This window comes from Weissella kandleri (assembly GCF_045504165.1).
In the GTDB taxonomy this organism is placed as follows: domain Bacteria; phylum Bacillota; class Bacilli; order Lactobacillales; family Lactobacillaceae; genus Weissella; species Weissella kandleri_A.
The window spans coordinates 1-46,944 of the sequence record NZ_JBJJNY010000010.1; the positions used below are offsets into that span (position 1 = coordinate 1).

45 protein-coding genes and 2 other annotated features are annotated in these 46,944 nt (G+C 38.9%); of the genes, 38 read left to right on the top strand and 7 right to left on the bottom strand.

The annotated features are described in order from the left end of the window. From ACJQWY_RS05440 to ACJQWY_RS05465, 6 genes are all read left to right on the top strand, one after another. Window positions 1-337: hypothetical protein (locus ACJQWY_RS05440; RefSeq protein ID WP_407076721.1), on the top strand; the 337-nt coding region annotated here is incomplete at its 5' end. A 134-nt stretch (window positions 338-471) separates the two neighbouring features. Next, window positions 472-2,454, top strand: coding sequence for a hypothetical protein (locus tag ACJQWY_RS05445; protein ID WP_407076722.1), 1,983 nt, complete (start codon window positions 472-474; stop codon window positions 2,452-2,454). Window positions 2,455-2,588: 134 nt separating this feature from the next. Then, window positions 2,589-3,644 (top strand): hypothetical protein, encoded by a 1,056-nt coding sequence (locus ACJQWY_RS05450; RefSeq protein WP_407076723.1) that lies wholly within the window; start codon window positions 2,589-2,591, stop codon window positions 3,642-3,644. Between the two features lie 7 nt (window positions 3,645-3,651). After that, complete coding sequence (locus ACJQWY_RS05455; RefSeq protein WP_407076724.1) at window positions 3,652-4,344, top strand: hypothetical protein; 693 nt, start codon at window positions 3,652-3,654, stop codon at window positions 4,342-4,344. Between the two features lie 61 nt (window positions 4,345-4,405). Next, window positions 4,406-5,794, top strand: coding sequence for an MDR family MFS transporter (locus ACJQWY_RS05460; protein ID WP_407076725.1), 1,389 nt, complete (start codon window positions 4,406-4,408; stop codon window positions 5,792-5,794). Between the two features lie 106 nt (window positions 5,795-5,900). Then, entirely contained in the window at window positions 5,901-6,629 is a 729-nt protein-coding gene (locus ACJQWY_RS05465; RefSeq protein ID WP_407076726.1) for a GntR family transcriptional regulator, read from the top strand. Window positions 6,630-6,701: 72 nt separating this feature from the next. Here ACJQWY_RS05465 and ACJQWY_RS05470 read toward each other — a convergent pair whose 3' ends face one another. After that, on the bottom strand, window positions 6,702-8,057 hold the full coding sequence (locus tag ACJQWY_RS05470) for a cytosine permease (protein ID WP_407076727.1): 1,356 nt from the start codon (window positions 8,055-8,057) through the stop codon (window positions 6,702-6,704). A gap of 316 nt (window positions 8,058-8,373) precedes the next feature. Between ACJQWY_RS05470 and ACJQWY_RS05475 the strand changes: the two genes are divergently transcribed. The 4 genes from ACJQWY_RS05475 to manA all read left to right on the top strand — a co-directional run bounded on the left by ACJQWY_RS05475 (window position 8,374) and on the right by manA (window position 13,777). After that, complete coding sequence (locus ACJQWY_RS05475) at window positions 8,374-10,827, top strand: phosphoketolase family protein (RefSeq protein WP_407076728.1); 2,454 nt, start codon at window positions 8,374-8,376, stop codon at window positions 10,825-10,827. Between the two features lie 660 nt (window positions 10,828-11,487). Then, window positions 11,488-11,991 carry an aminoacyl-tRNA deacylase gene (locus ACJQWY_RS05480; RefSeq protein WP_407076729.1) on the top strand — a complete coding sequence of 168 codons (504 nt, stop codon included), beginning with the start codon at window positions 11,488-11,490 and terminating at the stop codon, window positions 11,989-11,991. Window positions 11,992-12,034: 43 nt separating this feature from the next. Continuing rightward, window positions 12,035-12,805, top strand: coding sequence for a MucBP domain-containing protein (locus ACJQWY_RS05485; RefSeq protein ID WP_407076730.1), 771 nt, complete (start codon window positions 12,035-12,037; stop codon window positions 12,803-12,805). A gap of 3 nt (window positions 12,806-12,808) precedes the next feature. Beyond that, on the top strand, window positions 12,809-13,777 hold the full coding sequence (gene manA, locus ACJQWY_RS05490; protein WP_407076731.1) for a mannose-6-phosphate isomerase, class I: 969 nt from the start codon (window positions 12,809-12,811) through the stop codon (window positions 13,775-13,777). A 74-nt stretch (window positions 13,778-13,851) separates the two neighbouring features. Here manA and ACJQWY_RS05495 read toward each other — a convergent pair whose 3' ends face one another. The 4 genes from ACJQWY_RS05495 to ACJQWY_RS05510 form a co-directional block, all read right to left on the bottom strand. Then, entirely contained in the window at window positions 13,852-14,538 is a 687-nt protein-coding gene (locus ACJQWY_RS05495; protein ID WP_407076732.1) for a methionine ABC transporter permease, read from the bottom strand. Beyond that, window positions 14,531-15,307, bottom strand: a complete 777-nt coding sequence (locus ACJQWY_RS05500) for a methionine ABC transporter ATP-binding protein (protein WP_407076733.1) — start codon at window positions 15,305-15,307, stop codon at window positions 14,531-14,533. The genes ACJQWY_RS05495 and ACJQWY_RS05500 overlap by 8 nt, the downstream gene beginning before the upstream one ends. 23 nt (window positions 15,308-15,330) lie before the next feature. Beyond that, window positions 15,331-16,155: a MetQ/NlpA family ABC transporter substrate-binding protein gene (locus ACJQWY_RS05505; protein WP_407076734.1), complete on the bottom strand. Its 825-nt coding sequence runs from the start codon at window positions 16,153-16,155 to the stop codon at window positions 15,331-15,333. 60 nt (window positions 16,156-16,215) lie between these two features. Beyond that, window positions 16,216-16,478, bottom strand: a binding site (T-box leader). A gap of 49 nt (window positions 16,479-16,527) precedes the next feature. Next, complete coding sequence (locus ACJQWY_RS05510; protein ID WP_407076735.1) at window positions 16,528-17,196, bottom strand: YoaK family protein; 669 nt, start codon at window positions 17,194-17,196, stop codon at window positions 16,528-16,530. A 188-nt stretch (window positions 17,197-17,384) separates the two neighbouring features. Between ACJQWY_RS05510 and ACJQWY_RS05515 the strand changes: the two genes are divergently transcribed. From ACJQWY_RS05515 to ACJQWY_RS05605, 19 genes are all read left to right on the top strand, one after another. Next, complete coding sequence (locus tag ACJQWY_RS05515) at window positions 17,385-18,857, top strand: nicotinate phosphoribosyltransferase (protein ID WP_407076736.1); 1,473 nt, start codon at window positions 17,385-17,387, stop codon at window positions 18,855-18,857. Between the two features lie 18 nt (window positions 18,858-18,875). Beyond that, window positions 18,876-19,703 carry an ammonia-dependent NAD(+) synthetase gene (gene nadE, locus ACJQWY_RS05520; protein WP_407076737.1) on the top strand — a complete coding sequence of 276 codons (828 nt, stop codon included), beginning with the start codon at window positions 18,876-18,878 and terminating at the stop codon, window positions 19,701-19,703. Between the two features lie 23 nt (window positions 19,704-19,726). Continuing rightward, the gene (cysS, locus tag ACJQWY_RS05525) at window positions 19,727-21,151 is read left to right on the top strand and encodes a cysteine--tRNA ligase (RefSeq protein WP_407076738.1); all 1,425 of its coding nucleotides are present in this window, start codon (window positions 19,727-19,729) and stop codon (window positions 21,149-21,151) included. An 88-nt stretch (window positions 21,152-21,239) separates the two neighbouring features. Further along, window positions 21,240-21,665, top strand: coding sequence for a Mini-ribonuclease 3 (locus ACJQWY_RS05530; RefSeq protein WP_407076739.1), 426 nt, complete (start codon window positions 21,240-21,242; stop codon window positions 21,663-21,665). A gap of 79 nt (window positions 21,666-21,744) precedes the next feature. Then, complete coding sequence (gene rlmB, locus ACJQWY_RS05535; RefSeq protein WP_407076763.1) at window positions 21,745-22,485, top strand: 23S rRNA (guanosine(2251)-2'-O)-methyltransferase RlmB; 741 nt, start codon at window positions 21,745-21,747, stop codon at window positions 22,483-22,485. 133 nt (window positions 22,486-22,618) lie between these two features. Beyond that, a complete protein-coding gene (locus tag ACJQWY_RS05540) occupies window positions 22,619-23,155 on the top strand; it encodes a sigma-70 RNA polymerase sigma factor region 4 domain-containing protein (RefSeq protein WP_407076740.1) in 537 nt (178 codons plus the stop codon). 48 nt (window positions 23,156-23,203) lie between these two features. After that, entirely contained in the window at window positions 23,204-23,353 is a 150-nt protein-coding gene (gene rpmG / locus ACJQWY_RS05545) for a 50S ribosomal protein L33 (RefSeq protein ID WP_057753981.1), read from the top strand. Between the two features lie 28 nt (window positions 23,354-23,381). Then, the gene (secE, locus tag ACJQWY_RS05550) at window positions 23,382-23,552 is read left to right on the top strand and encodes a preprotein translocase subunit SecE (protein WP_407076741.1); all 171 of its coding nucleotides are present in this window, start codon (window positions 23,382-23,384) and stop codon (window positions 23,550-23,552) included. Window positions 23,553-23,653: 101 nt separating this feature from the next. Further along, entirely contained in the window at window positions 23,654-24,265 is a 612-nt protein-coding gene (gene nusG / locus ACJQWY_RS05555; RefSeq protein ID WP_407076742.1) for a transcription termination/antitermination protein NusG, read from the top strand. Window positions 24,266-24,414: 149 nt separating this feature from the next. Further along, window positions 24,415-24,840 carry a 50S ribosomal protein L11 gene (rplK, locus tag ACJQWY_RS05560; protein WP_057753991.1) on the top strand — a complete coding sequence of 142 codons (426 nt, stop codon included), beginning with the start codon at window positions 24,415-24,417 and terminating at the stop codon, window positions 24,838-24,840. 125 nt (window positions 24,841-24,965) lie between these two features. Further along, window positions 24,966-25,658 carry a 50S ribosomal protein L1 gene (rplA, locus tag ACJQWY_RS05565; protein ID WP_407076743.1) on the top strand — a complete coding sequence of 231 codons (693 nt, stop codon included), beginning with the start codon at window positions 24,966-24,968 and terminating at the stop codon, window positions 25,656-25,658. A 57-nt stretch (window positions 25,659-25,715) separates the two neighbouring features. Further along, window positions 25,716-25,844, top strand: a sequence feature (ribosomal protein L10 leader region). A 26-nt stretch (window positions 25,845-25,870) separates the two neighbouring features. Next, complete coding sequence (rplJ, locus tag ACJQWY_RS05570) at window positions 25,871-26,371, top strand: 50S ribosomal protein L10 (RefSeq protein WP_407076744.1); 501 nt, start codon at window positions 25,871-25,873, stop codon at window positions 26,369-26,371. 83 nt (window positions 26,372-26,454) lie between these two features. Then, a complete protein-coding gene (rplL, locus tag ACJQWY_RS05575) occupies window positions 26,455-26,820 on the top strand; it encodes a 50S ribosomal protein L7/L12 (RefSeq protein ID WP_407076745.1) in 366 nt (121 codons plus the stop codon). A gap of 372 nt (window positions 26,821-27,192) precedes the next feature. Then, window positions 27,193-27,375, top strand: coding sequence for a hypothetical protein (locus ACJQWY_RS05580; RefSeq protein WP_407076746.1), 183 nt, complete (start codon window positions 27,193-27,195; stop codon window positions 27,373-27,375). After that, window positions 27,368-28,474, top strand: coding sequence for an SLC13 family permease (locus ACJQWY_RS05585; RefSeq protein ID WP_407076747.1), 1,107 nt, complete (start codon window positions 27,368-27,370; stop codon window positions 28,472-28,474). Before ACJQWY_RS05580 ends, ACJQWY_RS05585 begins: the two co-directional genes overlap by 8 nt. Window positions 28,475-28,998: 524 nt before the next feature. Further along, entirely contained in the window at window positions 28,999-29,934 is a 936-nt protein-coding gene (gene rbsK / locus ACJQWY_RS05590; RefSeq protein WP_407076748.1) for a ribokinase, read from the top strand. Between the two features lie 26 nt (window positions 29,935-29,960). After that, entirely contained in the window at window positions 29,961-30,383 is a 423-nt protein-coding gene (gene rbsD / locus ACJQWY_RS05595) for a D-ribose pyranase (RefSeq protein ID WP_407076749.1), read from the top strand. 113 nt (window positions 30,384-30,496) lie between these two features. Further along, on the top strand, window positions 30,497-31,405 hold the full coding sequence (locus ACJQWY_RS05600; RefSeq protein WP_407076750.1) for a GRP family sugar transporter: 909 nt from the start codon (window positions 30,497-30,499) through the stop codon (window positions 31,403-31,405). A gap of 376 nt (window positions 31,406-31,781) precedes the next feature. Continuing rightward, on the top strand, window positions 31,782-31,928 hold the full coding sequence (locus tag ACJQWY_RS05605) for a hypothetical protein (protein WP_407076751.1): 147 nt from the start codon (window positions 31,782-31,784) through the stop codon (window positions 31,926-31,928). Between the two features lie 646 nt (window positions 31,929-32,574). Here ACJQWY_RS05605 and ACJQWY_RS05610 read toward each other — a convergent pair. After that, window positions 32,575-34,125: a YfcC family protein gene (locus tag ACJQWY_RS05610; RefSeq protein WP_407076752.1), complete on the bottom strand. Its 1,551-nt coding sequence runs from the start codon at window positions 34,123-34,125 to the stop codon at window positions 32,575-32,577. Between the two features lie 186 nt (window positions 34,126-34,311). On the opposite strand from ACJQWY_RS05610, the gene ACJQWY_RS05615 reads away from it, so the two are divergent. From ACJQWY_RS05615 to ACJQWY_RS05640, 6 genes are all read left to right on the top strand, one after another. Then, on the top strand, window positions 34,312-35,598 hold the full coding sequence (locus ACJQWY_RS05615; protein WP_407076753.1) for an ATP-binding protein: 1,287 nt from the start codon (window positions 34,312-34,314) through the stop codon (window positions 35,596-35,598). Next, window positions 35,595-36,437: a DNA-binding domain-containing protein gene (locus ACJQWY_RS05620; RefSeq protein WP_407076754.1), complete on the top strand. Its 843-nt coding sequence runs from the start codon at window positions 35,595-35,597 to the stop codon at window positions 36,435-36,437. Before ACJQWY_RS05615 ends, ACJQWY_RS05620 begins: the two co-directional genes overlap by 4 nt. A 413-nt stretch (window positions 36,438-36,850) precedes the next feature. Then, window positions 36,851-38,881 carry a MucBP domain-containing protein gene (locus tag ACJQWY_RS05625; protein WP_407076755.1) on the top strand — a complete coding sequence of 677 codons (2,031 nt, stop codon included), beginning with the start codon at window positions 36,851-36,853 and terminating at the stop codon, window positions 38,879-38,881. A gap of 1,363 nt (window positions 38,882-40,244) precedes the next feature. Continuing rightward, on the top strand, window positions 40,245-40,943 hold the full coding sequence (locus tag ACJQWY_RS05630) for a Crp/Fnr family transcriptional regulator (protein WP_407076756.1): 699 nt from the start codon (window positions 40,245-40,247) through the stop codon (window positions 40,941-40,943). 70 nt (window positions 40,944-41,013) lie between these two features. Then, complete coding sequence (locus ACJQWY_RS05635) at window positions 41,014-41,358, top strand: hypothetical protein (protein ID WP_407076757.1); 345 nt, start codon at window positions 41,014-41,016, stop codon at window positions 41,356-41,358. Between the two features lie 260 nt (window positions 41,359-41,618). Next, window positions 41,619-42,278: a MucBP domain-containing protein gene (locus ACJQWY_RS05640; protein WP_407076758.1), complete on the top strand. Its 660-nt coding sequence runs from the start codon at window positions 41,619-41,621 to the stop codon at window positions 42,276-42,278. 462 nt (window positions 42,279-42,740) lie between these two features. Here the strand turns inward: ACJQWY_RS05640 and arsC are convergent, their stop codons facing one another. Then, entirely contained in the window at window positions 42,741-43,154 is a 414-nt protein-coding gene (gene arsC / locus ACJQWY_RS05645; RefSeq protein ID WP_475325271.1) for an arsenate reductase (thioredoxin), read from the bottom strand. 353 nt (window positions 43,155-43,507) lie between these two features. Here arsC and ACJQWY_RS05650 point away from each other — a divergent pair, with 353 nt between their 5' ends. The 3 genes from ACJQWY_RS05650 to ACJQWY_RS05660 form a co-directional block, all read left to right on the top strand. Continuing rightward, window positions 43,508-44,215, top strand: a complete 708-nt coding sequence (locus ACJQWY_RS05650; RefSeq protein WP_407076760.1) for a B3/B4 domain-containing protein — start codon at window positions 43,508-43,510, stop codon at window positions 44,213-44,215. A gap of 939 nt (window positions 44,216-45,154) precedes the next feature. Further along, a complete protein-coding gene (locus ACJQWY_RS05655) occupies window positions 45,155-45,334 on the top strand; it encodes a cyclic nucleotide-binding domain-containing protein (protein WP_407076761.1) in 180 nt (59 codons plus the stop codon). A 45-nt stretch (window positions 45,335-45,379) separates the two neighbouring features. Further along, window positions 45,380-46,944 (top strand): MucBP domain-containing protein (locus ACJQWY_RS05660; protein ID WP_407076762.1); only part of this gene is annotated, 1,565 nt, incomplete at its 3' end.

Sequence of the window (46,944 nt, forward strand, 5' to 3'; positions counted from 1 at the left end):
TGAGCCAAGTGAGCCAAGTGAGCCAAGTGAGCCAAGTGAGCTCAAGGAGTTAATTGAGACGTGGTCAACGTTGCCTAGATTCAAGCAGCCAGATCGACCTTATGTGGCTAAGAGAATTAAACCAACAGTACCGTGGGAAAATAAAGTGCAAAAAATTCACGTGCCTTTTGGACAAGATAAAGCCAATAGTTTACCCCAGACTGCGGTGATTAGTAGCAATGATAATTTAAAATTTTTTGTGGTAAGTGTAATGAGTTTGATGATAACAGGGTGTTTGAATGGGTATTTTGTTAAACGTTTTGTGAACAAGAAATTCAAGCACATTAAGCACAGGTAGGTATCAGCATTAATAAGTTTAAAAAGAGCACTCTGAAAAAGGAAACTCCTTTTCAGAGGCTTTTTAATGTATGATAAACTAAATGTACATTAAAACCGCTTGTTGTGGAGCGATGAAGGAGAAAGAAAAATTTAATGGTTAATCGAGTTCAGAAATTTATATTTGGATTATTAGCAATTATTTTAATGATTGGGGTCGTTAGCAATATCATTAATCCTTTTTCGGTGTTTACAATTTTTGGTAGCTTTTTGTTAATTTGGTTGGGCTACTCTTTAAAAACACGAATTGATAGTTGGAGCAAACGGCAAGTTAATATATATGTCCTCAGCGCATTATTACTGATGTTGATTGGGCAGTTATTAGTTTTAAAATATTTGCCAATGACGGTTTATCATGATCCATTTCGCGTCTATACCCAAGCTGAATATTTAACGCGGCACTCAGGTTCGTGGGGATTAACCACTTATTTTTGGCGTTATCCAAATAATGCGACCTTAGCAATTATCCTATCTTGGTTTATTAAACTAGGACATATGGTCGGCCTCACTACGACGGGAGTTTTGCATGGTTTATCATTAGTTAGTTATGACGGACTAGTGGTTTCATTATTAATAATGGCAAAAAAATGGTCGGCACGCAGGAGCCATCAGGTTTTTTTGGTGACCTTTTTGGCTGTCTTGCCACTGTCGTATTCGTATTTTATTCAAGTTTTTTATTCAGATACACCGGTAATTCTTTGCTTAGCTTGGATTATGTTTATCGTCTTGCAGTGGCCGACTTTTAGTACGAACGGTCGCCGGATAGCAGGTGCAATACTCCCATTTTTAGTGCTGATTGGGCAAATTATTAAACCAAATTTAATTGTTTTTTTAATTGCAGTTATTCTCTATGCAAGTTGGATCTTTTGGACGCAACGAGTGCAGTTTAAACAGATTGTGTTAATACCACTAATCTTAGTAGTTGTTGGTTTTGGTTTAGCGGGCCCCGTTAAACAAGTAATTTTGAATAGCCAAGATTATCAAGCCAATGAACGTTACGAATTACCCCCAACATCGTGGATTTATATGGGCTTAAATCAAAAACACAATGGGGCGTACGCTGGTTCCGATGTGCATGCAGTCTTGAAATTAGCTGATAAAGAAGCACGAAATGATTATTTCAATTCGGCCATCCCCACCCGTTTAAAAACATATACTCCTTTTAGTTATCTGGCGCATGTTGTGGGTAAAATTGGCATTTTGTTAAGCAGTGCTAAATTACCACAAGCGTATGTCGGCGGACATGTTAATGCACCAAAATGGTATCAAGAACATCAAGCGGTGATTTATTATGGAGAAGCCGTCTTGCAACAAACATTATGGTTGACGTTATACCTGGTCGTGTTGGGACGCGGGATTAGTAGTTTTAAAAATACTTGGGACGGTAATAAAGTGCGCATACGGCAAAGTATGTTGGCAGCCTTAGTTATTTTGGGTTATAGTGCATTTCACGGCTTAATTTGGGAAACAGAGGCCCGCTATGGTCTTATATTAATACCAGTCTTGATAATGTTGTTATGGATTAGTGAAGCGCCTACCTCAGAATGGCGATCAGAGCTTTTTTCCAGTGGAAAATTAAATGGGCGCTCAATCACTCCTCTGGCTTTGGTGGGAATAGGATTGATTGGCTTAAGTATAGGGATACAAGGCTTTGAGCAAAAGAAGGTTGTGACCGTGGCGCAACGGAGTCAATTATCAGAACAATATGGTGCATTGGTAAAAGAGATGCCAGCACATACGACATTGAAGCAGAAGGTACCAGTGAAGACTGAAATTACTGATTTAACGGTGCAAATTCCCAGTGATTCGCAAGTTGAAGGTGAGATGATTAATTTAAAAAATCAAGAACATCATCGCCTGGTTAAATTAGATAAAAATAATGGTAGTTTTTTGGTAAATACAGAAGCACTAGCAGCAGGAGATTATCAAATTTTGTTGAAGAATCTGACGAGTGAGGGACAACCTGTTTGGATTGTTGAACTGCCGGATTATAAGTTGGCGCCTGATGCAATTCGAGGAACCAAAGATACTTCGTTGATTTACACATTTTATGATCAACAGCCGGTATTTATATTTTAAATTAGGTCAAAAGAGGCGATGGCAGAGTGGCCTCTTTTTGATTGTGAATGATTTAGTAGTATGCAGATTGGAAAGTGGTAAAATTAATAATTAAGAATTTTTTTAAACAATTTGGGTGAAGAACGAGGAATTAAATGAGTAATCAAGATTTACAACGATTTGAAAAAGCTGTTGCATCCATTAATCACTGTGGCTTCGTTCCAACTTTAACGGGGACGGCGGCTCTAGAAAGTTTGACTGGTTTGAACTTTGGGAGTGAAACGTATCCAATCACATTACCTGCGCCTGCTTTCAATGAGAAAAATCAATCAAACATTTATAAGGCAATGTTAGTGGCTGGTTTTAAACAGAAAGAATATAACGATGAGATTGCATATTATGATGATCAAATTGAAGTTGTACTGGTAGCAGAACCAGAAGTTGAAGCTTTAATGGGAGATACTTTGGAACCAGAGTATTATGTTCATCATCATACCCCAGACTATGACGTATTAAATGCAGTCAGTATCCTTAAAATGTTTAGAACCTTGTCTATTGCTCAAAAACGTCCAACAATGTTTCAAAAGCAAGATTTATTAAAAGTTGAATTTTTACAAAAGTATGGGTATATGTTAGATCGTTTAGCAATGGGGACAGCGGGATCTAATGATTTTGTACCAAATCTGACGGTTCGAGTGGCTCGTCCGGAAGATTATGCGGTAATTGATGCAATGATTCTAGATGGCTTTGATTCTATGATGGAAGGGCGCCAACATGTTCGACAAGTTCAGAGTCGGCGACGTCATCGTTTTGGACAAATAGTGAATATTGAATTGGTGGCGATTTTGAATAATGAAATTGTTGGGCAAATTTTTGTAGACTTTGGTAGCTTAATTAGTACAGAAGGTGATAAAGTGTGGGTCTATGGCCGTGTATTGAACTGGGTAGTCACTGCAGATAAACGAGATCGTGGGATTGGTCATCGCTTGATGCTTGGGTTGGAAATGATGCTTGTTATGACGACGCCAGTGATTTTATTAATTATAAAAACACGCGATGAACACTTGCAATATCTTGATTATAGGCTTTTAAGTGAGACTAAAATTGATATTAATGGACATGATAATACTGATTATTTCATTAAAGAACTGTTTAGCAATGCCTTAAAGCATGTCGATGGTTATATGCGGTTGCCACAGGAGGTTGATTAGGATATTTATGTTAAAAACGATGGGTCAAGATTTCCCGTTTTTGAGTTTATTAGGGATGTTGATACTATTAGGATTAGTATTACCGTTAGTAACTAGTTGGTTAATATCTAGGAATATGAAAAGTGTATCGGGTATGATTGGCCATAAAATGATGATTGGGTGGTTAGGAATTATTGTCCATGAACTTTCACACGCTTTGGTGGCGTTGCTTTTTGGTCATCATATTGAAAAAATATCATTGTTGCAAACTGCTGATGCAAATGGAACGTTAGGTTATGTCCAACATACATGGAATCCTAAAAGCTTCTACCAACAAATGGGAAATTTTTTTATTGGTTTAGCTCCCATTTTTGGAATTCTAGGAGCAATCTATGGAGTGACGTCGTGGCTGTGGCCGGCTTTATTAAATGGTCAATGGACAATTTTAAGCTGGCCAGCTTTATTTGGCTGGGTATATTTGGTTATTACTTTGTTATTTGGGATAGATTTAAGTGCATCGGATTGGGCAGGAATGCGTTCTGGTTTGATGGTATACTTGATTGCATTGTTTTTAGTAACGTTAATTTTATATTGGGGGATGCATGTTTCCATTGCTGTAGTTTGGGCGAATTTAGGTCAAAGATTGACGGGGTTATGCGCTGGCTTAGCAATTACTAGTGGAGTTTTACGTGCTGTGGTTAAATTAATAATAAAGAAATAAATAATCGGCAGAGGGGTGCTATACGAAATAAGAAACGAGTTTAAAAAAAGGAGTAAATTTAATGCAAGGAATAACCAGACGTGAACGGGGAACATTATATATTTTAATGGCCGGCGTATTCTTAAGTTTTTTGAACCAAACCTTAATGAATACTGCTTTGCCAAGTATTATGCATGAATTTAATATCAGTACTTCTTTAGGTCAGTGGATGACCAACGGATACATGTTAGTGAATGGGGTCATGGTGCCCTTGACGGCATTTTTGATTCAAAGGTTTAAAACGCGCGATCTATACTTAGCCGCAATGGCTATTTTTTTACTAGGTACTTTAGTGGCCGGCTTTGCTCCTAATTATGGTGTATTGATTTTAGGGCGAATGGTGCAAGCTATTGGGGGCGGGGTTTTTGGTCCCTTAATGAATGTGGTTGTGATGAATCTATTCGCTAGTGATCGACGTGGAGCTGCGATGGGAATGATTGGGTTAGCGTTGAATTTTGCACCGACAATTGGTCCCACTTTATCTGGAACAATTGTTTCGTATACTTCATGGCGTTGGTTGTTCTTAGGGATTGCTCCATTTATGATTGTTGATTTGATTTTTGCTATTTTTAATTTGGAAAATATTGGTGATCAACAATTCTTGAAGTTTGAATTTTTAGGTGTTGTTTTGTCCTCAATTGGTTTGGGAACACTTTTGTATGGCTTTTCAAACGTTGGGAATGGAGATTGGAGTAATCCGAATGTTTGGGGCTTCATTTTAATGGGATTGTTGATTACGGGGGCCTTCATTTTCCAACAAACGCATACGAAAGTTCCTTTGTTGAATTTGAAAGTCTTTGTTTATCATAATTTTTGGGTCTCGGTGCTGATAAACGTGGTTTTGATGACAGCTTTGTATGGTGGGGCGTTGATGTTACCACTTTATTTGCAAAGTGTTCGTGGCTTCTCACCAATGATTTCAGGAATGGTTTTGATGCCTGGCGCAATTATCACGGCGTTATTGTCACCGACTTCTGGTAAATTATATGATCAGTATGGGGCGCGAGTATTGGCACCAATTGGGTTAATTATTACCTTCTTTGGGACAGTGATTTTGGCGACTTTATCGATGCACACACCAATTTGGGTGCCCGTTTTAGGTCAATTTATTCGTCAATTGGGATTGGTTTTGGTTTCAATGCCAATTCAAACGGAAGCATTTAATGCTGTGCCATTAGCATTAATGCCGGATGCCTCAGCTTCCTTTACGACTGTGCGACAAGTTTCAGCTTCGTTTGGGACGGCGACGTTGATTACTATTTATAGCTTAGTGAGCTTGCAAAAAGAGCAGGCGGGGATGGTGACACATTTGGCTCAACTTTCAGGAATTCATGTTGCCTTTTGGACAGCAGCGATATTGGTTTTGATTTCCGCCGCTATGACACTCTTGTTAAGGAAACGTAAAGTTTAATTGTAATTGTTGTGATTAATTGGTTGGACCACTTTTATCTGGTCCGACCAATTTTGTGTTAAGATATAATTACTGAAAAAATTAGAGCATATGGGAGATTATCGTTGTGAGTGAGGCAGTTTACGTTCGAATTATGATAGACCTGCAGCGTCGAATCGATGCTGGTGAATTTAAAAATTTAAAGTTACCAGATGAACGTTCATTGGCGATAGAATATGAAGTATCACGTAGTTCCATTAAGCGAGCGGTAACGGGGTTGGTTAACCAAGGGATTATATTTAAAAAACGTGGTTCGGGAACTTTTGTTAATCCGCTATATTTAAAAAATAAATCGTTATTTCGTTCGGTTGGTGCTAATTTAGGAGTATCAGACTCCTTTCGACACCATGGGGAAACGCCGGCAATCCATTTATTATCTGCTGAAAAGCAAGTAGCGGATGAAGAAACAAGACAGGCGCTATTCTTAGAACCAGGTGAATTAGTGTGGGTCGTGCAACGTTTGCGAAGTATTGATAAGAAGTATTTTATGATTGAGAATGCTTTGATTCCTGTGAAATTAATTTCGCAAGCTACAGAGAATGATTTTAAATATTCCATGTTCCATTATGCTGAAACAGCTACAAATAAAATGGTTTCAAAATCGTTAATGACGGTGACGGTTGAGCCTTCGAAGAGTCAGGATCAGCAAATGCTTGATCTAGCACCAAACGAACCGGTGGGAATTATGTCTGGAATTTATTTTTTGGATGACGGCACGCCGTATGAGTATGGGACCATGCGCGTTCATTATAAATATATGCACTACACTTCTTTTGTTTCATTGGATGGGGAGTAAAAGACGTAATAAAATAACCCAAAAGTTGGCGTTTGTCCAACTTTTGGGTTTTTATTAGTTATAGTGGAAAAATTATTTTGATTTTTGGTTCATTGATAATAGATAGTATAGGACGGCGGAAATTAACATTGCTACGAAGGTGGCACCAATTGATTCCTTGATAAATGCGATATAACCGAGGCCCCAATAAGAAATTAATCCAACAACCCAGGCGGCAAAGGCGCGCCAATTAATTCCATTTTGGTACCAATATTGGCCGTTAATTTTAGAAAATTCGGCGATTTGATAATTATTGTGTTGGATTAGATAATAATCGATTAAAAAAATGGCGATTTCAGGGCCAAGCATCATACCAATGAAATCTAGAAAGGCAGTAAAGGTAGTTAGGAAATTAGCTGCGATTAATGGAATAAATGAGACTACGGTAGCTAATAAGGTGACAATCCATAAGGCTGGTTTGAGATTAATTTTATGATATAAGTTAGTCAACGCTGTTCCAGCGGCCATTAAGTTAACGGCGTTGGCGGTCGTCGAGGTAATAATAATCACAAGTAGAGCTAAAATGCCAAGGCCTAATTTGATGGCGATAGTAGAAGGGTCTGAGTTATTGGGGTCGAAGTGTTGTAAGGTGACAGCGGTAGCGATGGTTGCTGCTAGACCGATGAAGGCAAACCAGAAGAGACCAAGACTAGCTCCAAAAAATGATAAAGTAGTCGCACCAGACTTGGTTTTACTAAAGCGCGAAAAGTCGGCAGCTGCCGTCACCCAGGCTAAATTAAAAGCGGCTAAGATATCGACAGTCGCACCGGAACTAATTTTAATATTTGTAGGTGGCTGCCAACTGAAAAGGGCGTGCAGTGAAATCGTTTTGAAAATGACCATGCTTTCCCAGGCCACAAGGATAATGACGAGAATAATGCCAATACGTTCAATTAATCGAACCGATTTTTCGCCCAATGAAATTGAAAGAATATGTAAAATACTCATAATTCCAATTCCGATAATAATGCCCCATTGTCCACCCGGTTGACCGAACTTGGGCCAGCCAAAAATGGTTTGGAAAATTGTGGATACAGAAATTGCTGCGATGAATGTATTGGAGGCTGCCCAGCCGACAAATTGGATAATATTGATTAATGAAGGCAATGCTGATCCACGTATGCCAAAGGAAGCCCGGGTTAGAACCATTGTGGGCAAGCCAGTATTGTATCCCATGATACTGGTGAGGGCGAGTAGGATATACGATAATACGCCAACTATAATTAAGGTTGTAGATGCTGTATACATTCCAGCGGCTGCAATGACGCCACCAATATACCAAGTGCCATTATTGGCGTTGGCGCCAATCCAGGTAGCAAACATATCCCAACGATTAGCAGATCGAGCTGTATTGGGGATGGGGTGAACGGGGGGAAATGATTTATTCATGATAAGACTCCTTTTGCGGGTACGATGGCCAAAAAAGCTGTATCAAAAAAATCTCTGCACCTTAAAAAAGCGCAGAGATGTCTCAATCAATTAATACACGCTTTTACTAATCTCACGGGATTAGCTTAAAAAGATATTTAGAAAATAATAACAGCTACGACAGGCAAGTGCAAATGCAAAAAATTAAATTGGAACGGTCCAATTTATTAGAAGGCGTTGAAAGTTTGTTATTGAGGTGGTATTATTAAGTTGTTCTTAGGGATTGGCCCTATTGGAATTTATAATTTCACACCTAATAAAAGGAGATTTAATCAAAATGGCAGTAGATTTTGATTCAAAGGAATACCTTGCTAAGGTTGATGCTTGGTGGCGTGCCACTAATTACCTTTCAGCTGGTATGATCTTTTTGAAGAGCAACCCATTGTTCTCAGTTACTAATACACCAATTAAAGCTGACGACGTTAAAGTTAAGCCAATTGGACACTGGGGAACTATCTCAGGTCAAACTTTCTTGTATGCGCATGCAAATCGTTTGATCAACAAGTATAACTTAAACATGTTCTACATCGGTGGCCCTGGTCACGGTGGACAAGTTATGGTTACGAACTCATACTTGGACGGAACATATACTGGAAACTATCCTGAGATTACTCAAGATGTTGAAGGAATGGCAAAGTTGTTTAAGAAGTTCTCATTCCCTGGTGGAATTGGATCTCACATGACTGCGCAAACTCCAGGATCATTGCACGAAGGTGGAGAACTTGGTTACTCACTTTCACACGCAACTGGAGCTATCTTGGATAACCCTGATCAAATCGCTTTCACAGTGGTTGGTGACGGAGAAGCTGAGACTGGTCCTTCAATGACTGCTTGGCACTCAATTAAATTTATTAACCCAAAGAATGACGGAGCTGTTTTGCCAATTTTGGACTTGAACGGATTCAAGATTTCTAACCCTACTTTGTTCTCACGGATGTCAGACGAAGATTTGGTTAAGTTCTTTGAAGGACTTGGCTACACTCCTCGTTTCATCGAAAATGATGATATCCATGATTATACTGCATATCACGAAATGGCTGCTAAGGTTTTGGACCAAGCCATTGAAGATATCCAAGCTATTCAAAAGGATGCCCGTGAAAACGGAAAGTATGAAGATGGAACTGTTGCCCCATGGCCAGTAATCATCGCACGCTTGCCAAAGGGTTGGGGTGGACCTACACACAATGAAGCTGGAGAGCCTATTGAAGGTTCATTCCGTGCTCACCAAGTTCCATTGCCTCTTGCTCAAAATAAGATGGCTACTTTGCCACAATTTGAGGACTGGTTGAACTCATACAAGCCTGAAGAATTGTTTAACGCTGACGGATCATTGAAGGCTGAAGTAGCTGAAATGGCTCCTAAGGGTGACAAACGGATGGCTGCTAACCCAATCGCTAACGGTGGACGTCGTCGTGGTGAAGCTCCTAAGAATTTGGATTTGCCAGATTGGAAGAAGTTCACTAATGACATTACTCCTGAAAACCGTGGTACTGAGTTGGCTGATGGTAACCGTAACATGGACATGAATGTATTGTCAGGATACTTTGCTGAAGTAGCAAAGATGAACCCTACAACATTCCGTATCTTTGGACCTGATGAGACTATGTCAAATCGTCTATGGGATATGTTCAAGATTACCAACCGTCAATGGATGGAACCAATCAACGAACCTTACGACCAACACCAAGCGCCTGAAGGACGGATTATTGATTCACAACTTTCAGAGCACCAAGCTGAAGGTTGGTTGGAAGCTTACACTTTGACTGGACGTGTCGGAGTATTTGCATCATACGAGTCATTCTTGCGTGTTGTAGATTCAATGATTACTCAACACTTCAAGTGGTTGCGTCACGCTTCAGAACAATCATGGCGTAATGATTACCCATCATTGAACTTGATTTCAACTTCAACTGCTTTCCAACAAGATCACAACGGTTACACACACCAAGATCCTGGAATGTTGACTCACTTGGCTGAAAAGAAGTCTGACTTTATCCGTCAATACTTGCCAGCCGATGGTAATTCATTGTTGGCTGTCTTTGACCGGGCCTTCAGTGAGCGTCACAAGGTTAACCATATCGTTGCTTCAAAGCAACCTCGTCAACAATGGTTCTCAGTTGAAGAAGCTGAAACTCTTGCTAACGAAGGTTTGATGGTTGTTGACTGGGCTTCTACTGCACCACAAGGTAAGGCTGATATCGTCTTCGCATCTGCTGGTGTTGAGCCAACAATCGAAACTTTGGCAGCTTTGAACCTTGTTAACCACGCCTTCCCAGAAGTGGCAATGCGTTATGTTAACGTTGTTGAATTGATGCGTTTGCAAAAGAAGAACGGACCTATGAATGCTGAGCGTTCATTGACTGACGAAGAATTCACTGAATACTTCGGTGAGTCAGGAACTCCTGTTGTCTTTGGCTTCCACGGTTATGAAGATTTGATTGAATCATTCTTCTACGAGCGCGGACACCTTGGATTGAACGTGCACGGATACCGTGAAGATGGTGATATCACCACTACTTACGACATGCGTGTTTACTCAGAATTGGATCGTTTCCACCAAGCTAAGGATGCTGTTTCAGCATTGTTAGAGAATGGTGTTGTTGACGCTGCTAAGGCTGATGTATTCTTTGGTGAGATGGATACCATCTTGGCAAAGCACTTCGAAGTTACTCGTAACGAAGGTCGTGATATCGAAGAATTCACTGACTGGAAGTGGTCACCACTTGTTTAATTAATTAAACTTAATAAACTTCGTCATACCGTGTTAAACATTGGTATGGCGGGGTTTATTTTTTTGTTCTACATGATGGTATTGTGCATGATGAAAAATCAATTCAATTTGATGAATTTTAGAAGCGAAGGATTGCCAGTAATGGCAATCCTTTTTTAAACGCATTACATTATATGAAATTATGATTGCTAAGCTTTTTTATGTTCTTAAGATCAGCAAGCTACCATCTTTTTCGACTAATTCTTGGCCCATCTTTTCACATTAACGGCGTCCATGATTCCAACGCTAGCCAAAGCCGGCTTTTAATCCAATTTTATCAACGCGGCGCGGTTAGTACATTTTGGTTTATCTACGGATGGAATCATTTTTGAAGCAATTTCATGTTTAGTCAGTAAATCGTATAAATAATTAGCGGTTGCTGCTCATTATCGCTTGTGGTCCTAATAGTAACATTTGTATTGTCAGATTGGTTCGTTAGAGAATATGCCTTTATATATAAATTTATAATATTATGTTTAACTTTTAGCAATTAAAAGACATTAAACACAATAGACCGGAACGAACCTTAAAAGACGGCAAATCATTTTGGCAGAAAGTGGCAAGGGACAATCTGATTGGGGTATAATAAAATTGTATTATTTTGAAGTGAGAGGCGCTTTTATGGCGAAGAAAAAACGTATTAAGAAAATTTTGGTAGAACAAATTTTAGATAAAGCGCAAATTGGCTATAAGTCCATCGTCTTTGAGCACGGAATGCAACATATGGATGATGAATTAGAAAATATGGGTATTGAACGCCATCATATGTATAAAACCTTAGCCTTGATGGGAAATAAAACGGGGCCGGTCATTGGTATTGTGCCAATTGATATGCATTTAAATGAAAAACAATTAGCAGCTGTCTCGGGCAATAAACGAGTTGATATGTTACCAACGAAAGATTTACAAAAAACAACGGGTTACGTCCATGGAGCTAATAATCCAGTGGGAATTTGGCAAACTAAGAAATTTCCGATTTACTTTGATTTAAGTGCGCAAGCGACCGGTCAAATCATAATATCGGCGGGTGAAATTGGTCGTTCGATTGAAATTGATGCAGAAGAGTTGGCTCAATTTGTGCATGGACAGTTTGCCGATATTGCTATAACTGAACCACAAGCATAGGCTACGTGGCTGATATTGAAAAAAGATTCAAGGAGTAGGCTATATGGAATTACCATTAAAAGGAACGCCAATTTGGCTGTATACAAAAGAGGTTGGAACGAATCGTTCATTGGGGTTACCGCAAATTATCGAAGGTGACTTGGGAAAAAATTATAATTTACAAGCTCCAGTATTTGAAGGGTATGTGGTTGATCATGTGAATGGTTCTTTGAAGGGTCATTTTACAGAAGACACACAAAAGATTGAAATTTTTTACCGTGCAGGTGAGATAGCACAGGTGGAGCAATTAGAACATTATCAGGTCCGAATTTTAAGTGAAACGCCTACTTATGCGCAGCCAGATACTACGCAAGCGCCATTGGATGATTTGTTGACGCCAGGAACAACGTGGCCGATAGTGACGCGTTTGGCAACGACCAAGGGGGTATTTTGGCATCAGCTGATTGACTCGCGCTGGGTTTTGTATGATCGGAAAATGATGAGCATTGAAAAGGCTCCTAACGCTGAGGAAATTTCCAAGACGGAGCCTCAATATCGAGTAAGTCAAGCACCGGTGCCCGATTCTAGTCAATATGATTGGACTCCAACCGCAATTGAACAGGCGGGTCGGTTGACGGCAGAACAAGAAGATCAACAGGTGGCAGTTTATTACAAGCCCTATGGTGGTAAGGTAAATGAACTAAACCAAAATTTGACCGTTTTGTTGACGCAAGTGTTACATGATCCATCTGGTAAAACTTGGTATGAAATTGGTGGGCATGGATGGATTGAAGCAGAGAACGTGGAACAACTTACCGATGACAAAGGAGAATAACTGATGACAGCCCCAATCTTTTTAACCCCTGTTTTGCATGAAAAAATCTGGGGTGGTACCGCTTTGCGTGACCATTTTGAGTTGAATATTCCAAGTGATACGACTGGGGAGGCCTGGATTATTTCAGGTCATCCAAATGGAGTATCACCTATTGATTCAGGAGTTTATGCCGGTAAGACATTGGCTCAATTATGGCATGAGCACCCCGAACTATTTGAAAATCATGATGTTTCACGTCCATATCCATTATTAGTAAAATTTTTAGATGCCCACAAAGATTTGTCAGTTCAAGTACACCCTGGGGATGAATATGCGGCCGAACACAATAATGGTGAATTGGGGAAAACGGAATCATGGTACATTTTAGCAGCTAATGAAGGGGCTGAAATTTATTATGGGCATCAAGCCCAAACTAAAGCCGAATTCGATCAAATGGTTGATGCTGGTGATTGGAACCATCTTTTAAAGAAGATCCCGGTTACGCCGGGTGATTTTTTCTATGTCCCTTCTGGAACATTACATGCACTTGGTGCTGGAGTGGTGGCACTGGAAACACAACAAAGTTCGGATGTAACGTATCGAGTATATGATTTCGATCGTCCAGACCCCAAGACGGGGGAATTGCGGGAACTACATCTGACGGATGCTAAAAATGTGACTCAAGTGCCGTTCAAGCCTGAAACGCCGCAACAAACGGTCCTTCAAGTTGGTGCATTGAAGGAAACGACCTTAGTTGAAGCCCCATATTTTAATGTCTATAAAGATGAAGTAGATGGGGAAGCCTTTTTGACAAAACAAGCCCCCTATACTCAATATACGGTGATTGAAGGTGCCGGACAGGTTGTAGTTAACGGTGTGGCTTATCCGCTAGAGTTAGCAACGAGCTTTATCATGCCAGCGTTAGTTGAAGAATGGATGTTTGAAGGAAAGATGACTTTGATTGCATCGACACCTGGTCTAAAGTCACGGTAAATTGATTTTTGATTAATTAAATAAAAAAACTAGCATGCTAAACCAATCCAATGGTCTAACATGCTAGTTTTGTTTTATAATCGGCGAGCAAGCCAGTTACCGCTGAGTTGAATGAATAAAATCAAGATGAGGATTAATCCGGTAGCAACCCACATGACATCTGGTTCAAAACGTTGATACCCCGTGACAATGGCGGTTGTACCAAGTCCACCAGCACCGATAACGCCGGCCATGGTGGTTAATCCAACGAGTGAAATTAATGCGACTGTGGCCACCCGGACTAACTCTGAACGACTTTCATGAAAATAAACATTTTTAATAATATGCCAGTCGGTCGCCCCAAATGCACGGGCGGCTTCCACTTTACCAGGGTCTAGGCTCAAGAAGACCACCTCCACTTGGCGAGCGAAGAAAGGGGCAATACTTAAGGATAAGGGGATGAGGGCAGCAGTCGGACCAATAGTGGTTTTAACAATGCTGGCCGTCAGTGGAGAAACAATCACGACCATAATCACAAATGGTAGTGCCCGTCCGATTGAAGTAATTAAACTGAGAAAGTGGTTTAGTCGGGGATGCGGGATTAGACCATTTGTGGGGGTGATTACTAGTCCGGTTCCTAAAAGTAGACCTAAGGCCCCGCCTAAAAGCGCGGATGCACTGGTCATGTAGAGGGTTTCTAAAATAGCTTGGCTCCAGCCTAAATCGCCGGACCAGCCTAGGGTTAAAACGTTATAAAAATAAGTTTGTAGCCAGTTAGACATCGGTAACCTCCCATGCTGGATTGATTTTTGAATATTGAATTAATTCTTGCGTAAATGATGTTTGAGGGTTGGTAAAAACTTTTTGGGTGGGACCAGTTTCCATAATTTCACCATCGGCCATAATCGCAACATTTTGGGCCAAAGCGGTCACAACATCTAATTCATGGGTAATTAAAATAATAGTTAAATGATACTCAGCATTGAGCTGTTTTAATAGTTGCAGAATTTGATATGTTGTTTTGGGGTCCAGAGCTGAAGTCGCTTCATCTGAAATTAAGATGTCAGGATCATTGACTAAAGCACGCGCAATTGCAACGCGTTGTTTTTGTCCGCCTGATAGTTGACGCGGGTATTGATTGGCTAAATCTGTTAAATCAACTTGATTTAACAAGGCATCAACCTTAGTTGTTTTTTGAGAAGGGGTTAGCGTTGTTTCTTGTAGTGGTAGAAGAATGTTTTCGCGCACAGTCATGGAATCCATGAGGTTGAAATGTTGAAAAATCATTCCTATTTTTTGGCGTGCTTGGCGTAGGGCAGCAGGCTTGAGCATGGTTAAATCAGTCTGATTAAATATTACGGAACCACTGGTTGGCCGTTGTAACAGATTAATTGTGCGGACGAGGGTGGATTTTCCAGCACCGGAATAACCGATAATGCCAAAAATTTGGCCTGTTGGAATTTTTAAGTTGACGTCTTTAACCGCGGGGACGTTTTCTTTTTGACTATTTTGAAAGTTAACGTTGATATGATTTAATTCAATGATTGACATAGACGACCTCCGTGTGGATGTAGTTACTTTAATTTAATATCCCAGGCAGGAACCTGGGTGTCACCCCAGCGCTGTTTGAAATATTGTTTGGTATTCTTTGATTGATAGGCTTTTAAAACTTTTTGATAAGCAGCATCGTTTTTGTGCTTTTTGCTGACAGCGATGACATTAATCCATGGCTTGGCATCATGATTTAATGGTTCCACATAGATAGAACGATTTAATGGTAGCTTCGCTTCTTGCGCATAGTTGGTATTAATGACCGCTGCATCAACAGACTTGAGTGCAATAGGAATTTGTTCCGCTGCAATCGTTTTAAATTTCAAGCGTAATTTATTATCTTTAACATCTTTGACGGTAGGTTGCTTTTGGTGATTAAGCTTAATTAGGCCGGCGGTTTGTAGCAGTTTCAAAGCTCGCCCTTCATTGGTTGGATCATTGGGCAAAGCTACCGTGGCACGGGGGGTTAAATCAGTTACGGTCTTCACCTTTTTTGAATAAATGCGCATAGGGGTTAAATAAGTTTTACCCAAAATTTTGAGCTGATTGTGGTGAGCCTGATTCCAATTATTGAAAAAATCAACGTGTTGAAAAGCGTTTAAATCAAGGGAGCCGTCGAGTAAAGCTTGATTGGGTGTATTATAGTCGGTAAAAATTTTAGTTTTAACAGTGATGTTGTCATTGCGTTTAACTTGATGGGCGACTTTTTCCCACACTTCTTGATCCGACGTTCCAACTAATCCGACAGTTATGGTTTTACTAGCGGCTGATGCGGGTAGGGCAATGGTGCTGACGGCAAGCACACCGGTAGCGAATGTGATAAGTGTATTTTTAATGATATTTTTCATAATAAACCTCCTAAGATTGCAACAAAAAACACCCGTTCATACTGACAAAAATCTTTGTCAGATAGAAACGGGTGTCCGTGGTACCATTCTACTTCACATTAATGTTTACACACTAATGCCTCAACAACGAGCGGGCCTAACAAAATGATGCCGACCGATTCGCGTGTCTTGTAACGTAGACCAATCCGTCAACGGCTGATAGACTTGCTACTCACCATTGCCAATCACAGTTCATTTTCGTACAAGGTGTTTACGATAACTCCCACCAACCGTTATCTCTCTGGGCTAAAGCCTTGTATTACTTTACTGATCAACTTGTTTAAAATCTATAGGCTCATCATAAAGGCTAATCTTAAAACTGTCAAATGTTTTTTAAGCAATCCGATCGCGTTTAAGCGTTTGGTTAATGATTAATAGAATTAAAACTGGTAATAGTAACGCCCAGCCGTGAAGTGTTTGGCCAATCCAACTAGCAATGACCGCTCCGATAATAAAGCTCAAAATAACGAGACTCAAATTTTTCAAATGTTCAAGCTCACTAGGTTGATGGTTCATCAAATAACTAGCGATGGTTGAGCCGAGGCGTTTTAAATTCCCAGTAAACATCGTCGTGGCATAAGTCATCCCATTCAATTTAGTGAATGTGTCAGTTTGAATGGCCATGCAAATTGCTAAGAGGGAGAGAGTGAGGGGAGTTGGGACATGAAGGAGCTCCAAACAGACGGTTACAAAGATACCCAACGCTTCTGTTAATACTGCGAATTCTTCCCATTGCCAGGTGTTCACATAACGAATCCGTTTGATGAGTTGATTTAACATGGCGCCGCCGAGAAAGGCTAAAGCAGGCCATAGAAAGATTAAGGCGTGGCTCCAATGCCCATGCGCTAAATTCAAGCCTAATTGAAGCATATTTCCACTTTGAAATGAAGCAAAGCGGCCATCATGAAAAGTAAAGGTATACGAATCAATAAATCCTGAATTTAAAGCCAAGAGCGCCCCGATGGTTAACGACTCTTTCATCTTAATGTTATTTTTTGGCATATCAACCAGCTCCTTTAAAAAGTGTAGATGCGTTTCACGTGAAACACAAAAACTATTTTTAATTATAACAGAAGGGGCAAGTTGCTTGGGCTTATTCAAAATTGGGAAGTGATTATAAGAAATAACGCTTTTATGATAAAATCTATATGTTACTTAAAGTTTTGAGACATAAATTGGGAGAAATAACTATGACGGCAAATTTTCCGGATGATAGTTTAATTTTACACACAGATGCATATCAGCTTAGTATGATGCAAACGTATTTTAAAAAAGGAATTCATGAACGTCAGGCCGTTTTTGAATTATATTTTCGGAAAATACCGTTTGAGAACGGATACGCGATTTTTGCAGGACTTGAACATATTCTAGAATTAATCGATGGCTTACATTTTTCAGCTAGTGATTTGGCCTATATGCGAGCAGAGCCGATGTTTGATGATGATTTTGTAGATTATCTTGAAAATTGGCATTTTTCAGCGACTATTCGATCTCCCCGAGAAGGCGAAGTAGTTTTTAATAATGAACCTATTTTGCAAGTTGAAGGTTCAATTTTTGATGCGCAGTTGATTGAAACGCCATTGTTAAATATTATTAATTATCAAACATTGATTGCGACGAAAGCATCAAGGATTCGTTCAGTCGTTGGTGATCAAGGGCTCTTAGAATTTGGAACGCGGCGGGCACAAGAAATGGATGCGGCGCTATGGGGAACCCGGGCAGCCTTTATTGGCGGATTTAATGCAACTTCCAATGTCCGCGCTGGAAAGCGCTTTGGGATTCCAATTAGTGGAACGCATGCGCATGCGTTAGTACAAATTTATCGGAATGATTATGATGCTTTTATGGCCTATGCACAAACGCATCAAGATTGTGTTTTTCTGGTAGATACGTATGATACTTTGCGCTCTGGTGTACCAAGTGCAATTCGGGTAGCACAAGAAATGGGCGACCAAATTAATTTCTTAGGCGTGCGGATTGATTCAGGTGATATGGCGTATTTGTCAAAAGAAGTACGGAAAATGCTAGATGCTGCTGGCTTTCATGATGCCAAAATTTATGCTTCAAATGATTTAGATGAAGAAACAATTAGTTCTTTGAAAATGCAAGGTGCTAAGATTGATGTCTGGGGAGTAGGTACGAAATTAATTACCGCCTTTGATCAACCAGCCTTAGGGGCAGTGTATAAAGTCGTTTCGGTGGAAAATAAAGCCGGGCAAATGGTAGATACAATTAAAATTTCTAGTAGTGCAGTTAAAATTTCAACGCCTGGTAAAAAGCAAGTTTGGCGGATTACGCGACACAGTAATCAAAAATCAGAGGGTGATTACGTTGCTTTGTGGGATGAAAATCCGCAGATGCAAACTGACTTACACATGTTTGACCCAGAACATACTTATTTAAGTAAGCATATTAAAAACTTTGATGCACGGCCATTGTTAGAAGATGTTGTCGTAGATGGAAAAGTGATTTATGTAAGCCCTGATGTACAAACGATTCAGGCTTATTCTGAAAGTCGTTTAGACCATTTGTGGTCAGAATATCGACGTGGTTTGAATCCTCAAGAATATCCCGTCGATTTGTCGCAAAAAGCCTGGGATAATAAAATGAATTTGATTCAGCAAGTTCAAAGTTATGTCGATGAATTGGATCGACAGCATTAAGAATGGGAGGTCACTGGCATGCGTGAATTACAAGCAGAGATTATTAAAATATTAGGAGTGAAAAGTGACATTGACCCAATGGAGGAATTTCGACGGTCAGTTGATCTTTTAAAAAATTATTTAAAAACAACCTCACTGAAAACTTATGTCTTGGGTATTTCAGGCGGTCAGGACTCAACCTTAGCAGGGAAGATGGCTGCCGTAGCGATGGCTGAGTTAAGACGCGAAACGGATGATGCATCTTATCAATATGTCGCGGTCCGGTTGCCATATAATGAGCAATCCGATGAAGCTGATGCACTGCAAGCTATTGAGTGGCAAGCAGCTGATCGGACAATCCGGGTTAATATTGAACCAGCGACTGAAGTGACCGTGGCGGCGTTGACGCAAAATGATTTAACGATTAGTGATTTCAATAAAGGAAATATCAAAGCTCGTCAACGCATGATTGCGCAATATGGTGTAGCTGGAGCTTTAAATGGGGCCGTAATTGGAACTGATCATGCCGCTGAAGCGATAACCGGTTTTTATACTAAATTTGGGGATGGTGCAGCTGATATTATGCCTTTGTATCGTCTGGACAAACGGCAAGGACGTGCTATTTTACGAGCACTAGATGCTCCTGAAAATCTATATTTAAAAGTGCCCACGGCTGATCTAGAAGAAGATCGTCCAGCTTTGCCGGATGAAATTGCCTTAGGAGTGACCTATGATCAAATTGATGATTACTTGGAGGGTCAAACGATTGACACTGCTGCGGCGGAAACGGTTGAAAAATGGTATTTACGGACAAAGCATAAGCGCAATGATGCAGTGAACGTTTTTTCCCAGTGGTGGCAGGCGTAACTTAAAAGAGAGAGGAAAACGACATGATACAAGTTTTTAATACAATGACCTTGCAAAAGGAACCACTTAAGCCCATTGCGGCTGGTAAAATTAGTATGTATGTCTGTGGACCAACTGTTTACAATTACATTCATATTGGAAATGCACGTTCGGCAATTGCTTTTGATACGATTCGACGTTATTTAATGTATCGAGGCTTTGAAGTACGATACGTATCCAACTTCACAGATGTTGATGATAAAATGATTAAGGCAGCGGCAGAACAAGGCATTACGGTGCCAGAATTGGCGGATAAATATATAGCCGCTTTTGAAGAAGATACAAAAGCTTTAAATATTTTGCCAGCAACGGTACGACCACGTGCTACGGAAAATATCCCTGAAATTATTGAGTTTGTTCAATCGTTAATTGATAAAGGGGCCGCTTATGAAGTGGAAGGTGATGTTTACTTCCGTGCCCATTTGGACCAAAATTACGGAATGTTAGCACATCAAGATTTAGCGGAAATGGAAAATAATGCTGCTGGACGTTTGGACCCATTAGAAAATGCACGCAAGGAAGATCCAATGGATTTTGCGGTGTGGAAAGCAGCCCCTGAGGATGGCACGATTGCATGGGATTCACCTTGGGGAAATGGTCGGCCGGGCTGGCATATTGAGTGCTCAGTCATGGCGATTAAATATTTAGGCAATCACTTTGACATTCATGGTGGGGGTATCGATTTAGCTTTCCCACATCATACAAATGAAATTGCACAAGCAGAAGCACGGACGGGAGAAAAGTTTGTCAACGAGTGGTTACATAATGGGTTTGTGACGGTCGGGGATGATCAGACTAAGATGTCTAAGTCGTTGGGGAATTTCACCACCGTCCATGACTTGTTAAAGGAACTTGATGATCCGATGGTCTTACGTCTCTTTATGGCCACCACGCAATATCGACGCCCAATTGCTTATACGATGGATAATTTGAAGTTAGCTGAACGGAATTTAACTAAAATTAAAACTGCTTATCGTAATCTTGATTTTCGGCGGACCAATGCCCAAACAAATCAAAAGCTTGATGTTGATATGCAAGAGCAAGTCCAACAAATTTTGCAAGCGTTTGAGACAGCAATGGATGATGATTTTAATGTTCAAAATGGCTTAGCTGAGGTCTTTAATTTGGCAGAGTTAGCTAATATATACGCCACACAATCAGAAATTAGTGCGTCAACAGCAACGTTGATCTTGGATAAATTAACCGAACTAATGAGTATTTTTGGAGTAGACACTTTGGCAGAGGATGAAACGGCGGTAACATCTGGAATCGATCAACTAATCCAAGAACGTGAAAATGCGCGGAGTAATAAAGATTATCAACGAGCTGATGAGATTCGAGATATGTTAAAGCAACAGGGAATTGTTTTAGAAGATACCAATCAAGGGGTACGTTGGCATCGCGAGTAAGCGGTTAGTAATCGAAGTCGTGTTTCATGTGGAACAAGAAAGATGTTGGATATAATTTAGTGGACAGCAAAGGTGGAAAAAATTAAAAATGGATGAACATATTAATTATCGCCAGTTAAATGGTTTGGATTTGGCTTATTTAGGGGACGCAGTTTATGAAACTTTTATTCGGCAGCACCTTTTAGCCCAAGGAATTACGAAGCCAGGACGTTTGCAACGCCAAGCTAAAGCGTATGTTTCAGCCAAAGCACATGCTGCATTGTTTGAACTGATGCAAGCCGATCATTTTCTAATAGATGAAGAATATGAGTATTTCAAACGTGGTCGAAATGCCAATTCACATACGAAGGCGAAAAACACCGATGTAGTTACCTATCGAATTTCCACTGGCTTTGAGGCGCTAATTGGCTATTTACATGCTAGTAATCAATTTACGCGATTAGATGAAATGATGGAATGGATCTTTAAACAAGTAGAAAGTGGTCGAACAAGACATTATGGGAATGAGAAATAATCAAAATAAATTCAAGCAGTCAAAAAATAAGAAGGCTAAAGGTGATCGACAAGCTAAACGCGAATCAGAGCAAGATGAAATGACAGACTTTGTCTATGGGCACCATGCTGCAGTGGAAGCTTTAAAGGGAACAACTGAAATTAATAAAGTTTGGTTGCAAGCGGGTGTTGGTGATCAATTGAAGCAAGAAATTGTGGCATTGGCTAAAAAAAGAGGCCTGGTCATTCAAGATGCACCGAAGTCGAAATTAGATGAGTTAGTTGATGGTCAAAATCATCAAGGGGTGGTGCTGTCGATTTCTGCCTACCACTATGCCACGCTGGATGACCTTTTTGCACAAGCAGCTAAAAAAGATGAGCCACCGCTATTTTTGATTCTAGATTCAATTGAAGATCCGCATAATTTAGGTTCAATTTTACGGACAGCTGATGCGGCAGGGGTGCACGGTATTATTATTCCAAAACGTCGGGCGGTTCAATTAACGGCAACGGTGGCTAAAACTTCAACTGGTGCAATTGAACATGTTCCAGTGGCGCGCGTGACCAATTTGGTACAAACGGTGGAACAATTAAAGGAACGTGGCGTTTGGATTTTTGGAACCGATATGAATGGAACCGATTATCGGCGCTGGGATGCAACCGGACCAACAGCATTGATCATTGGTAATGAGGGTAAAGGTATTGCGCCTCTCTTGAAAAAATCTGTTGATGAGATGTTAACAATCCCGATGGTAGGACATGTGCAATCTTTGAATGCTTCTGTAGCGGCCGGTCTTTTAATTTATGGTGCCTTTAATTCGCGGCATCCGTTTGGTAATTAATCGCAGTGCATGACGATGGTTAGAACCGTAAAATGTTTAAAAGAATGAAGCACATGAAGGTTGCGTTTTTTAACGAGTTATCCCCCCATTTCTACTTAGCTTAGGCATAATAATAAGCCTAGGAGGTATGGGGATGAAAAAAACGGGAATTACACAATCACAACTAGTGCGCCTGCAACACGGTGAGAATGAAGTATTGTTGGAATTAACGAAATTATATCGGCCTTTAATTTGGGGATGTTTTCGGGGGCATCCATTTGATATCACTGCGGAAGATTGGCAACAAGAGACCATGATATTATTGCTGCAAACGGGGCGTAATTTAGCAGCTGATGAATATCGAGCGTTTACTTCATATTTTCAAAAAGCCTGTTGGCGACGAATGCAACGCTTGAAGAGCCCTAAAAATAACTGTATGGAACAGACAGTATATCTGGGAGATTTAAGTATTGAGGCGATTTTGCCAAAACAAGGGGCGACCTTGCGCCATTTAGAGCTTTACGTAGTTAATCAAATTACGTTAGATCAAACAATAAAACCATTACGCGCGACATACGATTTAATGCGGCTGGGTTATTTGCAAACTGAAATAGCACAAATTTTACGTTGCTCAACATCTAAAATTCGGTTAGATCTAGGAAAAGTACGAAAACAACTTGAACACGGTTAGAAACAGATGCTATAATCAGGAATAAATAAATGATAGTGGAGATAGACCATGGCTGTGAAAAAAGTAGCTTTAGCTTGTAGTGTTTGTGGTTCACGGAATTATATGGTAGCAAAGAAACCAGAGCGCGTTGAACGGCTTGAAGTTAAAAAATTCTGCCCATTCTGTGGTCACCACACCTTACATAAAGAAACAATGTAAGGATATCAATGAGATTTGGAGATAGATGATGAAATTTTTAAAATCCGTAGCAATGGAAATGCATCGTGTCACTTGGCCTACATTTAGTGAAAATACACGAAACACTGGAATCGTTTTAGGAACCTCCATCTTTTTTGCGTTATTCTTTGGTGGAGTTGATTGGCTGTTGCAACAAGGAATTATGTTCTTGTCCAAGTAACCAAAACAGCATATAATAATAGTTATTAATAATTCATTAGGGGCCCTTAGATATAAGGGTTTTTAATTTACAAAAATGGATAAAAATATTTGGAGGATCACATGGTTGAGTCAATTGAAGCCGAATGGTATGTGCTACAAACATACTCTGGTTATGAAAATAAGGTTAAGTCAAGTTTAGAATCACGAATTGAGACGATGAACATGGTGGATTACATTTATCGTGTGATTGTGCCAGAACAAGAAGTAGTTGATCGTGATAAAGACGGTATGCCAGTGCATGATGCTGATGGTGCGTTGAAGACACACATGGAAAACGAATATCCTGGTTATGTCTTGGTCAAGATGATTATGACGGATGAAGCATGGTATGTTGTGCGAAACACACCAAACGTCACAGGATTCTTGGGATCACGTGGAGGAGGAGCTAAGCCAGTTTCACTAACACCTGAAGAAGCCGATGTTTTCTTGAGCCGATATGATTCAGACGGTAATCCAATTGTTGAAGAAGAGACCACTGACCGGACACAACTTACTTTGAATGCTAAGGTTGGGGATTACGTGAAGATTACTTCTGGACCCATGGCTGATCAAGAAGGACCAATTACCGAATTGGATAACGACAAGGCTGAAGTAACAGTTTTGGTCACCTTCTTTGGTCGGGAAACGCCAACGCAAGTTTCATTTGCGGATGTTGAGCCAATTGAGTATTAAAGAAATTGATTGACAACGTTCTTTTTGACGTTGCCATTTACAACGATGTTTGGTATCATTAATTATTGTATGCGTGGTGACACGGATATGTGGGAGGCGGAAATCGAAACTCGCCATTTAATACCACAAGCACGAAGGAGGATACAATCGTGGCTAAGAAAGTTTCAAGTATTGTAAAGTTGCAGATTCCTGCCGGTAAGGCAACACCTGCTCCTCCAGTTGGTCCTGCATTGGGACAAGCTGGGGTTAACATCATGGGATTCGCCAAGGAGTTTAATGCTCGTACAGCGGATCAAGGGGGTCTTTTGATTCCGGTTGTAATTACAGTTTATGAAGATCGTTCATTTACCTTTATTACAAAGACTCCACCGGCAGCGGTTCTTTTGAAGAAGGCTGCTGGTGTTGAGAAGGGTTCAGGAGAACCTAACACAAAGAAGGTAGCAACGGTTACTGCGGCGCAAGTCAAAGAAATCGCTGAGACTAAGATGCAAGATCTAAACGCAGCTGACGTAGATGCAGCTGTTCGCATGATCGAAGGTACTGCCCGTTCAATGGGATTTGTTGTTGAAGGTTAATTTATTTAACTGAGGTAATGAAACTTGAGAACCGTGTAAGTACGGATCGCATAGGAAACTAAGCATGATCAAGCGGGAGGTCTTGAACGACCGTTTGACCGCATTTGCAAGGAGGAATAGCTACCATGGCTAAGAAGTATGGAAAGAAATATTTAGCGGCTGCTGAAAAAGTTGATGCTGAAAAGTTGTATAGCTTGGACGAAGCGGCTGCATTGGTAAAGGACATTGACTTTGCCAAGTTTGATTCAACTGTTGAAATCGCTTTTAAGTTGAACGTGGATACACGTCAAGCTGACCAACAATTGCGTGGAGCCGTTGTTTTGCCTAATGGAACTGGAAAAGACCAAACTGTTGTGGTCTTTGCTCAAGGAGACAAGGCAAAGGAAGCTGAAGCAGCTGGAGCCGATGTTGTCGGTGGTGCTGAATTAGTACAACGGATTTCTGACGGATGGTTGGACTTTGATGTTGCAATCGCAACTCCTGATATGATGGCACAAGTTGGACGCGTTGGACGTGTACTTGGACCTAAGGGATTGATGCCAAACCCTAAGACTGGTACAGTTACATTTGATGTGGCTAAGGCTGTTGAAGAGTCTAAAGCTGGTAAGGTTACTTACCGGACGGACCGCGACGGAAATGTTGCAGTTCCTGTTGGTAAGGTTTCATTTGATGCAGATAAGTTGGCTGGCAACATCAAGTCAATTTCTGACGTTGTCTTGAAGGCACGTCCTTCAGCTGTTAAGGGAACTTACGTGCAACACGTTTCAATTGCATCAACGTTTGGTCCTGCTATTAACTTGGATGTTACTTCATTGTAATTAAAAAGTTATTATCGTTCATTGACTTTCATCAGGATTATCTGGTATATTGTCTAATGAATTAAATCGATTCTACCTAAGACGCCGGTGGCTATTTGCCTTAATACCCTGCCGAGGAAGTGAAAATGAGCGAAAGCAAATTTGAGCCCCCGGCACTCTAAGTGTTGGGGGTTCTTAGTTAGAATCAAATCTAAATAGGAGGATACAAACCCATGAGTGAAGCAACTATTGCAGTTAAAGCACAACAAGTTGAAGAAGTCGCTAACAAGTTTAAAGAAGCAACTTCTTCTGTTGTGGTTGACGTCCGTGGATTGACTGTTGATCAATCAAACAGTTTGCGTAAGTCATTGCGTGAAGAAGGCGTTGAGTTGAAAGTTATCAAGAACAAGGTTTTGACGCGTGCCGCTGAAGCAGCTGATTTATCTGACTTGAATGACCTTTTTGCTGGACCTTCTGCAGTTGCATTTTCAAATGAAGATGCTATTGCACCAGCCCGGATTTTGAAGAAGTATGCTGACGAAATCGATGCCCTAGAAATCAAGGGTGGTGTGATTGACGGCTCAATTGCTAGTGTCGAAGATATTAACAAATATGCCGCTTTGCCAGACCGCGATGGATTGCTATCAATGTTGTTGTCAACATTGCAAGCACCTATCCGCAACGTCGCTTATGCAGTTAAGGCCGTTTCTGACGCCAAGGCTGAAGAAGCTTAAGCATAAAATCAATTGGTTTTACAATCAGTTACAACAAACTATTAATTCTGCCATTGTGGCAAAAATAAAAGGAGATTATTATCATGGCTTTTGATAAGGATTCAATCATCGCTTCATTGAAGGAAGCAACGATCATGGACTTGGCTGACTTGGTATCAGCTATTGAAGAAGAATTTGGTGTTTCAGCTGCTGCCCCTGTTGCAGCTGCTGGTGCTGCTGGTGGTGAAGCTGCTGCCAAGACTGAATTCGATGTTGAATTGACTTCAGCAGGTAACGCTAAGGTTCAAGTAATCAAGGCTGTTCGTGAAGTTACTGGATTGGGATTGAAGGATGCTAAGGGTCTTGTCGACAATGCACCTTCAGTTATCAAGGAAGGAATTTCAGAAGACGAAGCTAACGACTTGAAGGCTAAGTTGGAAGAAACTGGAGCCGAAGTTACTGTTAAGTAATTTTTGCTTTAATAAAATAGGAGCTTTAACTTCTCTTTTTGAGGAGTTAAGGCTCCTTTTTTTTGTAAATCACAATTTTTGTCGTGACGCTTAAATTCATTAGGTGTGAATTGATGAATATATCCAGATAAATATAAATAGTTTTGTAAAGATTATTACGAAAAAATACGAACTATATTAATGATAATAGATAAAATAGTTACTTGTTTAATTGATTTAAAGTATAAATCAATTAAACATCATTGAGAATTAAAAAAAATCCGGACATTAATTTAAAGTAAATATTTTATATTACAGTTTAGTGTTTGCGTAAAGAACAGTTTTTTCAGATAATAGATAAGTTGAGTATTTATCATAAGGAGATGGTGTAGCATGGAGCACTTAAATCATACCAACCATAATTTATCGACTGGGCAGTTAGCGATTGAACTAGTCCCTGTAATCATGATTACAGCTGGTCTTACTAGTATCATGGCTGCCAAGGCTTATCAAATTATTCGTCGTGCGAATAGCGAAGGCCGTATCATGGAGAAAGTGCAGTCGATTAATGATTAAACAAATATTTATATATTTAAAAACGGACGTGATGTTTACCGCTAGTATGATACTAGCCTTAATAACTTCGCTTTGCGTTCGACCCGATTTTAGTGCAATTAATTGGCATACCATTTTTAGTTTAATGACAATGATGATTTGGGTAGGCTTGCTTGAAAATGCTGGTATTTTTCATGCAATTGCGGTTTGGTTGGTCAATCGCAGTCACCATGCTCGCACCTTGATGACGAGCGTGACCGTTTTATCCTTTTTTGGGGCTATGTTTTTATCGAATGATATTGCGATTTTAACGATTATGCCAATCTATTTACGACTTGCCAAGGAATTGTCACCACGTTTAAAAATCGTGGGATCGACTTTAGTGATTATGGCTGCTAATTCAGGGGCTATTTTGTTCCCATTTGGTAAATCACAAAATTTGTATATGTTTGGTTATTATCATATCAGTGTTCAAGAATTCTTTAAATGGTCGTTGGAGCTTACCTTAGCTAGTCTAATATTAATGTTTATTATTACCCGTTTTGTACGAGCCACGCCTTTAAAAATTGATTTAACTCCAAAAGTGGAAGTTAGTAATCAACGCTTAAGCTTTCTGGTTATTACCGGGTTAATCTTGGTGGCGACAATCTTTGGTTGGACTCCTTTTAATTTGGCCATTGGGACGGTGCTGATTGCATTCTTCCTGTATAACCACAAGATGTTTAGAATGGTTGATTGGGGCCTGCTAGCAACCTTCTTGTTCTTTTTCATTGCTACGAACAATTTATCCCATATAACGATGGTGCAAAATGTAGTGGGTATGCTGTTTGATACGAAGGCCCATGTTTTCTTAGGAACTTTTGCGCTGAGTCAGTTTATTTCGAACTTACCAACAACCATTTTGATTTCAACGTTTACGACGCATGCTAAGGCGCTGTTCTTGGCTTCTAATATTGGGGGATATGGAACCGTCGTTGCGTCGATGGCCAATTTGATTGGTTACCGGCTCTTTAAACAAATGGAACCAAGTTATTCTGGAACATTTATGAAGCTATTTATGGTAGTTAACTTTGCCTTTGCCGGAATCTTACTGTTGATTTTTGGGATTGGTATGATTTAAAAATAAATAATTAATGCCAGTTGAGATTGCTCAGCTGGTTTTTTTATAGCTTCGGGGGATTAATGCGAATGTTTGAAAGCGATTGCACGTGAAAAAAGGGTAAATTGATGAATTACTTAAATTTTGGCTGTTTATTTCCAAATAATGTACATAAATTTGCTGAATTATTTGGTATATGCAAATCATTTTCATTTAAAAACAAAATATAAAAATTTAATTTAAATGATTCAAGCAGATGTATTGACCATTAATATACATAATCATGATTAATAAAATAATAAAATATAAATATTTATATTTAGATAAAACGTTTAACTGTTTTTAATAAAACGTTTAACATTCTGTAATGGCGTAATTTGGAAAAAAATTTCAGAAAACGTTTACAAGGGAAAATTTATATATTATAATATAAAAATTGAAAGGTGCTTCACATGGAGTTGGACACTAATAATAAAAAATATTAGCGTCCCTCCGTGGTAAGCAGAACTTTTGAAAAATATTATAGAAAAATGAAGGAAACAAACATGGCTAAGATTATTACAGTTTTGGGATCGACCAATGTTGATAAGGTCGTTTCTGTACCGCGTTTTGCGACAAGTGGAGAAACTTTGCACACTCCTAACCACCAAGTTGAGGCAATGGGTGGAAAAGGTTTGAACCAAGGGGTTGCGGTTGCACGCTCTGGGGTTAAGACCAACATGATTACTAAGGTTGGGAAAGAACTTGATCTTTCTAAGAACATGAACGTTGAAAACCTAAGTACTGAACATGTTATGCTTTCAGAAAGTGAAGAGACTGGACAAGCTTACATTACTGTTTCAGAAGAGACTGGTGACAACATTATCCATATCTATGGTGGAGCTAATGCTGATATGACCGCTGCTGATGTTCGGGGCCACGCGGATGCAATTGCTGAATCAGATTTCGTGATTGCTCAATTGGAAACACCAATGGAGACAGTTATCGAAGGCTTCAAGATTGCGCGTGAAAATGGGGTCAAGACGATTTTGAATCCAGCTCCAATGCCTGAAGTTGGTGGTTTGCCAGCTGAATTGTTGTCATTGACAGACATCATTGCGCCAAATGAACATGAGACGTTTATCTTGACTGGTATTGAAGTGACTGATGAGCACTCAATGTTGCACAATGCGGCTTACTATTTCGAACGCGGAATTGATACTGTCATCATTACTATTGGTTCAGAAGGTTCATTCTACATGCGTGACAATGGAGAAGAAGGAATTGTGCCTGCCTTTAAGGTTAAGGCTGTTGATACTACCGCCGCTGGAGATACTTTCATCGGGGCCACTGCGACTCGTTTGAACAAGAACTTGGACAACTTGGCTGAAGCAATGCGTTATGGATCAGCCGCTTCATCATTGACCGTATCACGGGCCGGAGCACAACCAAGTATTCCAACTGAAGCTGAAGTTTTGGCTGTTTTAGAAGCTCACAAATAATTCAGATTAAAAAAGAGGAATTAAAAATGCGTAAAACAAATCTTTTGAATACTAAGCTTTCAAATGCTATTTCAGAAATTGGTCACACTCAATGGTTAACAATTGGGGATTCTGGTCTTCCAATCAAGGATGACGGACGTAAGATTGATTTGTCCGTTGTGCGTGGATTACCTTTGTTTATTGATGTTTTGAAGGCTACTCTTTCAGAAATGAAGGTTCAAAAAGTCTACTTAGCTGAAGAAATTAAGACAGAAAATCCAGCACAATTTGAAGCAATCAAAGCTTTACTTGATGCTGATGTTGAAATTGCCTACATTTCACACGATGAGTTGAAGGCTATGAGCCGTGATGAGAATAACATTGCAACGGTGCGGACTGGTGAAATTACGCCATTTTCAAATATTGTTTTGGAATCAAACGTTGATTTTGAAGGCGAAGCAATTAAATAATTGAGCTATTATTAACGAATTAATCACTAGTGTGAGGCCCATACCATAGCTTGCTATTACGGTGGGCCTCATATCTTTGTGATGAAAATTTTATTAAAGTAAGGATTAGAAAAATGAATATTACAGGATTATTCTTTGCCCTCTTGGCAATTATTGGTTGGAGTGCGTATCCAACCTTGGTTTCATACTTTGGTGGTAAGCCGGTTCAAGGAATTTTTGGGGCAACTTGGGGAACTTTGATTGTTGCGATTGTTTTGGTTTTGGTTACTAAAATGCCAATGTTGCACGGTGCTAACTTCTGGTTGGCCTTCTTCTCAGGGGCTGCTTGGGCTTTTGGAAATGTGTTGACGATTATGGCTTTTGGAATGAAAGACGAAGCCGGTAATGAATTAGGTTCAGCTAAGGCTATGCCAATCTCAACTGCTTTCCAAATCACCGCCAACGTGGTTTGGGGTGTGGTAATGTTAGGTAACTGGTCTTCAATGACTTCAAAGGTACTTGGTTTCTTTGCAGTTGTGATTATCTTGATTGGGGCTTACTTAACGACTTATCAAGAAAAGAAAACGGCTGGAAACAAGCAATTGTTGATGAAGGCCGTTGGGGTTTTGTTGATTGCCCAAATTGGTTACTCATTGTACGGAATTCTTCCACAATATACGCATGGTACTGATGGAATGCACATGTTCTTGCCACAAGCAATTGGAATGGCTGCCTTTGGGTTGTTAGTTGGATTGTATGAGACATTTAAGAACAGTAACAACATCTTTAGTCAATCAGTAACTTACAAGCAAATTTTCTCAGGATTCTTCTTTGCGATGGCTGCTTTGGGATACTTGGTTTCAGCTCAACCAGCTATGCTTGGTTTGGCAACCGGATTCGTTTTGTCACAAGTTTCAATTGTTGGAGCTACGGTTTCAGGAATTATTGTGATGCATGTTCATAAGACTGGTAAGGAATGGTCTGTGATTTCAATTGGGTTGGTAATGATTGTGGCTGCCGCTGCGGTAACTGCCTTTATCTAATGTTAATTTAATGCAGAAATGATTATGATTAAACGGGCTCATCAGTAATGGTGGGGTCGTTTTTTGGTGGTTTTAAAAAGTTTCAAGTAGCATATATTATGCGATGGTCAAGGAATCTTATACTAAAAATGATAAATAATTACACAATATGATTGTAATTTATATTTAATCTATAAAGGGCATTAAAATTAATTGGATAAAGAAATATGGAGATACAGCACTACAAGAGCTATTGTTTTTTCGTTGTGGTTGCCAATAGTATCTAGGATCGTAGCTAATTCTAGAGGGGAACTGCGCCTTTTGTTTAAATGATTATGAATATGAGTAATTAGATGAAGAGAAACTATATAATTATTTTTTAAAGGTAATGAATTAAATGAAAATTGACGATCAAGTCAAAAGCGAAGTTTTGAAGAACAATTATTTAACGCAGGAACATGATTTGGAATCGAGTATTTATATCTTATTAGAAGGTATTGTCATTATTTCTTTAATTGGAATGGACATGAGCGTTTTAATTTGATGTGTATGAATCAACGACCGAGCACTGTCTCCTTGTTGCATAGTGAAAATGAAGCAATCGTGGAACAACCTTATGCCATGAAAGTAGACTTTGAGCGAGTCATTTTTGACAAAATTAAGTGTGCGAAATTTTGGTATTTGATTAATAATCAGCCAATCTGTCAAAATTTACTATCGCAAACAAATCGATGCCAATATTAAGCAAATTGAACGAATTTTGGAAAACCGTAAAACCAGGCAAGTAGTGGCTTTTGTGGATGAGTGAGCGCAATTATTTGTTGAGCGTGATGATGTGATCGGCAAGATTATGATTGATTATTGAATTACCAATAAGACAATTGGTCAATTTTGTGGGATTAGTTCGCTAAGCTCAATCACGCGGTTTGTTAATGAATTGGTGAAAACGGCGTCATTGTGCAACATGCTGATTTATCTTTGGTGAAAGATGTGGATTATTTAAAATAATATGCTAATTAAACGTTGCTCAACGCACGTAGAATTTTAAGTAGTAGATGATACATTGAGTGGAATCAGCCACATGTTTGTCCTTTTGTATATGATATGATGAGTAGCTAGCTAGAATCGCGGGCAATAAAAAACGTCTAGCACTGAGAAATCGTGCTTAGACGTTTAATCATTAATTCAGTTTAGGCGTAGACCATGACTTCAGCAACTAATAGAATGCCACCGAAGATGAGCACAAAGGCGACCACGGGCCATACGAAACGGAACCAATGAGAATACTTCATGTCTAACATTTGCAAGGTAGCCATTACTAAGCCAGTTGGGGCCAAGAAGAGCATGGCATATTGACCAAATTGATAAGCAGTGACGACAACGAAACGTGGGATATTAACCGTATCAGCTAAAGGTGCTAAGATTGGCATTGAAAGTACGGCTAAACCGGATGATGATGGGACGATGAATCCTAGGACGAAGAAAATCAAGAGCATGGTAATGATAAAGACCGGACCGCTCATATGATTAACCAAAGATGACGAGAACTCTAGCATCGTGTCCGAAATCATACCGTTATTTAGAATGAGGTTGATTCCTCGTGCCAGACCAATAATTAATGAAACTCCAACTAAGCTGGAAGCACCGTTGACAAAGGCATCAACGACGCCTTTGTCACCAATTCCATTTGGACCGGTAGCGGTTAGGAACATAATTAAAATTGCAAAGCTTAGGAAAGAAGCAGCCATGGTTGGGAACCACCAACCTTGTGACATAACGCCCCAGACCATGATTGGGAACCCAATGACAAAGAAAATTAAGATTAATTTCTTACGGAAACTAAACGTACTCTCTAAAGGATTTTGATCTGAGGTGACCGCCCAAAGCTTTTTAAAGCGATTTTGGTCTTCGTAAGAATATGAAAGCGCTGGATTGGCCTTCACGCGCTTGCTATACCAATACAGGTAACCAAGAACGAATACCCCGGCGATGAAACATCCGACGACTCGCCACATAATTCCTTGGGTAAAATTAATTCCGGCCGCATTCGAAGCAATCACGACTGAGAAGGGGTTGATAGTTGAGAAGGCGGTTCCGACCGAACTAGCGAGGAAAATCGCGCCAACACAGACAATCGAATCATAGCCCATCGCAATAAAGACTGGCACTAAGATAGGATAAAAGGCGACAGCTTCTTCCTCAATTCCACATAAGGTTCCACCTAAAATCATTAAAATCGCTACTAAGAAAATGAGCATAAATTCATGCCCTTTTGTTTTTTTCGTTAAGGCTAAGAGACCGGCTTCAAAGGCGCCGCTGGCCTTAACGACTCCAATTAATCCGCCCAGGACAAAGATGAAGACCATAATATCAACTGCTTCCACCGTTCCTTGGACCATACTATTTGGAATCGCAGCTAAACTAGCGGGGCGTTGTTTCAAACGATTATAAGTATTGGGGATGGAAATCTCTTGGGTAATTCCACCACTAGTAAATTGATTAATATCAATTTTAACGCCTAATTTATCAAGTTCTTGTTGGGTAGCAGGCACTTTATCAGTGGGACCATCCGGTGTTTTAACGACTAAATGTTTTGAAGGCTGATCGTAAGACAACTTTGAATAACTACCTGCGGGGACTAACCAAGTCGCCGCAACGGCAACAATTGTTAAAATGAAAAGAATAACGAAAGCACCCGGCATTTTAAATTTAAAACGAGGCTTTTTACTAATACCTACCATAATAATATTCCTATACCTTATTCATAAGATTATAGCCAGAGCAGCTTAAATCTGGAGACAATAGGTAAATTCACAATCATGATTGTATGAATCGAACTTGTCAAAGGTAGTTACTACTGGCTACAATTAACATTATATGTAAACGGTTTCTTGAAACTTCAAAAAACCTCAAAATTGGAGGAATGTATGAATCATCAACTTAAACATGCGGGACGTGGGCAGCGAATTATGATTGCGGCGTTTTGGATTGCTTTAGCCTCCCAAATTCAATGGTCAGCGCTCGTGCCCGGCTTTATTATTGCCTTGTCACCGCTGATTTTACCCATTTTTTTATATTTTAATACTGATTTGAACCCGATTCCTTTAACGCTGACGGTGGCGGTAGCTTCTCCAGTGTTTCGCGGGATTTTGATGCTAGTTAGCCAGCAAAGTTCGCCGCAGCAAATTTGGTTATACATTTGGGCGGATATGGCTTTTTATATTCTGTATGGGTTGATTTACTATTGGTTTTATTGGCGCCGTGGGAGTTGGAATAATGCCACATTTTTTGTGACGATTGTACTTTGTGATTATGGGGCTAATTTATTCGAGGTTAGCATTTTAAATCATTGGCAAGTCCCCAATTTAGACTTCTTTAAAATTATTTTTGCGGTGGCATTATTACGAACGCTGGCCAGCTGTGTGCTGGCATTTGGGTACCATTATTTTGCGCTATTATTACGCCTTGAGCGACACGAACAGCAATATTATGATTTTATTATGGCAGCGGCATCAGTCAAAAATGAGTTATATTTTATGCAAAAAAACGTGGCGGAATTGGAAAGCATTATGAAAAATGCATATCTCTTAAATGATGAATTACAGGTGATAGATCATGCAACGAGTAATCGGGCACTAGCAATTGCGCGGGATGTGCACGAGGTGAAAAAAGATTACCAAAATGTGATGCGAGGGCTGGCGGCTAGTTTTACAATGGAACGCGTGGTGACGATGCGCTTAACCGAAATTATTCGGGTGGTCACGGAATACGCGCGACGGGTGATTCGTGATGGTCAATTAGATGTGGTGATTCAAGAAAAGGTTGAAGGCGAGCTAGTAATTGTTGAGCATTACACTATGGTGACGATATTATCGAATTTAATTTTTAATAGTATGGATGCGCTCAGTCAACAGCGACGTGGAGTGATTACAATTAGCGTTTGGCGTGACGGTGAGTATTTGTGGCTAGTGGTCGCAGACAATGGGCCGGGGATGACACAACAAATGCAAGCCCAAATTTTCACACCCGGTTTTACCACCAAATTCAATGCCGAAACCGGTGATGTCTATCGGGGAATTGGGCTTTATCATACGCAACAGCTGATGGAAAAAACTTTTGCAGGACAGATTCATGTTGAATCCAGTCCGCAACACGGTGCTAAATTTACGGCTCAGTTTAAAATTGACCATTTATTAGGTGAGGTAGAGACATGAATTTTTACATTATAGATGATGATCAGGCGGTGCCGTTGGTGCTTCAACAAATCATTGAGCAAGATCATAATGCGATGGTGGTGGGAACGAGTCAAGATCCTTTGTCTGGGCTTCAAGCCGTTTTAACTTTAGACGTTGATATTCTATTGGTTGATTTATTAATGCCGGAATTATCGGGCGTTGATTTGGTGTTGCGCTTAAAAAAGCAGCGTCCTCAGATTAAAGTGATTATGATATCTCAGGTGCGCGATTTGGAATTACGGGAGAAAGCCTATCAAGCGGGGATTGAATTTTTTATTGATAAGCCGATTAATGTAATTGAAGTTAAGACTGTGATTGAAAAAGTGCGCGATAGTTTACAAATGCAGACTAAGTTGGCCTATATTCAAAGTCTGGTGGGGGATGAAAAAATGCAACAAAGTCCGCACGCGCAAACAGTCCCACAAGCGATGGAACAAGTACGGATGATTTTAAAATATTTGGGAATCTCGACTGAAGTGGGGACCGCCGATATTTTATTTACCGCTGAAATTATGTTGGAACATCATTTGCATTTCAATCAAATTGATTTTGAAAAACAATATACGATTGATCAACATGAAAAAAAGATTATTTTTCAGCGAATGCGCCGAGCAATGAAAAATGGGTTGACGAATTTAGCTACGCGGCAATTAGATGATTTTAATGATGACATAGCTTTAGACTATGGTAATATCCTCTATGATTATAAAAATGTTCGGACGGAAATGTTGTATCTACAAGGACAGCATCATGCCCATGGGAAAGTAGCTTTGCGTAAATTTATGGAAGGTTTGATCTTGATGGCAGAACGCGAGTAATACGACATTGTTTCACGTGGAACAAGGGTGCGTTACCGACGGACTCAGTAATACAGTGGGTCAGGTAAATAGTTTTTTCATCAAGGAAGTTGTTAATGTATAAGAATGCTAGTGTTAAATACAATCGCTGATATAAAGCCGTTTAGGTCATTTTAAAATTCACTGAAAACTCAATAATTTACCCCTACGGATATGCTCGCTTTGACTTAATTGTTGAAGCGTTTTTTGTATAGATACTGTTATTTTAAATTTTGTAGTATAACGAACCTAATTAGAACATTAAAAAGTACAATATGTTACCTTAATAGAACATAATATGTACTTTCAATTTAAAAAAATAAAACTTCATGTAGTTGTTAGTCGTATACAATAGGTAAAGAGAGGCTATGTTGGATATTTTGGGAGAAAAAAATATGAAATTGACAAGATACATATTGTTGAGTGCCGTGCTATTAGAATTTATTAATCCATTAATTGTATCCGCAGACTCAATTCAAAGTAATGACAAAGAAAATAATAATTTGTCAGTAGTTAATGAAACAAAACCTAGTGTTAAGCAATTAGATAAAAAAGAAACGTCAGAAGAACCGATTGATTCATGGATGCCGGATAAAGAATTGCAAAAAGAAGTATGGGATAATTTACAAAATAAAGGAGTTTTAAGTCAAGATTCCACTGTGAATGACATAACGAAAGAAAATATAAGTAATTTAACGTATTTAAATCCCTATAATGTGAAATTCACATCTTTGAAGGGTTTAGAGTATGCAACTAATTTAGAAGTATTTGACTTTCATTTTATTGATCAAACTAATAGTCCACTTGATTATTCACCACTTTTAGAATTAAAAAAATTGCATCGATTCTTAGTTAGTGGTGTTCCGCTTTCTAGAGTCCCAGTTAGCGAATTAAAATATTTAACTGACTTGTGTATCAATGGAACTTCAATATCTGATCAAGAATTGAAAAGTTTAGTAGGAATGAAAAGATTAACGAGCTTAATTTTTGATGATGATGGTATCAGTGATAATAGCCTTAAAATATTTGAAAATGCAACCCATTTAAGTAGTTTAGAATTAGAAGAGAATAACATTAGTGATGTGACACCGCTTAAAAATCTAAATAATACAGATTTATACTTAGATGATAATCATATATATGATATTTCGTCATTCGCTAATCGAGTTCCATTAGAAAAAGCAATGGTTGTACAAGAACAAGATGTAAAACTCAATGATATTACCATGAATAAACAAGAGATTATAACTAGTCCCATGAAAATTAGTTCTGCAAATAATGAGCGAGACCTTTTTGGAGCTTACGTACTTGTATTGGATAGTGATGACAATAATCTGAATAATAGTTATGATTTAGCTAAATACGATAGCGATAGCAGAACGATAAAATTCTACAATTTACCAATTGGCAAATATAAAATTATTGTTCGATATAACACAGAGGCATATCCAAAGATGGATTACGCATTTAATGGTATATTGGAGTTTAATATGAATGTTGTGCCGTATGTAACTGCTAAGTACGTCGACGAGGCTGGAAATAAAATTTCGGATGATGTAGTTAAAAGTGGCGAGGTGGGAGAACAATATACCACCGAGCAGAAAGACATTAAAAACTATACGTTCAAGGAAGTTCAAGGTTCACCAAGCGGTACGTTTACCGATGAAATAAAAACAGTAACCTATGTGTATAAGGCCACGCCAAATACTAATACACCAACAAAACCAGCTAACCCCAATACCAATATGCCAGAGTTACCGGCAAATCCAGGATCCAATATGCCAACGAAGCCGGTAAACCCCAAGACCAATATGCCAGAGTTACCGGCAAATCCAGGATCCAATATGCCAACGAAGCCGGTAAACCCCAAGACCAATATGCCAGAGTTACCGGCAAATCCAGGAACCAATATGCCAACGAAGCCGGTAAACCCCAATACCAATATGCCAGAGTTACCGGCAAATCCAGGACCCAATATGCCAACGAAGCCGGTAAACCCCAAGACCAATATGCCAGAGTTACCGGCAAATCCAGGACCCAATATGCCAACGAAGCCGGTAAACCCCAAGACCAATATGCCAGAGTTACCGGCAAATCCAGGAACCAATATGCCGACTAAGCCAGTAAATCCTAACACTAATATGCCACAATTACCGGCAAATCCAGGGACCAATATGCCAGCATTACCAGTGATTGATGATAATGGAGGTAATGCTGATGGTAATGAAAACAACACCAAACCAGGAACAAATAATAATAACTCAAGCTCCAATCTTAACAATGATGACATTGTTGTAGATAATGTGATTAATAAAGTTCAGTCATCATTACCAAAGACGGCAGCTGAAAAGGTGACATTAGCTGGAATTGTTAGTGTTGTGTTAGCTTTATTGGCTGGATTAGTTATCCGGAAGAAGCATAAGTGATATTCATAAAACATGAATCAATTTGTTGAAATTTATTTAAGTTTTGATGAATTATTTTTGGAGTTTCTATAATCTGAAAATAAGAATGATTGAATTGTGTTAGATTCGTAAATTGGATGTTAATTTATGTAAAATAAATCGAAAATAAATGTACATTATGTTCGGAATAATCTTGTAATCAAGTGATAAATTCACTTGGTTCTTTTTTATTGTACGAAGTGAGACACGGGATGAAACGAAGGATTTATTAACAAAAGTAACATTTGTTATTTAAATTAATTTTTTTGGGTATCTAAGCTTGCAAAAAAGGAAAAAATAATTGTACCTATTAATACTATAATAAATATGTAAGTATAAATATTAAAAGAACCAATAAACTTGACAATCTTTTCAAAAGGAACGCATAATGACCGAGCACAGCACAGCACAGCACAGCACAGCACAGCACAGCACAGCACAGCACAGCACAGCACAGCACAGCACAGCACAGCACAGCACAGCACAGCACAGCACAGCACAGCACAGCACAGCACAGCACAGCACAGCACAGCACAGCACAGCACAGCACAGCACAGCACAGCACAGCACAGCACAGCACAGCACAGCACAGCACAGCACAGCACAGCACAGCACAGCACAGCACAGCACAGCACAGCACAGCACAGCACAGCACAGCACAGCACAGCACAGCACAGCACAGCACAGCACAGCACAGCACAGCACAGCACAGCACAGCACAGCACAGCACAGCACAGCACAGCACAGCACAGCACAGCACAGCACAGCACAGCACAGCACAGCACAGCACAGCACAGCACAGCACAGCACAGCACAGCACAGCACAGCACAGCACAGCACAGCACAGCACAGCACAGCACAGCACAGCACAGCACAGCACAGCACAGCACAGCACAGCACAGCACAGCACAGCACAGCACAGCACAGCACAGCACAGCACAGCACAGCACAGCACAGCACAGCACAGCACAGCACAGCACAGCACAGCACAGCACAGCACAGCACAGCACAGCACAGCACAGCACAGCACAGCACAGCACAGCACAGCACAGCACAGCACAGCACAGCACAGCACAGCACAGCACAGCACAGCACAGCACAGCACAGCACAGCACAGCACAGCACAGCACAGCACAGCACAGCACAGCACAGCACAGCACAGCACAGCACAGCACAGCACAGCACAGCACAGCACAGCACAGCACAGCACAGCACAGCACAGCACAGCACAGCACAGCACAGCAGTAGCTAGTGCTATTTTGGTTTATCCAAATAAAAATGTAAAAGCATTTCTGGTCCATTAATTGGGTTAGGCATGCTTTTTTTGCGTTATTGGAGTAGTCATATGAATCATTTAGATAAAAATCAAAAATATATAGATCATTTGTTTGATGTTGTTGAAAAGTTAGATCTTGCGGATAGGGTGACGATGAAGTTATCCAGGAACCAATTCGTAAGTAAAGCACATAATCCTGAATCCAACTTATACCTTTTAGTTGAGGGGGTTATTATTACGTCCCTTGTCGGGACGGATGGCTTTAGAATTAATTTGTCCTATATGAATAAACCAGGGATTGTAACGCTCTTGCGCGACGAAGAAGAAAGAGTCGTTGAACAACCCTATGATATAGAGGTGGATTCGGATAAAGCAAAGCTTTATAAAGTGAATCGTGTTAAGTTTTGGGAATTGGTTAATCATGATGAGATGTTAAATCGATATGTGAAAATTTATTATCGAGAAAAAATCAATGAGAATGTTCAGAAATTTATACGGCATGTGGGTAGTAATCGAATAGGGCAGGTCAAAATATTTCTTTATGAATGTGCTCAAATATTTGGGGTAAAGGATCCAAAAACGGGTTATATCTTGATTAATCATAAGATCACGCATCAAACGATTGCTGATTTTTGTGGAATTAAAAACCGAAGTTCGATTACTAGGATTATGGGCGAATTAATTAAAATTGATGTTATAGGAAAACATTCAGGATTGATACTGGTAAAAGATATGGAATATTTAGAGGAATATACGCAAAGCATATAGGAGTGGAAGAACGAAGATTGCAAAATATATTTTACTAAGCACAACAGTACTCGGCTTGGTAAATCCTTTAGTGGTATTGGCAGATGATAGTAACGCCACATCAACGTCCAGTGCAAGTAGTAATTCAAAGATTGAAAGTACGTCATCAGGTGAACAAGAAGGCACAGCACAAATTAATAATACCCATCTAAATCAGTCACTTGAAACAGGAAGTTGGGATGGAAATGATTGGGAATTAACTGATGATGGCTTATTGAATTTTAATAATGGAATTATCTTAGAACAACCAACTCAAAATCGTGGTATGACCGCGGAACAAGAATCTAAGATAAAGAAAATAAATGTTTTAGATACTTGGAGTCTTATTCGAGACTACGCAGGTAGAAATTTATTTGCTAATTTTCCTAACTTATAATCTATATCTGGCTTAGACTCCAAGTGGGATATAGTAAAATTATACGATATTAGTGGCGGATTTTCTAATGGCCCCAGACTTAAAAAAGTAGATCTATCCGATTTTGACACTTCCTCCGTTAGTTTATTTGCTGAACGATTTGCTAATGATTATGAATTGGAGGAATTAAATTTAACAAATAAATTCACATATGGTATTAACACGGGTCCATCATCTAGTAAAGATATGTTTCTAAATGATCGAAATCTGAAAAAATATCATTGGGTACGAATATTTATCTATTTTATGGAGATGAAAATTTACCGGAAATTAAGGTAACAAATATGTACACCGGTAAATGGCAAAATGTTGGTAATGGAACAGTCGATCATCCAACTGGTAAAAACATCTGGAGTTCATCTGAGTTAATTAATAATTACAGAGGTTTAGATGATGCTGATACTTATGTTTGGCAAAAGAATGAAGCAGCCGACGTGACAGTTAGATACGTTGATGAAAATGGTAAAGCGATTGCCAAATCAGAAGTGAAATCAGGAAACGTTGGCGACAGGTATACGACCGAAAAGAAAGATATTACTGGATATACTTTTAAGGAAGTTCAAGGATCATCGAACGGAGAATTTACTGACAAGGCACAAACAGTAACGTACATTTACACCAAGAATGATGATAATGTAAAACCAAGTGATCCAAGTCAACCAGCAAAACCTGATACACCAGATCATTCCGGTGATAATAACTCAAATACGTCCGAGCAACCTGGAAATAATTCAACTGGTAATGACGTAATGACTAACGTAGTTGAGGGAGTTCAGTCAGTATTAACAAAGACAGCAGCTGAGAAGGTAACATTAGCTGGAATTGTCAGTGTTGTGTTAGCTTCATTAGTTGGATTGATTGTATGGAAGAAACGGAAATAAAACATAATAATAATTTATTCATAAGTCTACAGATTATAAATAGATTAAATATTGATATGTTAAATAATGAGACAAGTATTAATGNTGTATGGAAGAAACGGAAATAAAACATAATAATAATTTATTCATAAGTCTACAGATTATAAATAGATTAAATATTGATATGTTAAATAATGAGACAAGTATTAATGCACTTGTCTTTTTCTTTGCCCTCAGTTACTAACTAGGAAAAGAACTGAATAACAAATGATAGTGCTTCTCTTAAACAGTGTAGTTATTATTATTTTTAAAAACACCCCAATTATAAAAAATAACATTTCATTTACGTTGGTATACCGGGGGGAGCGCGACTGTTTAAAAAATAGTGAAAGCGTAGATAGTTGGGGGGTAACGTAGTTTAAACATTGATATAAATGAATTTATGTAAAAAATAAGCGTCCAAAACGGGCGCTTATTATTATTTTATTTAATTCTATTGATGAAGTTATATACTAATTCATCAATATCATTACGAGTAGACCTAAATATGTTTAAAATTTCTTCATTTGTTCCGCTTGCTTGTGCTGGATCATCTAATGGCCAATGTTCTTTGTTTACGTTTGGTGGTGTCATTGGACATTTGTCTTTGGCATCACCACATAATGTAATGACGTAATCGCTTGATTGTAAATAGTCATTATCGATTAAATCAGAAGTATTATTGGAAATATCAATGTTGTTTTCAGCCATAACGCTAACTGCCATTTTATTTAAACCGTGTTGCTCTACGCCGGCGCTCTTAATTATCCAATCAGAAGGGGCGTATTTTTTAGCAAAACCTTCTGCCATTTGACTTCTGCATGAGTTGCCAGTACATAGGAAGTATAGTTGCATGATTTAATCCTCACTTAATAATATGATTGTTTAATCATACTATCATTTATAGCAATAGTATCTAAATAAACATTTGAAAATATATTGTCATTTTGTTAATGCTTCATTGATTTTTACAGCCATTATTTAATAAATCATGATGATTTAGCACATCTTCACCAGTCCATGTATAATGTTGGGTAAACTTTTGACGTGCCTTGTTGATGTTAGTGTAGTATTGCATTATAGCCAGTATATTTGCGGTTAATTTCTTTGACTTAAAGATATTCATAGAAAACAAGACACGCATTAGTGTAAGCTTTATAATATGAATATAGTTTATTCTTTGTACAAGCTGTCAATTGGAGGATGTAAAATTGGATAATATTATTGTTAAAGATAGTTTTTGGAATATTTTTCCTGAGGCGCAAATCAACGTGTTAATTGTTAAAGATGTAAATAATACCTTGAAAGATGCTGAGGTTTATGAAAATATGTTAAACGTTGCTAAGAACAACGCTTTAAAGTATTTACCTGAAGACAATTTTTCTGATAATGTCATTATTCAGCAATGGCGGAATGATTACACAAAATTCAAAAAGAAGAAAGGCGCTCGCTCATCCATTGAAGCTTTGTTAAAGCGTGTTGCACAAGGAAAAGGTGTTGGATCTATCAACCCCTTAGTGGACATTTATAATAGTATCTCTATGAGCTATGGTGTACCAGTCGGTGGAGAAGATATGGACACGATAGTAGGAGATTTGACTCTTGGTGTCGCAGAAGGTGGGGAAGCATTTTACCCTTTGGGAGATGATAATAATGAGCCGGCCTTATCGGGAGAAGTCATTTATGCAGATGACAAGGGTGCAGTGTGCCGTTGTCTTAACTGGCGTGATGGTCAGCGTACTATGTTAACTGAAGATACGCATGATGCAGTATTATTTATTGAATCTACTCGACCAGAGACTCATGAACAAGCTAATAATGCTATTCGGGCATTGCAAACAGCAATAAAAGATAACTTACAGGTTGAATCAATGCGATATCAACTTAGTAAGAACGATAGTGCTATAAAACTTTTGTAATGTAAAGTTTAGTGCGTTTGGTATTGAAACAATAGTGTGAATGTATTTAGATAAACAAAAAACGCAAATATATTAAAGATAAGCGTAATAATCAAGCTATAAAAAGTGGCCGAACGGTAAAGAGTTTTATCCTCTTTGCCTTTTTTAATATCTAATTATAGCAACCCAATAAAATTATTCAGGGGATATAGTATGAATGTAAGAATAGTTAAGCACAACGATGGGTAATTAAGAAATATTATTGGCAAAGGATAAGTTAGCTAAGACTTTCGTCCGTAAACATTCCATTATTGACGATATGAAGGAGCTTATAAGAATATTTAATGAGAATCATAACAATTAGATAGAAATACGTTAATGTTTGTAGTGATAACTATATAGCAATTCGGATAAATGCTCTACAGATGGGGATGCACAAAGGATTTAAGCTGGTATTGCTTACACTCGTTGTTAGGGAAAAATGTATAAGCCGTTATCTAGGGGTTTGTTTCGGCAGAGCCTTTTATGTTAAAAGAACGCGGACAATAAGCCGTTTGAGGTTATTTAAATATTATTAACTACTCAATATTAACTAGAATTTGCCAGTGTGGATATGTGTGCTTTGACTTGGTTGTTGAAGCATTTTTTAATTTTAAATTTCCCAAAATATAATAAAACGTATCAAATGTGACGAGTTTTTGCCAAGAAATTGTACTTTTTGAGACATTTTTAGGACCATAAAAACTTAATTGAACCTTATAATTGTATTAAAAGGAACATAAAAAGTTTGCCTTTTTAAGAGGATACAAGTAAGTAACTGTGTTTCTTAATTATCGGAAGCAGGTTGACTATAATGTTTTACTTCTTTTTCAACAAATTAGTAATAATCATAAAGAACAGATATGTGCTTTTTTATATGAAGCTACGTAAATGTTTGGGTTTTCAGTTCGGATGATACAAATGAAATATCAATGGATTAAGCAAATAAACATTGCCAAATTTGTTGGTATGAATCAAAGAACATCGGTAACGGGGATTATGGCTGAATTAGTTGATGAAAATATTGTAGAAATGAAGCACGGTCTAATCTTAGTTAAAGATATGAAGTATCTAAAAGAATGCATCAAGCAGTTAAAGTAAGTGACTTGGACATCTTATAGTAATTAAATATAGGAGAAATTAAAAATGAAAATTGGGAAATATTTATTAATAAGTACAGCGGTATTAGGATTAGTTAATCCGTTGGCTGTATTAGCTGATGAACAAACTAGTAATTCAAGTAGTCGTAATAGTGATACTAGTATTAATAGTTCTGCCGATAGTGACAAGACATCTAAATTATCAGAAGTAAGTACAAAGAGCGAACCAAAGGTTACAACAGCTAGCGAGTCTATTCCTTGGGGAGATAGTGGGTTTAATCTAACGTTAGAAAATGGCATTCTTCATCTACCAAGCGCTAGTTTTAATACAGGTAAACCAAATATTACTTTGCAAGCTGCGTTAGAAAACGCTAATGTTGGTAGAAACGAAGTTTTTAAGATTGTAATTGATGGGCCGTTAGAAATAGCAGATGGCCGCATGGTATTTGCCGATTTAAGTAATTTAGAGTCTATCGATGGATTAGAAAATTTAGATACTTCGCAAGTAACAGATATGACATCTATGTTTTATAATACTGGATTAATTAATTTGGACTTAAGCAACTTCAATACATCCAAAGTTACTAATATGTATGGAATGTTTATGAATATGAAAAAACTGGAAAGTGTAAATGTAAGTAGTTTTGATACATCCAATGTGGTTACAATGGAAAGAATGTTTGGTAATGTACGAGATACTGACACAAATCAATTGTTAAGTCTAGATTTAAGTAATTTTGATACTTCAAAAGTTTCCACTATGACAGATATGTTTAAAGGGGCGAATAGCCTGAAAGAATTGAAGTTAGGTGATAATTTCAGATTTAAGAACGGTTCTAGGTTACTTGATCCGGAAAGAACAGGCCAATATTCCGGTAAATGGCAAAATGTGGGTCAAGGAACTAAAGATAATCCAACCGGAAAGAATGAATGGTCCACGGTTGAGTTAACTAATAATTATGGTAGTGGAGATGCAGATACATATGTCTGGCAACCACGGAGTTCAACGCACACAGTAAAATTTTATGAAGCAAACGGAAATGAATTACCTCAAAACAAAATTAGCGTAAGTGGGAGAATTGGTCAAGAATATGACTTAACTGATGAAGTTAATCTTGAGTTAGCACGCTTAAGGAGTGACGGCTATAAAGTTGTATCTAATTACGGTTCGATTAAAGGGGTATTTAAAGAAATTCACGACGGAGCAGGCTATATTTTAACTAAGGCTCCAGAAATTGGGGTAGGAAATGTAACGGCTAGATATATAGATGAAAATGGTAACGATATAGCAAAACCTGATTTTAAGACAGGTCGAGTAGGTACAGAATTTAAAACAACTAAAAAAGATATTAAGGGATATACTTTTCAAAAAGTAGAAGGTTTAGAGATTGGAAAATTCTCATCACAGAATAAGATAGTTACCTATATCTATTCTAAAGATATCGTTAAAGCAGCTGATGTAACTGTTAAGTATGTGGATGAAAATGGTAAGGAAATCGCTAAATCAGAAGTGAAATCTGGAAATGTTGGTGATAAGTATACGACCGAAAAGAAGGATATTACCGGATATACCTTCAAAGAAGTTAAGGGTTCAGCGAACGGAGAGTTTAC

Excerpts from the sequence above, each read along its gene's own strand:
- ACJQWY_RS05445 (WP_407076722.1), top strand. The coding sequence starts at position 472 with ATGGTTAATCGAGTTCAGAAATTTATATTTGGATTATTAGCAATTATT.
- ACJQWY_RS05450 (WP_407076723.1), top strand. The coding sequence starts at position 2,589 with ATGAGTAATCAAGATTTACAACGATTTGAAAAAGCTGTTGCATCCATT.
- ACJQWY_RS05455 (WP_407076724.1), top strand. The coding sequence starts at position 3,652 with ATGTTAAAAACGATGGGTCAAGATTTCCCGTTTTTGAGTTTATTAGGG.
- ACJQWY_RS05460 (WP_407076725.1), top strand. The coding sequence starts at position 4,406 with ATGCAAGGAATAACCAGACGTGAACGGGGAACATTATATATTTTAATG.
- ACJQWY_RS05470 (WP_407076727.1), bottom strand. The coding sequence starts at position 8,057 with ATGAATAAATCATTTCCCCCCGTTCACCCCATCCCCAATACAGCTCGA.
- ACJQWY_RS05475 (WP_407076728.1), top strand. The coding sequence starts at position 8,374 with ATGGCAGTAGATTTTGATTCAAAGGAATACCTTGCTAAGGTTGATGCT.
- ACJQWY_RS05480 (WP_407076729.1), top strand. The coding sequence starts at position 11,488 with ATGGCGAAGAAAAAACGTATTAAGAAAATTTTGGTAGAACAAATTTTA.
- ACJQWY_RS05485 (WP_407076730.1), top strand. The coding sequence starts at position 12,035 with ATGGAATTACCATTAAAAGGAACGCCAATTTGGCTGTATACAAAAGAG.
- manA (WP_407076731.1), top strand. The coding sequence starts at position 12,809 with ATGACAGCCCCAATCTTTTTAACCCCTGTTTTGCATGAAAAAATCTGG.
- ACJQWY_RS05495 (WP_407076732.1), bottom strand. The coding sequence starts at position 14,538 with ATGTCTAACTGGCTACAAACTTATTTTTATAACGTTTTAACCCTAGGC.
- ACJQWY_RS05500 (WP_407076733.1), bottom strand. The coding sequence starts at position 15,307 with ATGTCAATCATTGAATTAAATCATATCAACGTTAACTTTCAAAATAGT.
- ACJQWY_RS05505 (WP_407076734.1), bottom strand. The coding sequence starts at position 16,155 with ATGAAAAATATCATTAAAAATACACTTATCACATTCGCTACCGGTGTG.
- ACJQWY_RS05510 (WP_407076735.1), bottom strand. The coding sequence starts at position 17,196 with ATGCCAAAAAATAACATTAAGATGAAAGAGTCGTTAACCATCGGGGCG.
- ACJQWY_RS05515 (WP_407076736.1), top strand. The coding sequence starts at position 17,385 with ATGACGGCAAATTTTCCGGATGATAGTTTAATTTTACACACAGATGCA.
- nadE (WP_407076737.1), top strand. The coding sequence starts at position 18,876 with ATGCGTGAATTACAAGCAGAGATTATTAAAATATTAGGAGTGAAAAGT.
- cysS (WP_407076738.1), top strand. The coding sequence starts at position 19,727 with ATGATACAAGTTTTTAATACAATGACCTTGCAAAAGGAACCACTTAAG.
- ACJQWY_RS05530 (WP_407076739.1), top strand. The coding sequence starts at position 21,240 with ATGGATGAACATATTAATTATCGCCAGTTAAATGGTTTGGATTTGGCT.
- rlmB (WP_407076763.1), top strand. The coding sequence starts at position 21,745 with ATGACAGACTTTGTCTATGGGCACCATGCTGCAGTGGAAGCTTTAAAG.
- ACJQWY_RS05540 (WP_407076740.1), top strand. The coding sequence starts at position 22,619 with ATGAAAAAAACGGGAATTACACAATCACAACTAGTGCGCCTGCAACAC.
- rpmG (WP_057753981.1), top strand. The coding sequence starts at position 23,204 with ATGGCTGTGAAAAAAGTAGCTTTAGCTTGTAGTGTTTGTGGTTCACGG.
- secE (WP_407076741.1), top strand. The coding sequence starts at position 23,382 with ATGAAATTTTTAAAATCCGTAGCAATGGAAATGCATCGTGTCACTTGG.
- nusG (WP_407076742.1), top strand. The coding sequence starts at position 23,654 with ATGGTTGAGTCAATTGAAGCCGAATGGTATGTGCTACAAACATACTCT.
- rplA (WP_407076743.1), top strand. The coding sequence starts at position 24,966 with ATGGCTAAGAAGTATGGAAAGAAATATTTAGCGGCTGCTGAAAAAGTT.
- rplJ (WP_407076744.1), top strand. The coding sequence starts at position 25,871 with ATGAGTGAAGCAACTATTGCAGTTAAAGCACAACAAGTTGAAGAAGTC.
- rplL (WP_407076745.1), top strand. The coding sequence starts at position 26,455 with ATGGCTTTTGATAAGGATTCAATCATCGCTTCATTGAAGGAAGCAACG.
- ACJQWY_RS05580 (WP_407076746.1), top strand. The coding sequence starts at position 27,193 with ATGGAGCACTTAAATCATACCAACCATAATTTATCGACTGGGCAGTTA.
- ACJQWY_RS05585 (WP_407076747.1), top strand. The coding sequence starts at position 27,368 with ATGATTAAACAAATATTTATATATTTAAAAACGGACGTGATGTTTACC.
- rbsK (WP_407076748.1), top strand. The coding sequence starts at position 28,999 with ATGGCTAAGATTATTACAGTTTTGGGATCGACCAATGTTGATAAGGTC.
- rbsD (WP_407076749.1), top strand. The coding sequence starts at position 29,961 with ATGCGTAAAACAAATCTTTTGAATACTAAGCTTTCAAATGCTATTTCA.
- ACJQWY_RS05600 (WP_407076750.1), top strand. The coding sequence starts at position 30,497 with ATGAATATTACAGGATTATTCTTTGCCCTCTTGGCAATTATTGGTTGG.
- ACJQWY_RS05605 (WP_407076751.1), top strand. The coding sequence starts at position 31,782 with ATGAAAATTGACGATCAAGTCAAAAGCGAAGTTTTGAAGAACAATTAT.
- ACJQWY_RS05610 (WP_407076752.1), bottom strand. The coding sequence starts at position 34,125 with ATGGTAGGTATTAGTAAAAAGCCTCGTTTTAAATTTAAAATGCCGGGT.
- ACJQWY_RS05615 (WP_407076753.1), top strand. The coding sequence starts at position 34,312 with ATGAATCATCAACTTAAACATGCGGGACGTGGGCAGCGAATTATGATT.
- ACJQWY_RS05620 (WP_407076754.1), top strand. The coding sequence starts at position 35,595 with ATGAATTTTTACATTATAGATGATGATCAGGCGGTGCCGTTGGTGCTT.
- ACJQWY_RS05625 (WP_407076755.1), top strand. The coding sequence starts at position 36,851 with ATGAAATTGACAAGATACATATTGTTGAGTGCCGTGCTATTAGAATTT.
- ACJQWY_RS05630 (WP_407076756.1), top strand. The coding sequence starts at position 40,245 with ATGAATCATTTAGATAAAAATCAAAAATATATAGATCATTTGTTTGAT.
- ACJQWY_RS05655 (WP_407076761.1), top strand. The coding sequence starts at position 45,155 with ATGAAATATCAATGGATTAAGCAAATAAACATTGCCAAATTTGTTGGT.